Source organism: Candidatus Izemoplasmatales bacterium (genome assembly GCA_041649275.1).
In the GTDB taxonomy this organism is placed as follows: Bacteria; Bacillota_I; Bacilli_A; order Izemoplasmatales; family Hujiaoplasmataceae; genus UBA12489.
Map to the genome: position 1 here is coordinate 1 of JBAZNL010000001.1, position 57,671 is coordinate 57,671.

Genomic DNA, 57,671 nt, shown 5'->3' on the forward strand with positions numbered 1-57,671 from the left:
TAGCGCGATCGGGTTCGATCTGGTTGAGTCGAAAGAAATGGGATTTCTTCGATCCGCCCTTCACAAGGGTTTTTTGTCGTTATCTACATATATAAAGAATAAATAGATTGACAGAAGATAGTTAGTCACTCATTAATTTCCATACCAATCCAATCAGGTTGATGTCACAAACTCTTTATTTTTTCATATCACTTGACATGAAAAAAAACGATATAGGTGGATTAATTGAAAACAGATGATATCGAAATCAAACGTGATATCATCTGCCATATATTCTCTAATATCCTGTAAGCATATTTATCACTTTGATCCTCTTGACGGGCGCGGTCGTGTACCCCCAACCGTCCGCATCTCGTCAGTGTTTTTCGAGTTGTTGCTTGGCATGGCTGAGTCATCTCCCACCTACACATATGATACCGCTGGCCAATCACTAAGGATCTATGCCATAAAACCTGCTTGATGTTGACCGTTAATTCTGAATGATAACTAAACCAATCGAGGATTATTATTTTCAAGATAATCTTTTTTTAGTATTGACATAATGTGTTGATTTTGAAAGGAACTATTTTTATATACCGATTGCCGTAGTTCTCCTTCATTAATGAAACCGAACTTTTGATAGAATTGATAGGCGTTCAGATTGGTGTTAATGACATATAGATACACCCTATTTAGATTAATGTCCATAAAGGCATGTCTTAGCATTTCTGTCATTGCATAAGTTCCAGCACCGTGTGATCTATTTTCTTGTTTACCAATCATTATGTGCAATTCTGCAGATTGATTTATTCTATCAATATTTAACAAACTTACTAGTCCAACCGGTTCGGAGTCACACAAAACAATACACCTAATCGAGCTCTCTCTTTTTTTTAGGTAATCTTCATACCAAAGATTATCTACATCAATATTAATATACCTATATGGTGCGGCTAAATGTTCAATTAATTCCCTGGATTGTCTCCATTGATTAATTTCAACTATGTCATTTCTTGTCAGTTCTCGTAATTGATACATAGCATCTCGCTCCCTTGATTTTATGATGTAGCACAGTCATGAATAATACGATTTCCTGTAACGTATCCATAACTCAAGACACAATGCGCGCGTGGTAGATTCTGTAACATTGGATGGAATTATGACTTGTACATCGAAGAGTAGTATTGCAAATAATTCATATTCATAACGTTTTTCACCCACTCCACATTTGCTTTGTACCACTCAATTGTATTCGTAATTCCTAGTGGGAAATTGATTTTGGGCATCCACCCTAAATCTGTCATTATTTTGGTGTTGTCTATTGCATACCGTCGATCATGTCCCGGTCGATCTGACACATACCTAATTAATGAAGTAGACTTGCCAAGATATGAAACTATAGATTTTATTATTTCTAAATTCGTCTTCTCACAATTCCCTCCAATATTATATACTTCACCGACTTTCCCCTTATGAAGTACTAGGTCGATGGCATCACAGTGATCGTAGACATGAATCCAATCACGAATCTGCATACCATCACCGTATACAGGTAGTTCCATATCATTTATACAATTGTTAATCATCAATGGTATTAGTTTTTCGGGGAATTGATTGGGCCCGTAATTGTTACTACATCTTGTTACATTTATTGGCAATCCAAATGTACTAAAATACGACATCACCAACATGTCGGCCGCTGCTTTTGAGACAGAATATGGGCTATTGGGATGTAGTGGTGATTTTTCAGTAAACAACCCCGTGCTGCCAAGCGCTCCATACACTTCATCGGTTGATATTTGTATATATTTGACTCCTGATTTATACTCCCTACAATATTTATCGGTTGGGCGTATACTCCAATTCTTTCTTGCCGTGTCAAGTAAAATCTGCGTCCCAATGATATTCGTTGTCAGAAACACTTCAGGATCTAGGATACTTCTGTCAACGTGACTTTCGGCCGCAAAATTTACGATGTATGAAATATCGAAATCGACAAATATCTTTTCAATCGCCTTTCGATCTCGAATATCCGCTTTATAGAATACATAGTTTTCATTATCAGTAATTTCATTTAGGTTATCAAGATTGCCAGCATAAGTCAACGAATCTACATTGATCAGCGTATGTTCAGGATGAGTACTTAGCATCTTTTTGATAAAGTTGCTACCTATAAATCCTGCGCCACCCGTTATCAGAATATTTGCCATTTATATCTCCTTATCATTAATAATGCACTAGTACTCTTGAATTACTTAATCAGTGATAGGATGTATTGTCCATAGTCAGTCATTTGCAGCTTGTGCCCAATTTTCATCAACTGGTCGTCATTGATTAGTCCTCGACGCCACGCAATTTCCTCTGGGCAAGAGATATAGAAGCCCTGCCTTGATTGTACAGCTTCGACATATTCCGCAGCCTTAAGGATACCATCTGGGGTTCCAGTATCAAGCCATGCCATACCGCGGCCCAAAAGTATTACCATTAGATCGCCTCTTTGAAGATAAGCATTATTAATTGATGTAATTTCTATCTCGCCGCGACTTGATGGTACTACTTTCTTCGCAATCGATACAACATCCTTATCATAGAAATACAAACCTGGAATTGCATAATTAGATTTTGGAGATTTCGGTTTTTCCTCGATTGACAGAACTTTATAGTTCTGGTCGAATTCGACTACCCCGAAAGCGCTAGCGTCCTTTACGGGGTATCCAAAAACTATCGCGCCTTTTTCAAGGTTTCTTGCTTGGTTAAGAATTTTCGTTAAGTCCTGTCCGTAGAAAACATTATCGCCAAGGATGAGACAGACAGTATCTCCATTAATAAACTTCTCCCCTAGAATAAATGCATCGGCGAGTCCGCGCGGGGTATCCTGAATAGCATATGTAAAAGTGATTCCCAACTGCGTTCCATCACCAAGTAAACGTCTATAGACTGGTGTGTCCTCAGGAGAAGAAATAATCAGTATCTCACGTATTCCAGCCAATAACAATACTGACAATGGATAATAGATCATAGGTTTATCATAGATGGGCAACAGTTGTTTTGATACCGCTTGTGTCATCGGATATAATCTAGATCCTTTTCCCCCCGCAAGAATAATTCCTTTCATAATTACTTCTCTTCTCCTAAGACAATATCGCAAATCATATCTACATCCTCAAGGCATAAGTCAGCATATAATGGGAAAGTTAATATATTGCGTGAAACGTAGTTAGCAATTGGTGTTTGCCCGCACGAAAACTTTCCTTCATAGCATCGAAAACTATTTGTTGTTGGGTAAAAATACTTGCGCGCGAAAATATTGTGATTCATTAGTTTTTCATATATGTAATCTCTAGAACACCAGAACTCATCAAATAAAACCGGAAAATATGCATAATTACTTCGCACACCCGCTTGAATCGGACTTATAGTCAAGCCCTTAACACCACGCAATCTATCAAGATACCTTTCATAAACGATTTTTCTTTTCCCGATTTCTGTATCAACGTGTCGTAAATTACATAAACCCATTGCCGCTTGAAATTCATTCATTTTGCCATTTCCACCTACATAATCGACAGAATCAACACCTGTCAACCCGAAGTTCTTAAGACTATTAAGTGGTTTCGATAAGGCGGAATCTTGATAAGTTACTGCCCCCCCCTCGATTGTATTAAATACCTTCGTCGCGTGGAAACTAAACATCGATGCGTCTCCAAAATTGGCGATATTAATATCTTCAAAGGAAGAACCAAAGGCATGTGCAGCATCATATATTGTAACTAAGCGGTTTTTTTTTGCTATGCGTTCAATTTCATGAACATTACAGATGTTTCCATATACGTGAACTGGAATTATTGCAGACGTCTTATTAGTTATCAAATCTTCAATTTTCGATGTATCAATAGTGTAGTCTTGACGATTAATGTCACAAAAAATCGGTGTTAATCCATTTCTCACAATCGCTTGAGTTGTGGATGCGAAAGTATAGGGAGTTGTGATGATTTCCCCAGTCAAACCTAAAGCTACAATCGCAGACTCTAGTGCAATATGTCCATTTGTAAACAATGTGATATTCGGTGTGTGTAGATATTCTTTCAAATTCTTCTCAAGCATTTGGTGTTTTACACCCATGTTTGTTAATATGTGACTATCCCAAATGTCAGCAATTTCATCAAAATATTCCTGCGCATTTGGCATTGATGAACGTGTAACAAAGATTCTATTATCCATTTTCGTCCTCGCATCATTTTTCCGTGGATCACACAGTAATCATATTAATCATAGGTTGACATATACACAAACTTGAAAGCAATTTCGTAAATCATCGCAATTATTATTGCGTAGTAAATTCTACTATGACTCGGAACTACAACAGACACATAATCACGGTTGAATAGGAGAATTATTGAAAGCGTTCTTTTATTATATGCCAGGAAAAATTGTGTGGGAGTAATAACATCTGACCAGTATATTCGTCTAGGAGAGCGGCTTCTATTAGCTACGCTAACTCGATAGTTTTTGGAGTATGCAGTCGGTCTGATGTATTTTTATAAATTCAGAATGAGTGATAGTCCGGAAAAATGTAGCACTTTGAACGGCGAGTGCCTAATTTGAAAGACTACTTATGATCACCGGATGACAATCTGTGATTAAATTCCATTTCAATAGAATGTTTATTCAACTTTCCTACAATAACGTTACCATGAAGACTATAAGCACACGACTAGTCGATTTCTATAATAAACATTTGTAGAGTCTTCAATAAGTAATATAGACATGAATCGGTAATTCGACAACTTGGCAGCGCTATAGAGATCTCTTGAATAAACAAATAGAATGCATCAATAGCCATTATGCTTGTGCGATATATATAAATTTACAAATGATTTCTAGATGTTTATTTTTTTGGAAAAAGCAACCAACCTATGAACTCCCTAACCGCGCCTTCTCCACCCTTTTGCTCACACACATAATTTGCAATCGATTGGATTTCTTTTGAAGCATCTATTGGGCACCCAACCACACCGCCACCCGTTTTTACTTTCATCATTATATCAAAATCATTCATGTCATCTCCAATAAATGCGATAGATGACATAGGCACATTCAATCTTTGTGAAATCTCGCTGATTTTGGACTCTTTATTATGAACTCCTTGATGAACCTCTTTAATGCCAAGTTCGTGACACCGACGGACAACGATCTTTGATCTGCGTCCGGTAATGATAATTGGCACGATCCCCCTCGGAATTAACATATTATGAATGCCAAAGCCGTCCTTCACATTAAATGCCTTAAGTGATTCACCTTTAGTACCTATATATATTTTTCCGTCTGTAAGGGTTCCATCCACGTCCATAACAAATATTTTAATCTCTCCTTGATGCATGTTACTCATACCTGGAAGGAGTTATGAAGGATATATTCATACCACTTTTTCTCAATTCAATAATCAAACCTTTATAATAATCGTTTCGAATAATCGCTTGTTCTTCAGTCATTGTCCTACGCAAATTTGGATCGAAGTAGTTCTCCATAATATTTGATGAAAAACCGTCAAAACCGGCCAGATACACTTGCTTGATTCCGAAATGGCGAAGCAAATTGAACATAATCACTGATGACGAATCGTGAGTCATGTCATCAACAGTAATCCACTTTTTATAATCAAGCACCTTTACGTTTCCACGGCCACCTTTTGAGATGCGTGAGACAACAATTACATTCATAGCATTCGCTACTGCTTCATCATAGATTTCGTTTCTTGTTGTGAGTACATAATTAATTTTAAAGTCAGAACATAAATTGAGGCCAATTGAGAATATATCTTCTCTCGCTACATATTCATTTACTAACTGGTGCGATTTGGTTATGCTTGGTCCCGGCGCTATGAGCAACACAGATCTACCATTAATCTCTGCACAAATCTCATCAACAACCCCAGTATCATCAACTGATTTTCTTTCGTTATAAAGTCGATACAAATCCTCGGCATACTTAACATCAAACGAAATTTTCTTCTCTTCCGCGATTAAACCTAGCAACTCCCCCACTTGGTCGATTGGTAACATGCTTTTGTTATAATAATGACTAGCATAACTTGGGCTACAATGATTTATGGACGATAGGTAATACTCAGGGGCGTATCCCCAATAGAATTCCGAACGTAGCTGATTGACCACTTTGTCAATCACGTCAAGTAAGGGCGATATTTTATACGTACTACCATAGAAAATATTCAGGTGTTCAAGTAGTAATTCTGTATTTAGGTTACCTGCGCCCTTCCCCATTCCCATAATCGAACAATCAAGCATCAATTTTCGGTTTGTCGCAAATTGAAGGAGGGTAATCGCATTTGAGTATGACATTTGGAGGTTATTATGGGAATGGAATCCAAGCGGCATTTCTGGACGTAAATTGTGATCAACAAGGTTAAGCATTCTACTCATATCGTTTGGTCTCATTTCACCAAAACTGTCAACAATATAGAAACCGGACGCATCCGGTAATTTACTGTTCACCATATCGATGAGTTCCAGTAACTCTTTATCTGTGTACCGTAATGTAATCATTGGTTGTATATATAGCTGATACCCCTTATCAATAATCATTCTACCTAAGGGCAAAATATTCTCTCTGTCTTTTTTGTGAAACGCTAATCGAATTCCATCTATTCCATTATCAGTGCGAAATCCAAGCTTTTCTACATCAAACCTTCCATAATCCATCATCGCTACGTACGTCTTGTTGAGTTTCTTGTTCTTTAAAATGCTCTGTGGGATCACTTTCTCGCTTATGTATTTTGTCCTGCCAGACTGTGAGCCCGCTTTATCATCAATATATCCCAATTCTATAATATCAACATCAGACGCCTCGAGAGCAGCCAGAATTTTATCCATATATACTTGACCAAAATTAAAATCGTTCACGACCCCACCATCACGTAGGGTTACATCAAGCACCTTTAGCGGATTCATATGTTACCTCCATTGTTTATATATCTATATTAACAAAGTGCTGAGCAAGTAAATAATCATATCGATCATTTATGTCTATTGCTTCTTTAAATGTTACTTCCTTGATAAATGGCTTCTCCCCAATGCGACGACGGTACTTCTCAAAAACCTCTCTTCGGAAGACATATATTCCCGACGTCTCCCTATATATGACATCTAAATCCTGACTCCTTGGCATGTTGGTCGCATCAAAGTTTATGGGTTGTCCATCTTTCCACAAAAAATCTTGGATCTTTGTTGCGCAAAAGGCAGAATCATAAGCACCGGATTGAACAGATTGTATACACTCTCGCATTGTCTGTGAAGTAATAAATGGCGCCGTAGCATGAGCATACACAAAAATATCTGCATCCATAATATTCAGATATTCTTGAAAAATCTGTGTAAAATTGGTTGACGGTGAATCGAGAAAAGTTGGTCGTTGAACAAAGTTCACCCCCCGAGGAAGATATTCTTTTACACTCTCTTGACTGCAAAAGACATCTATACGGTCAACAAGATCAATCGCTTTCAATGTGTCAAGTTCATGCTGCAATAGAGGTTTACCACCAAGAAGCATTGTGTTTTTCCCCGGCAATCGCTCATTGTTTAACTTAATTGGCATTACTGCAATCGTTGTCATACCAGCCCATCCTATCTATGTCACCATTGAATCTATGTGATGCATATACATAATAATTGTATCACACAATTAATTGAAGTTTCGTATTATTCCTACAATGCGTTTCATATCGGTGATAGTGTATCGTTGATCACATGGTAAAGCTATGATATTTGACACATAATCTGTCTCAACGCTTCCAGTAATGTTTGGCACAGAAGGCCATAGTGTCGGGATATATATATAGTTCTCCCTTAATAGTTGTCTCAGTTCGGTACCCTTCACATGATAATAGGGATATGCAAATGGACCAATTGGTTTATGTATATAAAGTGGATTATTATGTTTTAGTTCGTTCTCCAATTGTGAATAGTTCTTTTCGCGTCTCTTCTTAATGAGGTTATAGTCTATCGCTCCAAGCAGATTATGTGTCAACCTAGACATATATTTCAAATCGCATTCATAGAATGAATCTTCGTTTGCTTTAAAATCATTATAGTAATCTGTGGCATTCCCCTCATAACGTCCTAAAATGTGCTTCATCCTATCTTTTGAAACATCTATTTGTAAGTGATCTAATTTCGGCACTGATGACAAATATGCTCCATCGGGCACTCCGAAGAATTTCCTACACGAGTATATTGTGACTACCCCAACAACTGGCCTTTGAAAAAAAGATTGAGCATTATCAACGATGATATTTATATATCTTTTTTTCAGTTTTATAATGGTGTTGTTGTCTACCTGCCCATAGTAATTAACGATATACAAGTATTCGCCTTCGCGAAGCTCATTATTATAAATTGGTTGAAAATCACGACTCACATGGTAGTATTCATAATCAATATGAGACTTATCGCACAAGTAGGATATCGAGTCACATAATAGATATGGGATAATTAATTTTTTTATATTGTGTGTCATGGATAGGTATAATAACGCATTTCGCGCGCTATTAACCGCAACTAAATCTCGGTAGTACTCGTTTGACACTAATTGTTCTAGGCCAAAATATCCACCAATTTCATACATATTAAGTGTTTTCCTTAATGACTACACTAACATAACGAGAAATATTATCCATTACTTCTTTTTGTATATGATAATCTGGAAAATTTAATATTATTGTCCCTATTGCTTCATTTGCGCCACAAAAACCTCCAACATTGGATCCGCATGTTATCCATATGTCGACTTCAATAATATATCTTTTTATATCGTCGTTTATCCATAAACTCTCATAAACACCAGGTTTACTGCTGTGAAGTATTATTTCAGCCCACCATCCACGATATGGCTTTTGTTCAATAACCTCAATTGGCAACCCTACAGCAGCTCGAACTGAGTTACTCACAAGATCTACTCCTGTTGCATACTTAATGCATTCAGCCAATCTGTTACCCCCCCCCCGTGGAGAACATTCCATAATATATGCCTTTCCATCAATACACACTCTAGACTCTATATTGTATATTGATGTTCCCATTTTCAGTAAAGTAAGCACCCTTTGAATCTCGCTAATCAACACACTCTCATTCGCAGCAGATATTGATGATGGCCATGTATATGCAGAGGGGGTAAAGGGATTTATAGCGTTTTTGTCAAAGTGTTGTGCATTGAATGAGACGAAAACTAGTTCACCGTTTATCGAAAAGCAATCCGTATCAGAAGCGAACCCTTCTTGCATAAGAAAATCTTCAATAATGAATTCCTTTGAGATTGAAAATGACAAAGCGTGTTCAATGCTTTTTTTCAGTATCGTCGGATTATCTACCTTAGTTACACCTTTACTACCAGCTGAATCAGTAGGCTTAACAATTACCGGCCAATGAAATAAACCAGTATCGCCAATAGCGTCATCCACTGATGTGTAGCTCTTTGCTGTGGGTACATTAAAGCCATTAGCTGCTAAAAAACGTCTAAATTTTCCTTTATTCTGCAAAATCGCAACGGATTCATAAGGCCCACATGATGGCAAGTGTAATAATTCTGCAACATATGCAGCCGTTAATACTCCTGGATCACATGCGAACGACATAATTCCATCAATGCGCAGTCGGATTGCTGCATTTAATATTGCGTCTTTATCAATTACGCTCGCATTGCAATACTCATCAGAGTACCTATGTGCGAAATTGTCTGGTTTGTTATCACAAGTTATGACATATATATTCATTTCATGTGCAGCCATAATTACAGGTACAGCATAACGCAGTCCACATAGCAACATCAATCTTTTCACTCTATCACTCCTGACATTTTCACTAGTCATTCATCATTTTTCTTTTTCACTAATACGTTATTAAGTAACCGACTTTTATGAAGAATTAATCCATAAATCAATACTATTATTGCCGTTAGTAGCCACCGAGTTTTAAAATTCTCTTGTGTTATGTAGCCGACTGTGACCACAGCCATGATAATCAATCCTTGGAGAATAAAAACAATGTTTGGGAACATGTGCGTATACTGTATCTTTGTCGATACACTTTGCATTATGAACAGAACCATATATGCGATGGCAGATGATATCGCGGCGCCAATTGCACCAAATTTCGGTATTAGCATATAGTTTAGAAGCAATGTCACCACTAATGCTAATAGAGAACTTGCCGCAATCATTCGTGTTTTTTTTGTATAGTACATCGCATTAATTGGCAACCCAGAAACCGCCTTAAAAAATGTCCCCCCAACGAGAAAGGGAATGACTCCTATTGCCGGCCAATATGCATCATTAATGAAGACTTTTACAACCTCAGGTGATAAGAAAATTATTCCACACGATAATAGTACACATGTCCAAGTGTAAATTTTTGAATATTTGTTTATTTGTATATAGTCCCCTTTTTGAGCCATTCGATAAAACCATGGAATCCAAGTGTTTTCCATTGCTGTAGTAAATGCAAATGCAATCGATCCAAAACTACATGCAACACTATATATACCTGTGTCCGAGACGCCTCGAATAGAAGTAAGCATTGTTCTATCAATTTGGTTAAGAAGGACCAATGTCAATCCATGAAAAACTAAAGGCAATGAATATTTGATTGCGTACTTCCAATTTGCTAATGATACCAATTGTTTTCCTCGTAGCAAAAGGATGATCGTATAAATAAAGCCAACAAAGCCAATTGTTGACAAGATGCCTACGATGCGTCCCATATATGGTATTGTGGGATAAATTCTTATCAACATTATCGATAAGGGTATCGCTAATAAATTAGGCATTATGAGAAGCATAGACCTTTTTACATACTTCATTTCGACCATGTATCGAAGTGATACCATGCTGATTATGCATCCAAAAAACGCATGAAGTAAACAGAATATCGTAAGTATATGGTATTCATCGGGTAGAAAGAACTTTGAAATGATACCAACTACTACTGAGACTAGTAGCGCGATAATTATCTGGAGGGTTACTAGTGAGGATACATATGAATCCAACTTATCCTTGTAGTCAATAACTGCAAATCGTACCGAACTTCCCAACGACAAAGAGATAAATACCGAGAAGATACTAACATATGAGAGATATGTACTAACTATTCCATAATCAGCCGGAGAAAGCACACTAGTAAAAACTGGTAATAGGAAGAAATCTATTGCCTTTTCAAAGATATTCGCAATCAAATAGAATGTTGTGATCTTTATGGCAAGTGTCGCATTTTTGCTCATATATTTGTGCTCCGGTTGTTGATTATTAAGTAATTAGAGATTTGGTTTTTTCAATCTTTTTTTTATTTCGTGAAGTCGATATTGCATCTTCACAAAAACACTGCCTCCAAACACATGTCCAATAACTTTGTATAGCACTAATTTTAACCGTCTATTGTGAATATTGTTAATATCATAGTATTCATTTTTTTCAGTACTCTTTGTAAAAAAACTCAATTGCCGAGTAAATTCCAAATTATAGTCGTCAAAATCATATTCCATGCCAAGAGTAGGATTTTTATCGCAGTATTTTTCGATCAAGATCAAATCCAAAAGATTGGACAAAGATGTCTCGTCACTAGGCCTTTCCTTACTATCAAATAACAGACTTGTCGTTGTATAGTTCAAAATGCCCATTGGTCTTCCAGAAATCGCATCAATGCAAATGGTAGGTCGCATCTCTCTCATGGACACCAACGCGCTACCGGCGGACGAAATAAAACAATCAATCCTGCTGATTAGTGTCAATGGTATTGGAAATATATATCCTGTGATTAGTAAATTAATATTTTTTACTCTGTTGACCTCGGTTTGTATTTTTTGAATCGCATCTATGGATCCCCCCCCGATTAGGACAAGATTAATTATGCAATCCATTTTATTCTTAGCATATTCGACGATTTCGTGAATCGTTCGGCTCAAATATGGTTTATCAAGTCGGCCAATGCTTCCAAGAGTATAATCAGCTTCGGGTATTGTATTATGAAATGTTGTCGATACATCTTGAACCACATTTGTACAGTAAGCTCTAATGCTTGCTGATTCACCGTCATCTTGTATGGGGATATTTGAAAATATCTTTGAAACAATCTCTTTACTAATTACAAAAAACTCTCTCCTTGTATATTTATAATATAAAAAATCATTCTCTGCTTGGGTATGCTCATGTTGCTCTTGAAGATCCACGCAAATATGTTTAGCGTTAAACCTCTCTGCAAGAATTTCCCCCCACTCTGCGCATATAATTCCGTTGCTTTCTATATATACTTTTTCACCGTTGATAGTTATTGAGTTATGAATATCGCGTAATACTCTATTTCTCTCAGCCGAACAAAAAATTAACGGGCTAAAGCGAAGTAGTGGCTGCCTCAGACGGTAGTATTGTGCTAGAGGTTGAAGCATAACCGTCCCTTCTTGATAGCTAACCACATATGTGTCGTAATTCATTTTTTTTAAGAAGTCTATCTTATTTGATATATATTGCTCTGCACCGCCAACATTACATATAGAATGTGTTAAGAATATGTATGTGTTCACTATGTATTTACCTTATTTTTTTTACTTGTTTTAAGTAGTTCATCTAAATTGACTCGGGGGAAAATTTCTAGTTTACCCCCTCGAGTAGCGTTGTATACCTTTATGCCGTTTTTATCTGTGAATTTTTTTGCGACTGAATACGCAGAGAATAGTCTATCAGTCGCAGTTTGAAAAGTTGGGTCATTCGTCCCGTGCTCAATGAAATGCTTTTTCTCGCCAAGATAACTACTGTCTGCTCCAAGCAAGTATATCTCGGTAAACCCCATATATATAGCTAGTTGCATAATGGAATACGTTATCGAGTAACCATCATAGACAGTGGCATAACAGTCCCGACTAAACTTTGCAAAATACTTCGTTTTATAAATTAATTCGTACATGTGATAAGCCCAGGAAGTATGGAACATAACCCAATTCTCCGGTAATACATAGTGTCTTGAGAACTCAAGCGGGATGAAGACTTGTCCATTATCAGTTGTATACACACTCTCTTTTATTCTTTCGAAGACCGACAAATCTTGTATAGCGTAAAAATCCGGTTTCCATCTAGTCTTTTCGTGTATCAAGCTAATAGAATTCATTCCAAATGAATACTCATTTTCTAACTTTTCTAGATCGCTAATCAGTAAGCTTGGTCCAGTGCAAATGATGAAACATCTTTTACCCATATATTGACCTTTTAGTGCTCGTAACGCTTTAAAGCGCCTATCAGCGTAACCACAACGTCTTGGGATTGTGCTAATCGCCTGTAGGATTGAATGAAGTTTCTGAATTGCGAAAATCGCATACTGCTTCATTCTATGCAGTAATCCAGAAAAAATAGAATAATGGTAGATTCGAAAAATTAGTGAACCCGCTTTTTGTTTGATATTTCTTCTACCCATGAAGTACCCCCCTGATGTGCCCCTTCGTATTTCTTTCGTCAAGAACAACTATCATAATTGGCATAAATATATAGACAACATACAAGACATTTTCAAGCAGGACATCATTGAAAAACGAATATAATATGAACACAGCGATGATTGCTAATAACTGTCTTTTTATGATCTTCGACTTAGGTAATGCCAAGATCTTCTTGAATATTTCGTATAACAGGTTATATAAAATGAAACCTCCAATAATCCCATATTCTGCAAAAACATCTATTAGCTCGGAATGGTCCCCAACGCCATAGTTGACCAGTTCAAAAAACGATTCCCCATGAACCTTTTCTCCAACTCCGTAAATAAAGTTGCTTAGGCCACCGAAGAATGTTGATATGCTAGTTTGAGCAAGTTGAAACCGAAGTGCAATGCTTTCGTTTCCAGTATTTAGAAACGATGTATTACCTTCAACTATTCGTACTATATCATTAAATCTTTCGATCATTCGCGAAGATGTGATCGAAGTAGTAACAAATCGTACAATAGGAACTATTTCAATAAATACTAGAATTAGAATAAGCAAAATACATAGACCCCGTAAAAGAACAGAAAAACTATTCGAATTACGGTAAGACAGCGCAAGAATAGCAAAAAGCAATAGCGACAAAAATACAAAAGCTGTTGCTCTTGGATTACCATAAACAACAAAATACCCCGCACATAAAGAAAATGCTATAAACATTATTTTCATAGCGATTTTTGTTGTATTAATGATTGCCACGACACAGACACCAATAAAAAATATCAGTAGTGTTACGAAATCGGTACTACCTGCATTTGTCAATCTTGATATATCACCTAAAATATTAAGGTTTATAAAGATTGTTGGATCAGTAATGTATAAGGAGATATTGTTTATCGTGTTTAGGATAATTACATATACAAATATGGACGCCAATAATTTCATTTCCGCAAAATTGTAGTAGCTCAGAATGAAAACCATAATGACAGGAATGAAATATAAAGTTAGTCTGTCAATATATACTTTCCAAATCAAATTTGAGACACCAGTTGCCCGCATGACATATTGCATGATTGCCCACGCAACTGTCCAAACAATAATTTTATCCATTTTGACAAAACTGAAGTGTATATCATTTGTGATAATCGCGGATACGCCCCATAACAAGAAAATTCCAAAGTTAATCTGCAATGAGAAATTCCTTGACAGATACGGAGTAATTGAAATAATCGCCAATGCAGAGGTCAAGATTATGTTTGGAAGATACTTCAATCGGACACTTTTTGAAGTGCTGTTGACACCACCTTGCCCACGCATAATTTCTCCTCCTTCAACGTTACAATAACACACAACATATTGTCTATACCGGCCCAACATTGAGTATAACAATCAGAGAGTGATGTAATACCTTTTTGTGTCACGAGTCGGTTTTATGTATATTTTCCACAATACAAATGATCTGTACCGTAGCACACTTCACATTTTTTTAGATTTTTTCATATGGAACTCATCGAATAGTATGCGTGAGAGAATATTTCATATAAACACTCCCAGCGTTATCCATTGAGAAAATCTATTATTTTACACTATTGGGTGGTACACCTATTTTGTAACTCCATCACAAGAAGGTCATTTATGAGAAAGGGGTTTAATCACCTTAGTTGCGAATTATTCTATATGGACTTCAATAATGTGAGCCTGTTGAGCAGCGATAAAATGATACTCCTTATTTGGATGCAATAATAATGAGAACCCCGGGAAAATACCTATGGATTCTCCATCAACCGAACACCATCCCTTTCCATCAATAACCGTCAATGAGGTACTATATGCCGATTGTATACTGCGAATGAAAGTGTGCCCGGAATAAATGATTATGTGTTTTGTTTTTATTACTTTACCGTTTGACTTCAACGTATCTACAACCTTACTACTACCCCATTCAAACTCTTCATATAACGGGTGCCCACAAATATCGCCAACATAATGCTTGAGTTTTTCACTTGCTTGTTTATCGGAAACCAGAATTCCATCAGGGTTTGCGACAATAATCAAATTATTGAGTCCAAGTGCAACAATCGGCAATGATAACTCGCTAATAACATTAGTGTTGACACAACCTTCACCAAATATCACCTGTCCAATTGACGTTTCATTAAGTGAGTTTGATAAAGCATTCCAAGTTCCCATGTCATTCCATGATCCCGAATATCGAACGACCTTTATACTTGTTTCCTTTTCTACTATTGCATAATCAAAGGATATTTTCTGTATACTTTCATATGAACTACATAATTGATTATAGTTGCTTGTGCCAAACATTTCTGCCGCTTTTTTTAAAACATATTGAACTTGATAAGCAAAAACCCCTGCGTTCCAAAGAGCACCTCTTGTTATATATTCTTTTGCGACATCGATGTTTGGCTTTTCCATAAACAACTCGACCGAATCAATATGACTATTACTTTTCGGAATTATGTATCCATATTTCTCACTCGGATATGAAGGTTCGATTCCCAGTAGAATCAGTTTTGTATCATCCTTTTTTGCCTGTTCTTCCAGTTCCATGAATGTGTTAAAGTAATCATCTTCGACCATAGCGTCGACAGGACAAACGATGACTACATCATCAAGAGACAAACGAAGTACGTCATGTTGATATGCTGTTGCTAATGCGATTGCTGCAAATGTGTCTTTACGACACGGTTCAACCGAAATATTCACTTCGGCACCAAGTTGGTTTTTAATCAATGGGACTTGGGTTCCTGAAGTCGCAATAGTAATCACAGCATGGGGATCTGTTTTATTTATTTGTCGATATATTCGCTGTAACATAGATTCATATGTTCCATCCGGTTTTTTTAATACCTTCAAGAATTGCTTTGACCTCACCTCGTTCGATAGAGGCCATAACCTCTTGCCTGAACCGCCAGAAAGTATCACTATATTCATTATTCTTCTGTTCCCTTCATAGCATTAATAATCTCGGCAAGTTTTAGTGCCCCTCTACTTGTCTCATACTTTTCGCTAAATAGAGCTTTCGCCGAACACATGATTTTTTCTTTTTCATTCGGCGACATTAGAATATATTCTGTCATACTTTTTGCAAACGTCTTTGCATCATCTGCTATAAAACCATTCACACCATGTTGTATGTCGTAACCTATTGCACCATACGATGTTGTGATGACCGGCTTGCAATATGACATCGCCTCAGCGATCTTCACCTTCATACCAGACCCGCCGAATATTGGTACAATAACCATATCACACCATTCAAGATAGTCACTCATTGAGTCCGGCGTGTCAATCAGGGTAATATTATGCGCATTGCATAGGTGTCGCATTTTCTCGTTAGGCCTTGAGCCCGCGATAGTAAGTGCATATGTTTCAGTGATACTTGATAAAACCTCACTAAACATCCAGTAAATTCCCTCAACATTTGCCCCATACCATAATGAGCCCGTAATCAAAAAATGAGTCTTGCCATCGATGTGACCGGGTCCACATTTGGTCGACATCGGTTCATCAATACATATAGGGACAACGTCGATACAGTCTTTGCTAATATGGTAAACATCACATAGACGTCGCTTATCATCATGTGTAAGTGTGATTACTTGATTAACATTATGAAGGATATACTTTTCGTGTGCTTTAACAATAGAGATAATAATGAATTTTATCAACGTGCGGTGCGTATGGTATTCATATGACGCATAATCTAACTCCACATTATGAGACCTAACTATAATCTTTGTTTTTGGTGCTCTTCTATGAATATCTTTAACCACATAGTGCAATTTAGTAAATTCGAGATAAACAATATCATACCTTGAGAAATCTAATTGTTTACTTAATTTCTTCCACGAGATGTATCTTTTGTTTAATACTAAATGGCTAAGAGTAACGATAATCCCGATCCATGATGTTGATGCTTGAAGTTCATATATTGTAGTATAAAATTCCCGTATTTTTTTGTCATCTATCGCTGGGCCAATATAATCGATTGTGTTATTTTTATCGCTACATAGCATTTCAGTTGATTGTAGTACACATATTTGCCCTCCAGATTTTCGCCCAGGAACCTCAGGAGTGATATGAAGGATTTTCACTATTGTGCCCTCCCGTACTTGATGAGTATGAGCCGGTATTTGAATTGATTCAACCGTATGAATCCGATCTAGATATGATCAATTACCGCACATGAGATCGCACCCCAATCCATCGATTCTATGTGTTGGTATGCTTGTTCAACGATTTTTTCCATTTCTCCCCAATTAGAGATAACGAATAGCATCACTGACAATAAGGATTCTACATTATTCGGCTCAACAAGAAAACCTGTTTTTCCGTTTATTACTTGTTCGGATATACCTGAACAATTGGTAGCAATGACTAAAGACTGTAGATGCATAGATAGCGGGATTACTCCTGATTGTGACGCACTTTTGTATGGTAGTACAGTGATCTGTTTTTTTGCGGAAAACAACTCGGGTATTTCCTCATCCGTAATCCAACGATTGATGATTCGTAAATTGGGACATTTAGCTGCAGCAAATTTATCTCTATATGGAGAAAAATCCCCCGATCCAGCAATTGTTAGTGATACGTCCTTTCTCTCTTTGAAAAGTAATCGAAACGCATCAGCTAAAACGTCTAAACCCTTATATTCTTGAATTTGACCGAAATATATAAAATTATATAGCGTATCATCATATGTCGATGTAGCTCCCTTTTTATTCACACCATTATAGTAATTTCCATGAGGAACTGTGAGGATATTGCTGTCCAATTTATGATAATTGATCTTTATGTCATTTCTAAAGTAATCCGATAAAATAATGATATGGTCACATTTCATTGCGAGTTTATCAGAGATTTTCCATACTAAATTCTTTTTATTATTATGTGGATACACATCATGCATTGTATAGAAAGTGCGCGTTTTTTTGAATAGACGTTGAATGTGATTCGTCCAGAACGAAACGAACGGAATGTACACAGCTGCTATGTTTATTCCTGTAAATAGCCTTTTTATTCGTATGAATTCAACAGCATAAAAGTATAGTAGATTTAGCACGAAGTTAAGGCGATTACTATATCCTTTTATCTCGATTAAGTGAAGTCTTGGTATCAATCTCCAATTCTCTATGTTTTCCATTTTAGATGATACAATTGCGTATATGTTGCACCGTCCATCCATACACATCGCCTTGGTCATCTCGTATGAATACAAAACCCCTCCACCATGGAAAGCAACAAAATTAATGACGAGATTGCGTTCCATTCTATCACCTCACATAATCAATTTATAATGCGGATATAAGTGTGTATGATTTTTCATCCATTCTGCAAGTTCCAATACCATTACTTCATAATCAGGAATGAGATAGTCAAACTCAAATTTGGTTCTTTTCAAGGATTTGTCTATATATATTTCGTCTTTTGGGATGATTTGGACAGTATTATTTTTAAAATATCTATTAAAGAGTTTCAAAAGATTCAACTTTGAAATGGAATGATCTGGTACCATATTATACAATCCATGGGCTCTGTTCATGGCAGCGTGTTCCATTGTTTTTGCTAATTGAAGTGTCGTTTGCCCAGTCCAAAGAACTTTTGAAAATCCATTTATTGGACCGGATTGACATAAAAACCAATTAAGAAGACCTATACCTGTCGCATTAATGTCGGGTCCGACGATTGAATTTCTTAATGTAATGTTCTTATTGTCATCTAGTTCCCCTAATGCTTTTGTGCGATCGTAAAAAGAAGTCCCATCTCTCTGGTCGAGTTCAGTGTACTGTCCTCGGTTGCCGGAAAACACACAATCGGTACTCATATGAATGATTTGTGTATTTGTATTTTTTGTAATATCTGAAAGAAAGTGTGGTAAATATGAATTTAGAAATACCGCATTCGACTTATTTTCTTCGGCGCTTTGATTTAAGATACCTATACAATTGATAACTGTATCGAAATCACCTCTTGATACTATGTCCTTGATTTCATTTTTATTAAGTGCGTCGCCGACTATAGATTTGACTAGACTGGATGGTTTTCTATCAAATCCTATCACATCATGGCCTCGTTCAGACAAGTAGATTGATATCATATGCCCTGCCATGCCGTTACATCCAAGAACCAAAAATTTCATTAATATTCACCGCCAAATAACTTAAGTTGTGACAACATTATCTTCATTTCATCCACATTCAATCTCCTCGTGTTGTGCGAATGATATTGCTCGAGAGAATTGTAAATGAGATTCCCGTTTTCAAGTATTTCATAATTTAGGTTTCGATTATCCGCACTTATTTTATAAAAGCCGTCATAGCTTGTCGCTCTTTGCATCTCCTCAGTGGTAACCAAGACCTCATATAGTTTCTCTCCATGACGAGCACCAATCACCTTGTAGCCAACATTTGATTTTTTCAACTCAATAATGGCTTTTGCTAAAGTTTCGATTGTACAAGCAGGGGCTTTTTGAACAAATAAATCGCCTTGTTGCCCATTAATAAACGCATATAGCACTAAATCGACAGCATCATTTAGCGTCATCATAAAACGAGTCATGTCTGGATTTGTTATTGTCAATTCTTTCCCATCGTCGATTTGCTCGCAAAATAGGGGAATAACTGATCCGCGGGATGCCATCACATTACCATATCGCGTTAAGCAAAGAATCGGATCGTTCTCTTGCATTTGACCACTTCGCGCTATGACAATCTTCTCCATTAATGCCTTTGTCATGCCCATAGCGTTGATTGGATATGCTGCCTTATCTGTAGAGAGAAATATCGCTTTTTTTATGTGATTCTCCAAACATGCAGTAATAACATTGTTAGATCCAAGAACGTTTGTTTTTACTGCTTCTAGTGGATAAAATTCGCATGAGGGGACTTGCTTAAGTGCTGCGGCGTGGAAGACGTAATCAACACCCTTAAACGAGTCCGCAATAGAATAATAATCACGGACATCGCCAAGATAAAATTTTACTTTATGTGCGTAGTCTGAAAAATTATCGACTAGAAGATGTCTCATTTCGTCCTGTTTTTTTTCATCTCGTGATAGTATTCTAATTTCGCGAATATCAGTTTTCAAGAACCTTGTGACTACAGTATTACCAAACGATCCCGTCCCACCGGTCACCATTATTACCTTATTCTTAAATATAGAATCGTTCATATGCGCAATTCACCTCTCAATTAACTCTTTCAATAATTCTTTAAACTTTGGTAGACACGCTGAACTTGAATAGTGTTCATCGCCGTATTTTTTAGCGTTTTGACCTATTGTCGCGAGTTTTCGTCTATCTAGAAATAAGTTGTTTATGATCTCCGCGGCATGTTGTGGATTGCGATTTGATACACACACACCGATGCAGTTACTATTTATTGTGTTATAGAAATCCGAATTTTCTTCTGTCGCACAGATTACCGTTTTACCGCACGCCATTAATAACGAACACTTGCTTGGGTAACTATTTTTTATAACATCCTTTGCTAGGGGGATCAGCGCGAGATCACAAGCACTATAAACATCTGAGATCATATTACTAGGCTGCCAAGGAATGAAATCTATATTGTTCAGTTTTTTTTCACCAACTATATGAACGAATTCGTCCTGTCGCGCACCATCTCCAATCATATGAAATACTATTTGTTTATTACTCTGTAGAGCATCTGCTACTTCAATTACAAAGTTATAATCGAATGTGTATCCAAAGTTGCCTGCATACTGTATATAAAACAAGTCGCTAGACAGATTATATTTCTTAATAAACGAATTTTCATTTGGTGAGATTTGGCGAACATTATCATCATCATACCAATTGTTAATCTGAATAATTTTGTCTTTTTCAACACCTTCACGAATTAGTGTGTTCATCATATCAGAGGATATCACTATTATTTTTGTGCAATATTTATATACTCTTTTCTGTAAATATGAAAAGACTTTATAAACGAACTTACCCTTAAGAATACCTGAATCGAATGCTACGTTAGGGAATACATCATATGAGTTTAGGATCACTTTCCCTTTAAAAAAGAGTTTTAGCAAAACGGAAGAAAAAAAGACGGTGGGAGTTGATTGTAGAATAATCGCATCGAGATTCTTTTTCTCCTTCATCCATCTTCGTCTACATGAAAAAGCGTATTTCATTCCTGAAATGTATCTCCAAATAAAGTTCTTTTTATCCACTACTTTGCGTCGAACAATGTCATATCTAAAGCGTTCTCTATTGTGAAATATAGAAGGTATATCAGGATTTTCACCTGTTGTATGACTAGTAAGTAGATATATGTCAAAACCTTCATTGAGTAAGTAATCTAGTAACTTTATTGCTAAATGATTAGTCCCGTTGTGACAGTCAAATCCTTCATACGCAAAATACATTATTCTCATCGTTTTTGTCAATCCTCATTTCATTATATTCCAACGATATTTGATCCAATAGATTATTTAGTAATAAAAATTAGCTTACAGTTAATTGCATTATATGCGTATCTGTGACTGTTTGTGGGGCTAAACAAGGGGGGTGGACTCAATAAACACATACTGTAAATAGTTGCATATCAACCAGTATATTATGAAAACGAAGGAAACAAGTCGTAGGTTGATTTGATAATACTTATGTCCTCTATCGAAGTGAAATGGGCATATAACAACCAAAAATGAAGGGACATATACGTTTGACGTTATAAGAACATGCGTTTATATTAGCTAACTCAAGGTCTTGTTCAGTGAAGAAACGAAATCGCATATTACATAGTTGTTATTCCGATATTCAGTTGAACACAACTCAAAATACTTATCACCAAACACCTTTCTTAGTCTAGGCATAAAAACCGATGTGACAATTATGAGGATGCGAAATATACTAGATTCGATTGTAGGCAGTCCCAACATTGCCCTAGTTTCTTTTATGACACTTAACACAGAAACGTAGTCACTGTTTTGTGGATAGAAGACACCCGATTCATCAAACTGGATCACGACTCGAATAAATTCTGCTAAATTATCAATGAATATCATGCTTCGCTTATTCGACATCTTTGGTATAATGGGTATTTTCCTTGCCAACATTATCAACCTTGTGAAATTGCCTTTACTGCTCGGGCCATACACTACAGGAGTCCTACTTATTACTACTTTGAAAGATTCGTCCGCAAGTTTTTGAATCGCTAAATCAGCATCCAGTTTACTTTTCCCATAGGCATTGATCGGTGCATATCTTGTGACGTCAATCGGTCGATGGTCACCAATGCGATTGTCCTTTCCGTAAATGATCATGCTGCTCATGAAGATAAACTGCTTTACACCTTCACGTTTCGCTTTTTCTGCAGTCTCAATGGCGAGATCCCGGTTCACTTTGAAATAAAGCGGCGCCATCTTCTTCTTTGAGGATACATGTGCGATTCCAGCTACGTGATATACGACGTCGTATGATGAAAAGTCCTTGCTTCTCCACGATCCATCGATCATGTCTATCGTATCGACAAAAAATTTATCAGGCCACTGGAGAAGCCATTTTGCGACAGATGTGCCAATGTAACTATTCGCACCTGTAATTAGGATCTTTTTCATAGTTACTACACCACCTGTGATTTAGTCCTTCTTTTCCGTTGCTTGATTCAGCGCTCCGGTTCCACCTTCAACGACCCCTTCGCTCTTGAATACACTTCGAATGGTCTTGAAGAACAGTCTGGTATCACCTATGAACGTGATGTGACTGGCATATACACCGTCGTACCTCGCCTTGATGGGAATCTCCAGTGCATCCCTGCCCTTGACCTGCGCAAGCCCAGTCAATCCTGGCGTGACATCGTTCGCGCCGTACTTGTCGCGTTCGGCGATCAGATCGTCCTGATTCCATAGGGCCGGCCTCGGTCCAATGATCGACATCTGTCCCAGTAGGATGTTGAAGATTTGGGGGACTTCGTCAAGGGAGGAGCGACGCAGGAACTTCCCCACCCTCGTGATGTATTGCTCCGGATGCTCCAGAAGATGCGTCGGCGTGTTCTTCGGAGTATCGATCTTCATGGTGCGGAACTTGTAGATGTTGAAGAACTTCTTGTGCTTGCCGACGCGGTTCTGCCGGAAGATGACCGGTCCCTTGGAATCGAGCTTGATCGCAAGGGCGATCAGAAGCAGGAAAGGCGATGCGACGATGATGCCGATGAACGAGAGGAGAAAGTCGAAAAGGCGCTTGATGACTTTTCTATACATACCCGGTTGTCCCTCATGTCGTTTCATTCAGTCGAAGAATTGGACGATCTTCGCTTTGTCATAATGGCTGGCTAATAGTTTATTGAATATTATATCATGATTCAGATAGCTCGAGACGAGGATCCCGTCATGCGAGTACCGAATCCCTTCGAGGAAGGAGAGGATCGGCACGCCGCCGATGCCCTTCCCCTGTTTCGTTGGATCATCGTCGATGATCGCGATGACATGAGGTAAATCGTCTTCATGCTCCATCACCTGCAGCATCGCCTCGGCCACTTCCCCCGCCCCGTAGAGGATGATCCGTCTGAATCCCCGGTCGTAGATCTGCTTGAGAAACTGCGCGATGTCGCGTCTGGCGGCCTCGTAGACCTGCTGGGACGACTTGATGTAGCCGATGTTCAGGACCTTGTGCCGTTCGACGCCGGAGGGGGTCAGTTCGTACTGCACGAGCTTTTTCGTCTTGTGCAGGCGTCGTATCAGGCTTCTCTCCTCGAAGTCGTCGAGATACTGGTTTACCATGGAAACAGAAACGCCCAGCGCTTCGCACATCTTCCGTTGCGTCACGTTGGGCATGTTCAGGATCATGTCGAGGATCAGATACTCCTTGAATAGGAGCGTGGGGGTGAAGAACGGATTGTCGAACATGGCCTGCCTTCTTCCGTTGTTCATCTACTGAACAATATTATGACACCCATCCGAGGGAAATGCAATAGCATTTCAGAATATTCCGGAGCATATGAAGATTTTCGTGTCCATTGCCGGACGAAATTCACTTCATCTCATCAGTGGCAGCCCCGAGATCATGACGATCATGAAGATGAACCATCGTGCGACGCCAACGGGTGCAATAAAATGAAAAGGGGAGCGACAAGATGAATCCGGAACAACATGTGTATTTCCTCCTTGGGTTCTTCAGTCCAATGATTCGGTTCGTCAACGGCATAGCATTCCGGGATTGGGTTCGACACATGAAGGCCATTTTGTAATCGCGACAGGCCTGTTCTCCCCATACGAAGGATGTATGGTTCGATGCGGGAGAATTTACATTTACCCACATTGCCCGCAATGCCATAGCTGCCCCGAAATTCATCAAAGAACTGCGGGCCAAAGGGGTAGAATTCTATTCGAGAAAGAGAACATTTCCAGTCTGGATCCAATGATTGATCTCTTGTTAAGCATTCTGGCCGGTCTCGCCGAGGTGGAGTCGAAACAGATCGGCTCGAATATTCGGTGGAGCGTTGAAAAGAACCATCAAGCCGGAAAGGTTCATAATCGTCCGCTGTTGGGATATCGGTTCTTAAGGGACGGCACCTGGGTGATCGAGCCATCGGAAGCGAAAGTGATTCATACCATCTATACAATGTATCTCGATAAGACATCTCAAACGAGAATCAAGGACTGGTTGATCGCCAACGGTCACAAGACACTGAACGGTTCCCTTGATTGGAGTGTATCGAGCATTAGTGCCATTTTGCGTAATGAGAAATATATGGGGGATGTCATTTGGGAAAATCCTTTTCCTCCCCTCTCCGACCGAATATTCGTCATCAAAACACAGGCGATCGATCGATGTATCACATCCACAACCACCATGAAGGCATCGTCAGCCATGAGATGTTTCAAGAAGTCCAGGATTGCTTCCAAGAGGGGAAAAACAAAACGAGAATCGTTCATGAAAATGATGTCGATATCTCTCGTTTTGTTCGATCGAATTTGCTCAAGAAGTTCTTGTATCGCAAGACGGGATATACCGGTTCAAAGCAAAGGTCGGATCTATTGGCGAACGACTCCCTTCGTAATCCGCTGTACAAGCCCGTTCATGTGGAACACGCACTGAAAGTCGTCCTTGACGGCATCAACGCGCCGAGGGCGAAATTCAGCGAGATAGAGCCAAGATTTGACCTCTACGTCCAACACATCATGGAGACGAATGAACTGAAGCCAAAGATCGAAGAAAAGAAAAAAATGCTTGCTAAATGGAAAGTCGAGTATGATGAAATCCTAATGGCGGCATCAACGCAAAGTGCAGATCATACTTTGCTAATGGAGCTCGAAAAGAGAATCATTGAAGAAAGTATCGGCCTCGTTGAAATGGAAGATGAGTATGAAACCAAGTATGATTATGAAGAAAATGTCAGAAAGATTAAAAAGAAAATAGCCGAAGGCAAAGAGCCTTTGGCCAGTCTTGAAGATTATGATTTCAAGGCGATCTTTTGTAATATGGTGATACTTGATCATAACGAATTTGGTTTAATCGTCAACACCAGCAATAAAAAAATAGAACCAATAGATTTTGAAAATCCATATGTTTGCCCACCATTATTGAAGGGAACAACACGTTATAAAAAGAAAAGAATTGATTTGCAGAGTAAATGGGAATTATTGGTCATATAGTTATTTAGTGACTAAGTCATTGTCATAATATGCTATCAATATATAGGATCAATTCAGTGATATCAGAACAAGCATTTTTGTATGCGTATTTCATTTTCCTGTCGGGATAATTATTTGGTAATTTTTTCGATAACGATGAATCTTGTTTGGATCCATGAAGAGCGCGCCTTCTGATGGTGAATAATCCACACAATCTTTTCCTTCAATAAATATGACAATACATTTTCCCTTGTCTTTTTTCGAACTTGGAAAAATTATACCATCTAGTTTGTTCCCAGCCGAATCTAGAAAAACATGTCTAAAATACTCAGAAACGATTTGAGTAGGAATATACTCAATGTTATAATTTCCATCGATTTTCTTTGAGACATCTTCTGCAAATCGCGTCAAAAAAAGGTAGGGGGCTCTATATTTTCTCTTGTTCTCATCAAATACCGAAGGGACTTTATTCCTTTCGAGTCTTGATAAATTTAACACATATAGGGGTCGTAAAAGGGAAAATTCTGCGACTGACGCGCATTCAGCAGTCTCAGTATAGATTTCCTGTAAAACAGTTTCTACATCAAAAGCCCCATAAAAAACCGGAATTCCATCTGAACTCATTCTACTCGCTTTGGCAAATTGCGGTGGAGGAGAGGAAAAATCGGTCACTTTCGAAAGATTTTCTCCGATTTTGTGTACTCTTCCTCGATAAATTCGTACATATTTTGGATTCAATGGATGCACTAGGTTAAGTTCATTAATATATATCCCGATTTGATCCATAACATTCGCGGAGCAAGAGGAATAATCCTCTTCAACCTGATCTTCGACTTTATAAAAAACATACCTGACTTTATGTTTAACGAGATTGCAAAAGTTATCCCATGAGTATTCGGCTCTTTCTTCTTCCGTTCCCCAATAATAATCTTTTTTACACCAAACAATGGTATGATCTATAGAATCGATAATGTCGTTTTGCAAAACTTCGTTCTCGATATTTATTTCTTCAGAATAGACGTCCTTGATCAAATCCCAGGTATCGATAGTCTCACCTTGATATCCGCCTTCACCACTATCATAACCAAGGATATCGGCAGCATTTTGGTATTCTATAGAAATACCATCGAGGATTATTTCTGATAAATCCGACAAAAGAATAGAAGTCTTATTATGGCCACAGTAATCGCATTTATTGCGGGTACCGTGTTTTCTTATGTGGTTTTTTAATGCTGAATTTCCCACACAATCATGGCATACAAAGTTATAATTATTATTCATAATTTACTTTCGGTTGAGAAAAATCAACCTACTTCCACCTTTTGTACAATCAATATATTCTGGTCGAATCAGTCTGATAATGCCTGGATTGTTTTTTATATTGCGAGTCTACTCGCGATTTTCGAATACAAATCGGTAATCGAACACAAAATTCTATTATCTCCGTCTCATTCAAAAACATGAGTTGAAATCAGCTTTTGGATACTCACATTTCGCATGGTGAATGTACTCCTTATTGATGCACAATAGGTATATATGAGTTGTTAAAAAAGTGACGCGTCTTTTTTAAAAGCTATTCAACCTTTTATAAAACCTGCGGCTAATTCCTTAATGTTTCAATGAATTTGACACTTTCAATCATTTTCTGTTCTTGTGACAACTTCATTATTTCAATTTGCGCAGTGTCAAAAGTAATATATTGGGTGACTTCATCATAAGTGCTGAATGCCAATAGATTCAGTTTATCAATAATGTCATTGACATCGAACATGAATTCTCCGAAAAAAGCACTTAATAGTTGTTTTCGCAAATACAGTTTCTCAATTATCGATTCCGAGTCCACAATGTAACAAATTGATGAAATATAATGATTAAGGAAATAATTAATTTGAATTTGTTTCTGATCCTTTTTTAATTTTTGGAAAAGAATTTTGTATATGTTAATGTTGTTTGGTTTTGACTTGAACTTAAGTGGGTCTATATCGGTAGAGGTTTTTTTTGTAATACCGCTAACTTTGATTTCCCACTCACTAAGGTACTTTACTACTTTGCCATAAGAAAAAACATTCGCCTCAAGGTCTTCATTTGCGACATTCCATACCCCCTCAACTAGCCATTCAAGAATCTGCTCTGAATAAACTTGCAATACCTTTCTTAGATAAGACTTGCTAAATCTATTATTCTTTAATAATACATCTAAAATGATGCGAAAATGGTCTTCAAGAACAATACGAAGTCGGTTAATAAGATCATTAAAATATGAAATGAAGTCATCTCGAATTCCTTCTCCTTTGGGGTCGACCTCGGGTTGGATGATATCAGGCACAAGAGAAAGCAAATACATATAGAAGCCCGCGGTACCGTAAATGAAAAACGCAAATTCACGAGCATGGGTGTCGACATGAACACTCCCTAACGAAAAGTATAATTGAGTCAGTTGTTCTGGAGACAAAGTCCAAAAATCGAATAGCATCTTTTTGTCAACGAACTGTTTGGAATAAGGTGAAATGATAAAACCAAAATTTGGTGCAGCAATAGTGATACCTGTAAGAATTTTTCGAGCTAATAAAGGACCGTTTCTATTCATGATTTCAAAAACGGAGTATGAAGAGATAACCACTTTGCTTCCAAAGAATTTTTCAATTGTTTTTAATCGATTAAATGAAGGGTTCTTGTCAATTCCTAGAATGAAATATAATACAACTGTATCAAGTAGAATCATTCTGTCACTTCCTAAGTTCGGTTATAGAGAATTGGGATAATAGTTTATCTGATTGGTTTTCATGCATGCGATATCAGAGCCGGACACTCATCAATTTTCCCAAAATTCCCTCTTTTTGACAACGTCTATTTCTTGAATGACCGCTTACAAAAAAAAGACAACATGTTTCGTATTATTGCGCCTACACATAGATTAAATGAAGAACGCTTATATCTAAATATAGTATACGGTTTTGAAATGCATTGTCAATTAAGTTTCTTGAAACATATGATAGAAAGCAACTTCAAATCTCAATTGGTTAAGTATATATTTTTCCCCTATCGAAGATGTAGAAACACAACGACTATTTTCGATTCATAAAGAAGCCAGGAAAAACTATGAAAAAAACGTAATTTCCATCGAAATCATCGAAAATTACGCTTTTCAAATGTAAATAGGTGACAAAGGTTGCATATAGTCGACATAGTCCGCACTAACGGCTCAAGGTGCCTTGTACTATTCCCTACTATATGAAATTGGGAACACCTTTTCGGGATGTTCCCATCTTTCAGTTCTACGATCTCTTTTGCAGTGCATCTATATTGTACTGGCTTTATCGATCTCGAATCACGTTCAGTTGGTCGATCCGAATCCAATAGGGGGAATAGCCGCGATCGCCCGACATGAAGGATGTATAGAACAAGTAGATGCCGTCCTCGGAAACGTGGGCTCGTCCGTCTTCCTGGCTGGTATTGACTTGGGATCCGAGATTGACCGGTTCGGTGAAGGTGGAATCTTCGGTTCGATAACTGATGTACAAGTCGTGCGCCCCCAAGCCGCCCGCGCGGCTTGACATGAAGATGAGGAAGCTTTCATCGGGTGCGATCGCGGGATCGCCGTTGCCGTAGAGTCCCGTCCCCTGGTTTTCGATCGGGACCGGGGTTTCGTACACGCCCTCATGAAAGACCGAGACGTAGATCTGCGGGATGCCTAGACCGCCAATGGTTGACAGGGGGACGTAGAGATTCTTGTTCCCGGCGATCGCGAAGCTCCAGCCAAGCGACAGGCCCTCTGGAATCGGGATGTCAACCATCGCCGCGTTTCCCCATCCGGATTCGTTCCGCGTCGCCCGGTAGAGGCCAAATGCGATGCCGTCAAAGTTCATGAAGTACAATCCGTCGTCTCCCGGTATGAATGCCGGACAGTTCGTGTCGCCCTCGATGCCCTCGACTTCCAGCTTCGCCGCCGCCGTCCACAATCCGTCGACTTTCCGGGTGAACCAGATCTGGATCCGATCGGACGACACCAGATATTTCGACCAGTACATTTCGTTGCCGTCCGGAGAAAAGGTCGGTGCGGAATGCCAGAACCACGTGGCGTTCGCAACATATCCCGTCGGGTCAAAGCGAATGACGCGGTTGGTCGGCGGCGTTTCGCCGAGATAGTCGTATCGGCGATCGGTCGTCGATACCGTCGACAGGATGGTCGTCAAGGCGATTGTCGTCGTTTCCGCACTCGTGGACGGCGGAGCCGTCGTCACCGTCGTCACCGTCGTCGTCATGGCGGTGGGTACGGCGAGGCAGCCGGTCAGACAGGAACAGAAAACGGTGAGGATCCAGAGGACATGCGCTCTCATGATTGTCGATCTCCTTTGTGTTGATCTGCGGTCTTCATATGCGTCAGCTCAAGTAACCGTAGGTATCGATCAGCCATTGCTGCCATTCTTCGATCAATTCGGCCCAGGTGAGGGAGATTTCCGCCTCGATCGTGTTCTGATGGATGAAGATCCGATTCATGACCTTTTCTCCATACGTGATCCGGACGTAGTTCGGGACGGAAATCAGGGCTAAGCCGTTTTGAGTGCTGACGGTGAAATCCCCGCTCACGACGATCGACATGTCGCAGTACGTTGGGAAGTCGTCCGCCTGGGGATCCCGTCCCAGAAATCCGCGCATATCTTCGAGTCCATCCCAGTTGTACCGGATCATGGCTTCGAAGAAGCGCTGGTAGAACAAGCGCAAGAAGTAGGACGAGCTGTTTCCATAGTCCGCGATGGCTTCGTACTGCCAGTTGTATCCGACCGTGGGAGTGGTCAGGTAATGCAGGTACTCATGGTTGACAGGCCATACCGAAGCGCTGTACACGGTCGTGTGGGGGATGGAATAGTAGGCGATGGAACGTGCCGCGTCCTGCGTGGCCTTCTCGTCGCACAGAACGATGCTCAGGGGTCGATAGACGCGTTCGGGATCCCGATAGACGAGATCCGCCGCGGCCATGTCGTCTTCGATTCGCGAGAAGGCTTCGATCAGGTGGGCGTAGTCCGACTTGAAGTAGTCGATTTCCATCATGTCCATGCTGGCCTCGCTGTAGACGTTCAGCAGATAGTACGTCGCATGCTCGGTGGAAGCGAGGATGGGCGCGGTCATTCCGCCATAGGCGAAACGAATCGGCGTTTCCCGTGCGGTCACGCGGGTCGCGCTGCCGATCGATGACAGCCAGTCGTTCATGATCCCGACGGCTTCCGCATCGAACTGAGACGGAGCGGCGTCCTGGAGACGAATCATGTCGGCCACCGAGGAGATCCCGCGGTCATCGATCAGGCCGTTCACAAGGATGCACGCAACCGCCTTGACGAAGGGAAGGGCATCGCCGACGTAGGATGAAACGAAGCAGGGGTAGGTCAGATCGAGATATTCCTGATTGCCCGATCCTTCGGTGAACTCGACGACGTCGTGAATCGAAATGTCGGGAACGTCCGTCTCCCAGCCCAATTCGGCCGCGATACGATTGCTCAACCCATAGAGCCACCCGTAGTTGCTGTAGTCGCCGAAGGAGGACTGCAGCGTGATCAGGACCTGCATGTAGGTCCCGGCATCTTCGAGGATGAAGAAGGCTTTGCGGCCGGCGCTGTCCGAACGCGAGGGAACATCCTCGAAGATGTAGTTCCCGACCTGACGGTCCGGAGGAATCCGGCTTGTTTCCAGAAACGACATGAGCGTTTCCTGATAGGCGACGAACTCGTTGCGATCGCCGGTCGCGATGTGATCGGAGAAGAAGTATACGACACCTTCTTCCACGCATGTCATGAAATTGAGTTGCGGCAGGTACCCCGCCATGCGCGGCTCGCGCACAAAGACGATGTCCGGCGAATAGACGCACGCGTCGCCGGTCGTGACGACCGCGTCGGTCGTCGTGCTCGTTGCCGGTGTCGTCGTGGATGACGAAGTGACCGTCGGTGCCGTCGTGCCCGTCGTTGAGGGCGAGGTTCCCGTCGTCATCGTCGTGCTCGTCGACGACGAAGCGACCGTCGGCGTCGTCGCGGACGAATGCAAGACGCAGCCGGACAAGAACAGCATCGTGAGGATCGACGGAACCGTCAGGCAGATGAGTCGTCGGATTCGCATGACCCTCATGAGTTCCTTCCCCCGCCTCCGAAATACGTCTGGCCGAGATATTCGAGCCAAGATCCCCAGAACTCCCCTTCCGAACAATGAAACAGCGTTCCGAGCGCTTCGGGTGCCCGCAGAAACGCCTGCAGTCCTTCGACGCCGTATCGGGCGACGATGAACCGAATGACCGTACAGGCCATTTCATACCCTCTTTCTCGGCGGAACGCACCATAATCGGTGGGGACCCGATAGACTGAATAGGGATCGAGCCGATCCTTCTCGATTTCCATCGCCTTCCTGATGGCGTCGTCGGTCAGCCAGCGGGCTTCGTAGACCGCCACGCCTTCAATCAGCCAGAAGGGGGCGTAGGGATTCACGAAGTGCATCAGAAGCTGCGTCAGCACGTGGAGCGCGGCCTTCTCCGGGGAAGAGTTCCCGAACGTCTCCTCCGGGGCGACATGCAGGATTTCCCAGAACCATCCGGCCGTCATCCAGTCCGGCCCATGCTCGTATCCCAGCGCGGACTGCATCACCTTGAACGACGAATGCACATAGACCATGTGCTTCTCCGCGGGCCGGAAAGACAGATCGCCAGAGATTCTCGAATAGTTCGATTCCAGGGATTCCGCCAGGCGGACGATGAACGTTTTTGATTCACCGCCGGAAAATCGGAAATGTTCCGTCTCATGGACCACGAAGTCGCCGTAGATCTTCGCAAACAACGATTTCGTCTCGCTGCGGACGTATTCCATTTCCGTCACCAGGGGATAATAGAAGAAGGCGTTCTTCACGGTATAAAAGCCGATGATCTTCTTGGCCACGAGCCGGGACAGCAGGGTTTTGACGGTCGCCGTGCTCCATGAGTTCGAGGCCGGCAGGTTCGCGATGATTTCTCGCGAACCGAGCGGCGATCTGTTCAGCAAGACCCGCAGCAGGACCCATTCCGAATTGGTGATTCCCGTCGTCTTCATCGGCGCCCTCCATAACGTTTACATTTGTAAACATTTATAGTATACTCCGGTCGTTCCGCATTGTCAACGCCGGATTTCGGTTTTCTCAGTCAACGCAGTGATCGGAATCAAGCGCCGTCCCGCCATCGAGAAGGATGTTACCCATGACAGGACCGCGTTCCGAGCGAGGAAAGCGAGGGATACTTGCGCAAGCTCGGCCATGCGGCCACCGACGACGATTCCCGTTGGCAAGTCCGTGCCAACGCCATCGCGATCGGCGGATCCATGATGATCCCTTGCGGAATCAAAAAAAAGCGTACTTTCCGAAGACTACGTCGAAAGTACGCTGATCTGGGATCGTTGTGAATGACGGACGGCGGGCATCCTCGAATCCGTTCATCCGATGGGTCGGGACGGGCGGCGGATGTGGAAAAGACGTTTCCGTGCACATGGCGCAAGTGGATCCGCGTTGCGCACGGAAGGATTGGGCATTCTTCGCGTTCTTCCATGCCGAACCCAAGGGGAAGAACGATCCGGGATTCGGCACTCCCGGCCTCCACAGAAGGACGATCGTCGGCGGATCGCCGATCTGTCGAACCGTCCGACGGCGAATCAGGACGATTTGTTCAGTCGACAGGCCGCTGAATGAAATTCAGTTGAAACGAGACGGTGCTTCCCTGGATCATCGCGCGTTCCTCTTCGGTCGACGGCATCCTGAGTCGAATCGTGACCGTGACGTTCGCCTGGGAAGAAACACCCGTTTCGACCTCGTGTTCGAACAAAAGCATGTCGTTCACATTCTCGTAGGTCGCGTTGGCGTTTCGGATCGTGACGTTCACGAGCTGGACCTCGAACTCATGTCCTTCTTCGAGGGCGACCGAGTAGCGGTAGCTGACCTCATTCACGTCGTTTCTTCCAAGAACGGCGCCGACCGGGACGAGGCGCTTCCCGGACGGAGCGGAGAGCTTGACGACTTGGGATGCGTAGGAATAGGCGACGGCATCGTTCCATTGCAGACCGGAGTCGTTCTCCAGCCAGTACTGATAGGTCAGATGGGTAGAGATGATGACGAAAAGGAAAACAAAAAAAGACACGAATAACTGTCGCATTGTGATCACTCCAACGTAAAAAATGTTTTGGAACGGCAACTGGCTATCCCTGAGGGACCCTATAGCTTTCCGTCGCCGGATTGCTCCGGTTTTGGCTTTATCAAACCAAGCCATTCATACATGGATGAAATGCACCAGTATGGCTAGTCTTTGATAACCCGATTATAGCATGTTTGGGAGAATTTGCAATAACCTGACGAAAATCCCGAATCATCGGCCTTTCTTTCGCGAAACGGGGGCGAGACGACGAAAAAACCACTCCGTGAATCGGAGTGGTCGTTGAAACGAAATTCCTTGAGGCGGATCAGCGGATCAGGTACAGCCTTCCCGTCCCGTCCTGCGCCCACAGGTCGTTTTCCGCGCCGAACGAAGCGGCGAACGTGTTCCACCACGCAACGCCGGGCATCGTCGATGCGTTGACGAGGGTGGCGGCGATTCCTCGCAGCGTGACATCCGGCGTGTAGATGATCGTTCCGGTGACCGATCGAAACGCCACCTTGGAATAATAGGTTCTCAGGAGCGTCTGCGAACCGCTCGAGGTTCCGATCGCGGTCCCGACATAACTTCGGTTCGCATTGGTCTGCGGGAACAGGCTCCCCGTGAAGAACGCGTCGGTCAACGACACGTTGGCGCTCGTCGATTGATTCTGACCGATGAATCCGCCCAGGTACCGGTTGGAATACCGCAGGTTGTACGTGCTGGACGTTTCCAGGGTATTCCTCGAGGTCATCTCCACGACGGCTCTTGAGATGGAGCATTTCGCCCCGCTGGCGACGCGGCCGACGATTCCCCCCGTATAGGACGAGGTCGGGTAGGAAAACACCTCGCCCTGCAGGTCGACGTCGGAGACCAGGACCTGGGCGCCGCTCGTGCCGATCGTGCCGATCAGGCCGCCGGCGTACGAGCTCTTGTTGAAGACCTTCAGGTTCGTCGTCTTGACGTCGTTCAGATGCACGACGGTGGAAGACGTGGTGACGCTGCCGATCAAGCCGCCGGCGCCGGCGGAACTGGTTCCGCGCACCCCGGAATCCACGACGGTGATGTCGGAAAGGGTGTTGGTCAGTCCGTAGACGTTGCCGGCGATCAACCCCGCCCGCAGGGAGGTTCCGCCGAGGGCGGTGGTTCCCAGGGTCAAGTACACGTTGGACAACGTGAGATTGTAGACGGATCCGCCGTACATCCGCGGGAAGATGCCGAAATACAGGTAGGAACCCGAGTTGCAGGAGATCGTCAGATTGCTGATCGTCTTCCCGTTGCCGTCGAGCGTGCCGCGGAAGACGACCGCGTTGTTGGTGCTGTTGTAGGTCCAGGTGAAGCCGGTGAAGTCGAGGTCGTTGAACAGGTAGTATCGATCGGTGGACGCGCTGTTGGTCTTCGTCGCGAAATTGTAGAATTCCTGCGGCGTGGTGATGGCGATGCCCCAGTCGCCGATGTTGACGTCGGTGTTCTGGGCGTTGATCGTGTTGTCCCAATACGAATATCCGATCATCCAGGTCGACGAAAAGCACAAGAAAACGACAATCGACAAAGCGATTCTGACGCCTGATCGTCTATTCATGATGCCGTTCGCCTCCTTCTCTTCATCGTTTCGCCGGCGGTTCGGGATGGTTCCGCCGCGTGAACAGCGAGCGGATGACCCGTGGCTATGCGGCGGTGTCTTCGTCCGGCTTTTCCGGCGTTTCCGATTCGATCAGCTTTTTCACCGGTTGCGGACCCCTGAAATAGGAAAAGAGCGCGTAGATGATGAGAACGTCAAGGATGATGACGACTCGGCCGATGGTCGATTGGGCGAACATCAGGATCGGTCCGATCTTCGGAATCGTTCCCACCCGGATGCCGACGATGTCGGAATCCGTCAGAATCCACGGATCGATGTCCTCGCTGACTTCCGGTTTGGTTCGATACGCCCTGCCATCATCGGTCGTCGTCACCGATTGGAGGTAATGGACCACCACATGTCTGTGCCCGTCCCCGGTGATGTCCGCGTAGAAGGCGATGATCTGCCCCGGTTCCAAGTCCTCGTATGCGACGTCGGTGTCGATGATGACGATGTCCCCCACGTTGATCACGGGTTCCATGCTGTCGGTGACGATCACGTAGGGATCGTACTTCGCGATGAACGGGACGTGGTTGAAAACGACGTAACCGATGGCGATGATGACGGCGACGCCGAGAACGAATCGGACGAATCCGACGACCTTCCCGTTCTTGAGGAGAGGACGTCTTTTCTTCTCTTTATTCAAGTTGACCACCAAAGAGTCATCCGGGAGGGGTACCCTCGCGGATGACTTCCTTTTTTCAGGTTGGAAAACCGCGAACGATTCGCCCGCGAATCAGGCGATGGAGGCGGTGAAGGTCAGGTCGAAGGTGATCGCCTGGTTCTTGATCACGTTGTAGATCGCGACCGTGGCGGGTTGATCCAGCGTGACCGTGACGGTGACCAGAACGTTGGCATCGTTGACGGTCGCGGACGCCAGGGAGATGTCGATGTTGACGAGATCGGCGTTCACGGTGGATCCGCCGATCTGGATGTTCGAGGCGACGACATCGAGGTCGAGGGCGGCCAACGCGGCTTCGTCGAGTTTCACGTTATAGGTCAGGACGATGGATGAAACGTCGTTGGCCTTCATGACGACGCCGGCGGGAACCAGCACCTTGCCGACGGGAGCGGTCGCGACCGCGGACACCTGGAGCGTCACGCCGTTGCCGATGTTGAGTTCTTCGGCCTGCTGCTGCTGCAGATTGTCCCAATAGGCGAACGCCAGACCGGTGCCACCGAGCAACAAAGCGACGATCAAAACTGCCAGCATCTTTTTCTTGAACATTTCTAGAATCCTCCGTTTTATCTTTTTTATTTTTCATGCCGCTTCCTTCCGAAAGCAACAAAAAAAGCCAGTTCGGGTAAATGATGGCAACTGGCTATCCCGGAGGGACCCTATAGCTTTCCGTCATCAGATTGCTCCGATTTTGGCTTTCGCATATCGCAGTGTTCTGTATGGGGAGATGATTTCTAAAGAAAAGGCCATCATCTCTCGAAGAGATCATGGCAACTGGCTACCATCCGTCGGAAGGCCCTATAGCTTTGCGTCACTGACTTTCGCCAGTTTTGCTATTTTCGTATATATTCTATGACTTTTCATCATCGATGTCAAGAGAAATATGAATAAAAAATCACTATATATTAATGCGATGTAAAGAATGAATGCGACCGGAAGGGACCGCACTCTTCCATCACCAAGATGAAACGCCGCGAAGAGGGGCGTTCATTCGGGGACCTCGGTCCTTTTCCGGACAGCCGCCGTGTTCTGCGGAAAAAGCTTCCGAAGTCCGTTTTCCTGGATTGATCGTCCGACCCGGAATGCCGGCGACTTCGATCCGACTCGTTTCCAGGCAAGGCGGGTCGACGATGAACCGCTTTTCATGGACATCCTCGAAAAAGATGGGATTCCGCACATCGTTCAAACACGAAACCTTCCATGGGTCGGGTATGTCTTCATGGCGGGCATCCAAGCATCCGTCAGTCTCCGAAAATGAGGTCGACCAGCTCCGGATGGTCGATGAAGGGATTGCGGTTTCCCTGGTATCCGAAGACGAGCTCGTTCCTCGCCCGTTCGGCGTCGTCCACGGGATCCTGCTCGTTCCACAAAAGGAGCGTCGCCAGATCCCCGATGTTCGAGGAATCGCTGGTCGTGAAGCCGTTCACGAGCTCGAGGTCGGGTTCTCCGCCCTCGCCCGCATATCGGACCGCCATGTAGAAGAGCATCCGGGCCACGTCGCCCTTGATCTCGTCGCGCGGCTCGAAGTACGATCCGCCGATGTAGTTGTAGGTCGAAACGCTGCCGTAGGTGTCGGCGACGAGCGTCGAGGCGTCGTGCGTCCCCACGACGCCGAAGTCGAGGTCGCCGCGGGCACCGTTCACCGACACGTCGGTCGCCCGGAGATGGTGGAGGTCGGTGTACCCGGGCAACGCTTCGTCGATGCCGTGGGACTGCGCCCAGACGTGCTCGCGGTTCCAGTAGTCCTGATTCCCGGTGCTCCCCACGAAGGTCTCCTTGTCCTGGCTTCTTCCCGTGTAGAACAGGAGGACGTTCGAAGCGTTCAGCGGGTCGGCGTCGGTCACCTTGAGGATGTCGACGATGGCGGTGTAGGAATACGATGTATGCCCGGAGACGATGTCGTTCAAGGCCGCCTTCAGCGCCGCTCCCGAGGTGATGCCGGTCGCGGTCGCGTAATAGTATCCAAGGTCGTTGTACGCATTCGATGCGTCGTTCCAGTAGGCCGTGTTCGAGAGTTCCAGCGGATTGACGCCGTAGGACTGGCTCGTGACGTCGTATCCCGCCGGATCGATCGTCACGGTGATGGTCCCGTTCCGTTCCGACATCCGGCTCTCCGATGTGCCGTTCCCGCCGGTGACGGCGTAGACCGGCAGGTTGTCGGAATAGGTGTAGATCCTGGAAAGGGCGACGTAGGTAGGATGCGAGTATTCGTTCCCGAGGAAGTCGCCGTTGGTCACGATCGCCACCTCGGGGGTGATCGCCGACAGGAGCGCGGCGGTCGTGCCGTTCGCGGTGCCGTGATGGCCCATCTTGAAGATGTCCACGTCGCCCGCGATCGGCCCGTAGACGGCTTCCTGGTTCTGTTCGGCGTCGCCGTTGAAGAGGACGCGCGTGCCGAAGGCGTCGAGCACGAAGACGATCGACGAGTAGTTTGCGTTCGCCGTCTCCAGATAGGTGGTATCGATGAACTCGAGGGTGACGCCGGTCGCAAGCTCGATTTCGGGAGTCGCCCAGCCGATGATGTCCATCACATGATAGACGGTGATCCCGGGCTCCGATGTGACGATACCCTCGAAGGTATTCCGAAGCGTCGTGGCGATCGATGCGGGCGTCGAATACAGGATCGCGTAGTCCACATCGAAGTTGGAGAAGACGACGTCCATCCCGCCGATGTGGTCGGCGTCCTGATGGGTCGCGATCACATACTCGATGACTCCATCGGTCACGTTCGCCTGCAAGAACGAGAGCAGCGCCCCTTCGGACTCCGAGGCGTTTTCGCCGGAGTCGATCAGGACGTCGATGTCGCCGTACTGGATCAGCGCCGCTTCACCGGGGCCTCCTCCGGTCGTGCCGATGTCGATGTAGTGGACCTCGACGGATCCGGAAGACGGGATCGCGGTGACGGTGTACGGGTAACTGTCGGTTTTCCCTGAATAGGTGACTGTCATGGTCGCCGATCCGGCGACGGACGTCGAGAAGCCCGTGACCATGCCTTCGGTGATCGAGACCGTCGTCGCCGTGCCGTCGGAGTAGTAGGCTCTCAGGTAGGCGCCGCCGACGCTGAGCGAGGATCCTTGGACGTAACTGTAGGAATTGAAATGAGCCTCGATAGATCTAACGATCGGAGACGATCCCGCCCCGGTCATGGTGTGGGTATCGAGTCCGGTCGAGTAGTCGATGTCATTACCGTCCCATTCGACGGAGGGATCGAAGGCACTGGTCGATGCGGTTCGTCCGCCGGTCACCGTCGACTTTCTGATCAGCGTGTTGTCTGCGGTCGAGGTCGAACCGGATCCCCACTCGGTTCCGGGATCGACGCCAACCTGACCGATCGAGTCGACGACTGCACTCCCCTTGACGAGTTCTATCGCATCGTCGCCATTGTAAAAGGATGCGGCTGACGCGTAGTCAGTCATGCCCAAGATCGTCGCATTCGCCGAATCATCAGATACGACATATACCGCACCATTCGGGAGGCTTCCACTCAATGAAATGGAGGTCCCCGCTGAAGTTGAACCATTAAAATACATCTTCACCGAATACGCCGATAGATCAACTGTCGTTCCGGTGCCGTTGTAGATGGCGATCGCCTTGTTGTTGCTGGACCCTTCGATGTAATACGAGAAGAACAGGTCGGTTGCCAAGACGCCACCGTCGACCGCAGGCATTTCGTCGTAGACCGTCATCAGGGCGCCGGCGGCGTCCTTGACGACGACGTACGCCCTGACCGACGCGGAGGAAGCCGTCGCAACGGAGATGACGAATTCGTTGGTGATCGGGTTGTACTTCGTCCCCTGAATTCGGGTCACTCCGCTCGATGACAGGTCAAGAACCTGATCGGCCGATGCGGATACTAGGAATCCGTGCTCGATGAGGGTGTACCCGGCAGGAAGCTCAAAGTGGCCGAGGAACGTATTGTAACCGGATCGGAGGGTCGTCGTTCCGATCATGGCGACCATCGGATGGTCGATCCTTTGGGTTGCCGTATAAACCGCTTCGATTGTGGTGTTCTCGAGGATGGTGAAGGTGAACGTCGAATCGAGGGACACGACTTCGCCGCCGATCGCCCAGTGGTCGAAATAGAGTCCCGACGCCGGAGCGTCCGCGACGACGGTCGCGTAAGTGTTGTACGCATAGGTTCCGTCACCCGCACCGTTCGTCACTTCAAGCGCGTACGAAGTCGACCCGCTTGCGACGTACTGGAGCGTGAAGACGGTGTTGGCGACGATGTTCGTGAGTGGCTTGTCCCATGGCGTCGAAGCGACGACATATCCCGGCTTCGACGGCAAGACACCTGGATCGGGAAGTGTCGCGTTTCCCCCAGGAAGGACATACTGAATTTCGATGACCTTTCCGTTGGTATCGACGAACACCGCGGCCACCTTGTCGTCGGGGCGGAAGACGCCGACGAGCGTCGTCGTCGAGGTGACGACGAACGCATGTCCGAGCGGCAGGTCGGTGCGGATGGCGCCGTTGTAGATCCAAAAGGCGAAGGTATAACCCGATTGGCTCGTGAGGTTGCCGGAGAACGAGACCGAGGAACCGTATGCCTGACCCGTCACCGTGCTTGTGATCGTATTGTCTTCGTCAAAATACGAAACGACGGTCACGGAGACCGGTGATTCGGCATGGACCGAAGATTGTCCAAGGACGTACATCCCCAGGAATAAGGCGATCAGGATCAAAATCATCTTCTTCGTCCGGCTCATCAAGCACCTCGTAATATTGCTATACTATATATTGTACCAAACAATATGAATTGGTGGTATAAAAAGCGCCATGTGTTGACATGGCGCTTAATGAATTGGATAAAGGCTGTTACCAAGGGACGTAAGTCGAGTTTCTCGGCGTTGGTGTACCGGCTAGAAAGTCTGTAGCATTTTGATCTGTATCAAAAAAGTAGTTCTTTCGTGCAACCGAGCTGGTATTGCTTGGGGCGGGAGTCGGTCCTGTCCCTTCATATCCATTCGCCGTTGTACCATATCCAACAAAATCAACCACACCTGCCGCAGATGATGGATTTGCACCTGTTAGCACAGTCGTATTCGATACCAGAGCAACTTTACCGGAGGAACCTCCCATCGCGATTGTACCGACGACCTCGGGCGTAGGTAGATCAGTCGTTCCTCCAGTCCCTGCAGCTTCTTGGATAAGGAAATAGCAGTATGGTTTAATTGTGCCTGTCAAGTTTGTCTTGTTCGTCCAAGATGTACCAGTTGCGCTGGCATATTGAACCGAATAGCCCGCTAGCGAAATTGGTTTTGCTGTAGTATTGTACAACATAATAAAGTCATTCTTATATATTGCTCCAGTGTTGCCCCCGCCGCCATATACTTCGGCAATGATGACGGTTTCTCCATTGGCCAGTGAGATATCACTATATGCAATCTCAATGCTATCGCCATCATTGTAGATGAGATACCCGCGGGCTGTCTTGACATTCGCGGTCTGGAAAGACATCATGAACTCGCCAGTCTGGCCATTGTACTTTTCGCTTCTATACTTGTTGCTGGCGGTATCAATATTGATCGAGGACTGGTAGTCTGACGAAGTCAGTATTCCGTATTCGATCAACGAATACCCAGAAGGCAGGTCGAACTGTCCTTTGAAACTGACATACCCGTCGCGCAGCGACAACGCATCGGAGATCGAGATGACCGCAGCTGGGGTGAGTGGGGTTGCTAAGTAGACCGCAGTCGGATAGATGTTGTCCAACATCGTCGTATAGAATACACGGTCATACGAGATGATATGGGTGCCGATCGCCCAATGGCTGAACGGATTCGTTCCATCGGTTTCATCCGCGGTCAGTTGTGCGACTTCGTTGAATGCGTACAAATCTTTGTTTCTAGCGACATTCGCTACATTGCTGAATGTCACAGAGAACGTATTGGCATTCGAAAGCACATATTGTAAAATGATTGCCTTGTCTTCGGTCACGCTAGTGTACGTTCCAGACCACTTCGTATCGGCAAACGTATATCCGATTTTGGTATAGGTGTCGGTCGACGGCGGCGTGGCATCCGCACCGCTCTCGACATACTGCACCTCGCCGATGAGTTTCCCATTCGAATCCATGAAGACGACGGCGTAGGATCCGGTCGGTTTGAAGATCGCATGCAAGGTCATGGAATCCGTCACCGTGAATTGATAATTCACCGCGAGATCCTTGCGGACGACGCCGTTCACGATCCAAAACGCGAAACTGTAATCGGGATAGGATCCGCTTGTTGGGTCGATCGAAATCTTCGAACCATACGCCAGCGCGGATGTATCCATATCGACGGTATTCCCAGCTCCAAAATGAGAGGTCACATCAACGACATAGGTGTTACCGATCGGACTCGCAGCTTCGACACGAACACCGAACTGCCCGATGTAGACCGCGGCTAACAGGAATGTAGAGATGATAATAGCTAACTTTTTCATCGTCATCCCTCCTCAGTAGATCTCTTCGCCGCACAGCGTGGCGGAACCGAAGTCCCCGCTGGTGGCGATGCTTTCGTCAAGTTCGAAGGTGACGATCTCGATCGTCGGCTGCTCGTACGGCTTGCGAATTTCAGGTTCTTTGTTCACCATGCTGTTTCCCTCCAATATCTGTTTATTCTGTATATACATTTATGTTGATTTTACCATATCCAATGATGAATGTCGCTACCATTTTTCGTAAATTTTCCGAAAATCGACATGAAAATCATCGATGTCGCTCACAATCCCGCGACCGTTTCCTCAATATTGAATCGAACAAAAAGGAAGGATGCTTTCGCGTGAAAGAAAGCATCCTTCCTTCTCATAATCCAAGTCTTCTGAACAGGTCCGCCCGATCGTCGATCGCGGCGTCATCGACCCGCAGGTTCCTGACCTGACGCATCGTCCGACCTGTCTGGCGGAACAGCTTCGTCCACCACCGTTGGATCCAGGCGATCGGCAGGAGCCATCCCCTGGTCCTGAGGTAGGCATACTGGTCCCGGAGTGCCTTTCGGGGCGGAAAGGCGACGCGGATTAGGTAGGAGACGCGTCCTTTTCCTGTGGATCCCCGCTTCATCGTCTCCCGTGTCATCCCGACCGCCTGCTGGTTGAAGCCGGCGGCCGTCCCATGGACTCCGGACGTCGCGATGTAGGCGACGATCTCGTCGATGAATGCCGGATCGCTCACCGCTTCTTCGTCCAGCGACGGGACCGGATCGATCCCGAAGAGGATCCGGTTCAACGACATGACGTTCGCGCAGAACCGATCAAGTCTCGAATGTTCGAGGAGCGTCTTGAGACTTTCCTGATCGATGTGTGCCTGCATTTTCCCGACGTATAGACCGATGTCCAGGATTGATCGGAGGCCGATGCCCGACGAAAGGAGATGCTTGGCCAGATGTCTCAGGAGATGAAGGAGGAAATACTCCGGTTCGAAGGCGAACCGCGATCCCCGTTCACGCTTCGCATGAGCCCACGGATCGGAGAAGACGTGCCATCGTTCCTCGTCAGATTCGACGTCGATCGATCGGTGCGCCTCGACGATCAGGTCGCGATCCCTCATGAAGATGTCGTGAGCCTCCATGTCCATGTGGTGCTGAAACCCGATTTTTTCGACGAAGAGGGCTCTCGCCTTCTCCATGTCTTCTCTTCGGAACAAGACGTCGATGTCCCCCATCGCCCGCATGTACGGCTCGGGGTAGCATTCCTTCACGACGACGCCCTTGAGATAGAGGTGGTCGAGTCCGACTTCGTCGCAGGCGCGGTCGAGTTCCTCCACCGCCGCCCTTTGGGCGACGTCCCTGGCCTGATACCGGAGCCAGTCTCCCTTGAAGCGTTCCCTGATCTGAATGGGAAGATCGCTTTCCTTCAGCGCGGGATAGACCATCCCCGACAGGCCGTTCTCGCGCGCGAGCTTGAAGAACGCGATGGGATCGGAAGCGATCGTCGGCTGCGCTTCGCCTTGAAGCGCGGTCCGCGTGAGGGACGCGAGTTCCTCGATCAGCCGTTCCATCGCTTCAACCTCCGCGCGATCCCGAGAAGCAGGTACCGGATCGGTCTCAGGAAACGCCAGAGCCGGACCCGGCGGAGATACTTCGGATCGTCGGCTTCTGTCTTCTTCCCGTCGGTCTCGTGCGCCGTGACGACGGCCTTCACCGAACGTTCCGCGACGAGTTCGCAGGATCGGAGGCCGTCGCCCTCGGTCCGGTAGTATTTCCCTTTCCTGCCGACGACGCGATGCAGGACGATCGCCCCCGAACCGGTCTCGTACAGAATCACGGCGTACTTTCGGATCGGAAACGATGGCGACGAAAGCGTCACGGTCGTCTTCCCGTCAATGAAAAACGGGCGCATGCTTGTGCCCTTCACGGTGATCGCGGCTTCCTGTCCGGCGGCGAGCCGTTCCTCGACGAGGGGCATCAGGTCCTTCATCGAGACGACGACCCTATTCATCGAGCAGGAGTTCATGTTCCCGCAGCTTCGCGAGGAATCCGTCGACGTCCGCCGTCGCGCGCTCCGCGTCGACCGCGTACGTTTCGAGGAGCGCTGCGACGAGCGTCGCCCGCGTCGCGCCCTTCTCGAGCCGCTCCCACAGGAACCGCCCCGTCTTGTTCAGGGTGATGATGCCGTTGAAGTCGACGGCGGCGGCGCCGGTCGGGACGACGACGTGCTGGCCGGCGACGTCTCTGAGCAGATAACCCGGTTTGATCCTCACTTGGATGCACCTCCGTAAATGCGTTCATACACAATGTCGAACGTGTGTTTCGTCATGTCGGCGCGCAGTTCGAACAGGTCGGCTTCCTTCAGGATCGCCGCGATCGTCGTCGCGGCGTTCTCCACGAGCCTCCCGTCGCGCGGCCGGTAGCTGTTCCGGTAGAGTTCGCGCAACTTCTCCGCTTCACTCATCTCGACGGTCCGGACGACCTCGTCCTGGGCGAGGAAGACGATCGCCCGCAGCGGATACGAGGCGTTCTCGTGCTCGGCGTTCTTTCCCGCCCACGGCGTGCCGTGGACGACCAGTCGCCCGTCCCTGAGGCTGATCAGGGGCTTGTCGTCGTTCAGGATCGCGACGTCCTCCGCGTACGTCTTCCAGAGGTTCGCGTGCGTCGACTTGCCGGTCCTCGAGGGGGCGGAGAAGAGGATCGCCTCGCCCTTGCATGCGACCGCCGCCGCGTGCAGCGGCAGGAGCCCCTCCTTCAGGGCGACGTCGAGGAAGCACTGTCCGGTGGACAGGTAGACGATCTCCGACATCCGGTCCCCGTAGCGTTCGTCGAGCAGGATGCGCGACGCGCGGTAGTCCCTCGCGACGAGCTGCGCCTGCTTCACGTAGGTCCCGTCCTCGGACAGGACGTAGAGTTCCGTTCCCTCGGCCGTCTCGTACAGGCGGTTCCGGCCGAAGACGATCGACGGTCCGGTCGAAGGGAGGATGATGTTCGAGACGATCTCCGCTTCGATCTCGTAATCGACTGGAGAACCGTCGGGAAGACGGTAGGCGTCGATCCGGCCGTCGAGGAAGCCGGAGGGCGGATACGAGAGCCGAATCGGGATGCCGGCGACGCGGTATTCACCCATCGCGGCGCCTCCTTCGCTCGATCGCGAGCTCGCGGAGATAGCCCGGGCACTTCGAGGGCGAGCCCTCGAGCGTGCGCCGCGCATGGCACTGCAGGCAATCCGCATAGAGGTCGCAGGCCAGGCAAGAGACGCAGGACGGAATCTTCTCCATGCGTTCCGCGAGTTCCTTGAACGTCTTCACGTAATTCTCGGGATCGAAGCTCTTTCCGGGAACGGACACGGTCGCGCACGGCTGCATCCGTCCCTCCCACGTCACGAAACAGCCGCTCTTCAGGGCCGGACAGGTGGAATGGCGGGTTTCCGTCTCGATCGTCTCGCCCGCCGGAAACGCCGCAAGGATCCGCGCCTCGAAGTCGGCGACCTCCCAGGGCGAGAGCCTTAGGCTCGTGTCGCCGAGACCGTCGTGCCGTCCCGGCCCGACGTAGAGCTGATAGCCGAGCTTCATCCCCTTGTTCTTCACGTAAGTGATCAGGGAATCGAGTTCCTCGTAGATCGGCCGGATCGGGATCGTGCGGAGCGCGACGGGGATCCCGATCGAGGCGAGGACCTCGATCCCGGTCTCGACGTCGCGGAAGCCGTTCTTGTTTCCGGTGACGGAAAGGACGGAAGCGGCGTCATGGCCGTAGAGGGTGATCCCGACGAACTCGGGAGGACGATGCAGGAAGGTCTGGAGAACGTTTCCGTCGACGAGCGAAGCGTTCGTGTAGACGGTGATCTTGACGCCGAGGTCGTAGAGGAAGTCGTAGAGTTCGCAGAAATCCGGACGGGACAACGGTTCTCCGCCGGTGAGGAGGGCGTAGAGCAGACCGCCGTCGACGGCGGCGCGGAAGGTCTTCTTCCACCAGTCGGTCGACTTCTCGCGGACCGGAACGGATTCGCGGACGTAGCACATCGGGCAGGCGAAGTTGCACCGCGGAGTGAGTTCGAACTCCCCCGCGGCGGGGATCTTCTCCTTTGCGGCGTTTTGCAGGATCGTGTGTTTCAGATCGGCGTATCCGGGCATCGGACTCTCACCTCCCATTCCTATTCTATCAAAAGAGCGGGCAGTCCGCCCGCTCGTTTCGGCTTTGCTTACGCCGACGGCTGCGGCAGGCGGATGAAGACGAAGGCGAGCGTGACGTCGTCGTTCGCCCTCAGGGTGATTCCCAGGATGAGGGCCGTCCGGTCGGGTTCCATCGCGAACTTGTTTTGGACGTAGGCGGCGCTGATGACGACGCGCGTTCCGTCGATCAGGTAGTCGGCCGCAACGATGTCGTTGCCGGAAACGCCTTCGACGAACCCGTCGTAGACTTCGAACTCGAGGACGATGTCCGCTCCCGAGAAGACGATCTGGCCCGAGGAGACCATGTAGGGCGCGCGGTCGTCGACGACCGAAAGCGAAAACGCGAACGATCCCTCCGTCGTCAGGACCAGATACTCATACTCTCCGTAGTCGAACGTGTCGAGGAAAGAAGCGGGGAACGTGATCACGTTCCCGTCGAGCCGTTCGTCGGAGTCCGGCATCGGGCATCCTGCGTACCAGATTTCCTCGACGGTCCCCGTCTCTTCCGACAGGTCGAGGACGACGTCGAAGGGCGCGCTCTTGTCGAAGGAAGCTTCGGCTTCGCCGAGAACGTTCAGGTACGTATGGTAGTAGACGGGAAGCGACGGGTCGGAGACGATGCCGTTCCCATAGAGGGACGACACCGTGATGAGATAGACGGCGTTGACCTGGAGGGGATTCAGGTCGAAGGAGGAATACGGGACGTCCGTGTCGATGCCGTTGACGGTCACGCGGTAGCCGACCGCGTTTTCCGTCTGGTTCCACCGGAGGGTGAGTCCGTCGACGCGGACGTCGAAGGGAACCGTCGGATGGTTCAGGATGAAGAAGTCGAACATCTCGGAATAGTCCGACCGGCGGACTCCGTCGACCGCCCGGATGCGGATCCCGTAGGCGCTGTCGGGGTAGGAGGACATGTCGTAGGAGGTGCCGTCGACGGCGATCTCGACGCCGTCGATCTCGAGGACGTAGGTAGCTGTCTCGGACACCGGCGTCCACGAAAGGAGTTCCTGCGCGTTCATGTACAGGTCCGAAGGCGCATCGAGTGGTGCGAGCGTGACCGTCGTCACGGTCGCGGTCGTGGCTTCGGCGGTCGTCGTCCCCGTCGTGGTCGTCGCGGTCGTCGTGACTGTCGATACAGTCGTCGACGTCGAAACCGTCGACGAGGTCGACTGCGTCGTGATCGAGGTGCAGCCCGCGAGGGCGGAAAGCGTGAGGATCAGCACGAGGAAACGTCTCTTCATGGGGTTGGGCCTTTCGGAATGCCGCTTTGGATTATTATAACACCGGATCGTGGAATCCGGAACGTTTTCATGGGAAAAGAAGGAGCGCGGCCCCGCCCCGCGAGGCGCGGGGCCGCTTTCCCTTGTTCAACCGTTTCGAGGCATCGGCTCAGAACGGCTTGACGTAGATGAAGCTGGTCGGGATGCCGGTGACGCGGACGGCGACGTCATCGGCCGTGACGCTGTGGTTGTTGCTGAAACGGACGTTGTCGACACTGATCAGACCCCATCCGGACGTCGTATTGTCGGACAGTTCGACATAATACTGCTTTCCGACGGTCAGGTATGATGTGACGTCGTACCAGTGCGCGTCGGCGCCTCCCCCGGTCTTTCCGCTCAGGTTGTTGCGACGGACGAGGCGTAGGACCTCGATGTTCGTGCCGAGTTCCTTGATCGAGACGAAGAGCTGCTTGTCCTGCGAGATATTGCCTTCCCAGCTCCACTTCAGGTAGTCGTAGGTGTCGTCGTAGGTGAAGCGCGATGAACGCACGACGCCGAGGCAGGAGTCGCCGCAGGACACGTTGGTACGCGCGCGTTCAGACCACTGGAAGATGCCAGCCGGGTCTTCCCAGTTGCTGACAGTGGCCGTCAGCGCGTTGCTGACCGTGTACGTCGAGGCGCCGATGGCGGGGATGTTCGGCAGGATGTTCGTCGCCGTCTGGTCCGATCCCGGAGTCGGTGCGACCGCGTGATAGGTCACGAGGCTGTCGAAGGCGACGATCGACCAGTTGTATCCGGCGGTATCGGCGAGGATGACGTAATAGGTTTCGCCGGTCGTTCCGACGGATCCGAGATCGAAGTAGTACTGGTACAGGAACGCCTTGGCATAGGTGATCGACGAACCGTATTGGGTCGAGGCGATCGTCGTGTTGTTGAAGTTCGGATTGCCGAAGCGGGCGATCTCGGTGTTGTCGGACGTCTTGCGGACGGATACGTAGGCGAACGCGTTGGACTGGCCGCCACCCATCTTGAAGCTGATCCAGCCGGATCCGCCGAGGACGAAGTCGGACGACCGCAGATAGCCCATGCGTTCGGTGTACTGGTTCATCGTATCCTTGTTTCCGGATCCGATGCCGGCGACATACGAGCCGTCGCCGTCGTAATACGACGTATTCGGCGTATCGCCTTCATATGCCGTGTATTGCGTGGAGTTCGTGATCACGGCGTCGGCGAACGCCTGCATGCCGCTTTCGTCCTTCCAGAGCGAGTAGCGGTTCCAGCCGACGATCGTGCCGGTCTCGAAGCCGCCGTTCACGACGTTGTAGGCGTTCTCGCTGTAGACCGTCACGAGTTCTTGCGAGGCGTTCTTGCAGACGAGGTAGCCGCGGTAGGAACCGGCGTTCGCATTGGCGACGGAGATGACGAACTCCTTCGTCGAAGACGTATACTTGGTGGACTTGTTGCGGATGACGGAGGCGGTGCCGATGTCCGTCATCGCGTTCGCCGCCGCGGTCGTGACGACGCCCCACTCGACCAGCGTGTAGCCCGAAGGCAGGGTGAACTGGCCGATGAAGGTCTTGTAGCCGGAGCGCAGGGCGAGGTCGTTGGTGAGGAACACGCGCGGCTGGTCGGCGGGCGCCGAGGTCGCATAGTACGCGGTGACCGTGACGTCCTCGACGACCGTGAACGACCAGGTCGAGGAGTAGCTCACGGTCTGGTCCTGCATCTCCCAGTGGTGGAAGGTCTGCCCGTCGGGGGCGGCGTTCGCGGTGACGGTGGCGACCGCGTTGTAGGCGGTCGATCCGCCGCCGGTGCCGTTTTCGACGGTGACGGTGTAGTAGGGATCGCCGGTCTTGGCGTACTGCAGGACGGTGACGGTCGGGGCCGTGACCGTCGCGAAGGCGACGCTCCACGGGGTCTCGGAGACGCTGTAGCCGAGCTTCGTGGGAAGCGATTCGGGCGCCGTCGCGGCGCCGTCCGGCAGGACGTACTGGATCTTGAGCATCTCGCCGTTGGAATCCATGAAGACGACCGGATACTGGAGGGTCGTCGAATTCGTGCCGTTCGGGTAGAAGATCGCCTTCAGGTCGAGGTTCGACGTCATCGTGAAGGCGTGGTCGATCGGCAGGTCGGTGCGGACCTCGCCGTTCACGATCCAGCAGTAGAACGTGTAGCCGGTGTAGTCGGCGATCTTGTTCGTGACCGAAAGCGTGGTTCCGTAGGTGCTGGTCACGTTCTGCGACGGATCGTTGTCGCCGTCGAAGTACGACGTGACCGTGGCCGTGACCGCTTCCGCGGTCTGCTGCGTGCCGCCGAAGACGGCTTCCTCGCGGATCCGCGAGGCGTCGACCTGAAGCGCGGCGAAGCCGGTGAGGGTGAGGACGAGGGTGAAGACGCAAAGCAACAGTTTCTTCATCGCCGGCCTCCTCAGTAGATCTCTTCCCCGCACAGCGTGGCCGAGCCGAAATCGCCGCTCGTGGCGATGCTTTCCTCGAGCGTGAAGACGACGACCTCGATCGCGGGGGTCTCGTAAATCTGCTTTTCCTTTTCGGAAAGGTTTTCTTTCATCCTTCCACTCCTCTTTCAAGACATCGATGATTGACGGATATGTTCTTTGCGGCGGACCGCCAGGTGTCTTCTCCGGCCGATCGAACCGGAGAAAGCGATGGTGAAGCGACGGAAGTCGATGCGATGGTGCCGGATGCGGTCGATTCTGCCAATAGCCGATTCCTCCTTCTATCTCTTGTTCCTCAAACCCTATTCTTCCCAGGCGAGGCGGATCAGCGCCCCGTCGAAATCCCAGACGTCCGGCGCGGCGGCCGCGATCGCGGCCAGAAGCGCCGCATCCAGCGGGGCGATGCCGTCGCCCCTGCCGACCGTCGGATTCCCGATGCGGTCGAGCGCGGCGTCGGAATAGCCGCAGCGTTCGAACAGGTTCGCGTACGTCCCGCCCGGGGTCGTGCCGGCGAAGCCGCCGACGCGGACCTCGGGGGACGCGTTGTTCCAGGTGACGGTCGCGATCGAAAGACAGCGGACGACCCTGACGTTGTAGCCCTCGACGCGGCCGGCGAAGCCGCCCGCGACGACGAGGCTCGCGCGTTCCATCGGTCCGGCTTCCACCGTTCCGTCGACGTAGGAATCGTAGATCGCCCCGTAGCCCAGATACCCGACGAAGCCGCCGACGTATCCGAATCCGGAGATGCTTCCCCACACGGAACATTCGCGGATCTCCAGTCGATTGTCCATGATCATCCCCGCGAAGCCGCCGGTCGGGGTCGCTTCGCCGCCGGCGCCCGCGATGCTTCCGAGCACGGTCGAGCGGGTGACGGAAGCATCCGCGTCGGACGCCTCGAAGCGTCCGGCGAAGCCGCCGGTCGTCATCCAGGCGGTGGAAACCGTGCCCTGGAAGACCACGCCGTCGACCTGGCAGTCGCGGACGGTCCCGAAGACGCCGCCGGCGGCGCCGGTCCCGTTGCGGGAGGTCACGTCGATGGCGAAGAGGACGCGGACGTTCTCGATGTCGGAACGGATCGCGGAGCCGGCGAGGCCGCCGGCGGAAACGTCCATGGTCCCGCTGTCGACCACGATCGTTCCGGAGAGCGTGAGGTCCCTGACGACGGCGCCATCGAGGATCCCGAAGAAGCCGAGACGGGCGCCGTCCGCATCGATCTCGATTCCCGAGACCGTGTGTCCGCCGCCGTCGAACACGCCCGTGAAGTCGAGCGGTTCCCACGGCTGCGACAGGATGATGTCGGCCGCGAGGGTGACGGCGCCGCCATGGACGGCGCGCAGCTGCATTTCGGTCCAGACGACGGTCGACGAAAGATAGACGCGCAGGCTGGCGGGCGAAGGCAGGTGGACGAGCGACGTCGCGACGACTTCGAGATAGGCGCCGGAACTCGCGACGAGGCTCGCGGGGACCGTCCAGGAAGTCTCCGACACGCTCGCATAGGGCTGGCCGTTCACGAGGATGTCGTAGCCGTCGGCCCCTTCGACCGGATCGAAGGTAAGGGTTCCCGCGGAATACGCGGCGTTTCCGGGCGTCGCGAGGGTGAGGGTCGGGAAGATCAGGATGGCGGAACCGAAGCCGGAATCGGCGAAGGCCTCGCCGTCCGCGACGGCCATCACGCGGACGGTGTGGCTGCCGGCGTAGCCGTAGCGCAGGTCGATCGATGCGGTCGTCGCGGCGTATTCGTCGTCGCCGACCATGATCACGTAGGAAACCGCGTCCTCCACTTCGTCCCAGACGATCGCGCCGCCGGAAAGGCGGATGTTGCCGGGGACGGGAAGCGTCGTGCGGATCCGGAGAATTTCGGAATAGGGACTCGAGACGATCCAGCCGTCGGAGCGGCCGACGGCGAGGACCTGCACGTCGGCGGCGGTCCCGGCCGGGATCTCATAGGCGGTCTCGAGGGTCGGGTATTCGACGCCGTCGATCAGGACGACGTAGCCGGTGGCGTGCGGGACGGCGTCCCAGCGGACGGATCCGCCATCCTGGGCGAGGTCGGCGGGCGCAGCGAGGCGGATCACCGCGATCGCGTTCACGGTGTCCGACCATTCCGTCTCGGATTGGTCGTCCTTCGCCTTGACGGCGAGGGCGACGGGACCGAAGAGGTCTTCGGGGAGGGTCGTCGAAGTGTCTTCGACGTCATATTCGACGTCGTCCACCTTGAGGACATAGCCGGTCGCGCCGTCGACCGCATCCCAGGAGACGGTGCGTTCGGAGAGATGCAGGCCGGCGGGGACGTCGAGGGCCTTCCGGCAGCCGGAGAGACCGAGGAGAAGGAGGAGGGACAGGAGGATCGTCGACAGGCGCTTCATCTCGTTGTTCCTCACTTCGGGGTCGAGACGGCGGTGCCGTCCACGACCGTATAGACCGACGGATGGTTCAGGTTCTCGTGCGTGTCCGCATCGCGGACGAAGGCGACGACGTAGTACTGCGCGGGCAGGGATTCGATCAGGGACAGGTCGACGGCGACGTCGACCGGGATCCCGGTCGAATACTTCCCGAGCGCGGTCCGCGAGAAGTGCGGGACGGCGTAGGGCGAGACGACCGCATCGAGGAGGGTCCCGTCGAGCGCATGAACCTCGAGGACGAACTCGACCGATCGGTCCGACTTGTCGGCGCCGTAAGCCTTGTTCAGCGCGAGCGTCGAGGCGGTGAGGACGCTGCCGTCGAGACGGAAACCGGCCGCGCCGGCCGCGAAGTCGGCGCGCGCGGTCGCGACCGCGACGTACATGTCGCCCGCGCCGTAATAGAGGTACCAGGTGTTGTCGTGGCGGATCATCGAGTCGGCGAACATGCACTTGCGGAAGAGGCCGTAGTCGATCTTGTTGGTGTCGGTCGGATGCATCGCCGGTTCGTTCAGGTCGAGCCTGAGGTTCGTGAGCTCGAACGGGTTCGACTTCGTCGTCTTGAGGACGCCGAGGGCGTAGAACCAGCCGGAGACGTTTTCCTGCTCGTTCTGGAGGTTCCCGTCGGAAAGCCGGCCGCCGCCGTACATCAGGTAGATGTCCGTATCGTCTTCCCCGTAGAGGTTCGTGAGCGCCATGCAGGACTCGTTGCCGTTCGTGAAGTCCTCGACGTCGTTACCGCCGAAGCCGGCGACGGCGACGTCGACGATGTCGGCGGCTTCGATCCGAAGGACGTCGGAGGTGAAGCCGATCTTGGTGTAGCCGCCGTCCTTCATGTAGATCATGTACACCTTTCCGGCATGACCCGGACGCGGGTCGGTGATCATGACCGCGTTCCCTTCCGGATCGGTCACGAAGGTGCCGCTCTTGATCGCCCCGCCGTAGTCGGGGGCGATCCGTCCGACCTTGTAGAAGGTCGAAAAGTCGTAGGTGTAGATGATTCCCTCGCGGGTGACGGAATTGTCGTACATCGTGTAGGTGATGTAGTAGGTGGTCCTGCCGCCGCGGTTCGGATCGCGTTCGATCTTGAACATGCGCGGATCCTCGAGGCCGCCGCCGGCCTCGTCGTTCGTGGTCGGCCAGGCGATCGGGTTGTCCTCCCCGCGCGTGAAGTCGATCCCGTCGTAGGAATAGGCGTAGGCGAGGGTGGACATGTGGCCGAGCGGGTATTTGTCGCCGAAGTAGTGGTTGAAGTTGTCGGGGAGTTCGGCGCGGTAGATCATGTGGAAGATGCCGTTCTCCTCGTCGTAGACGACGGCCGGGTTGTAGGTTCCGAACGACTCGAAGCCGGGGATGTCGCCGTCCGCGATCGAGGCGAGGTCGGTGACGACCCCGTCCGCGTCGCGGATCCGCCCGATCGGGGCGAGGATCAGCCCGGAGGGATTCAGGGTGATCGAGGACATCGCCGTCCAGGCCGGGGCGTCCTTCGAGAACTCCATCGGGTTCCCGAGGGGGACGGAGGGGATGGATGACCAGTCGAAGAGTTCGAACGAGTAGATCGAGAAGGTCGAATCGTAGGGGAAGCGGCCGGTGTCCTTGGTGACCTGGCTGGTCTCGCGCTGGACGAGCTCGAGCTTGAGGTAGCGGGCCGAGACATCGTTCGACAGAGGCAGGAAGTCGACCTCGCCGAGGCCGACGTCGGAACCCGTGACCTTCGTCCAGCACGCGTCGGCGCGGCCGGGGGCGACATCCGGTCCGTCGCAGGCGTAGACGTCGAAGATGCGGGCGAACGAGACCTCCCAGCGGATCTTGACGAGGTCGAAGGTCTTCGTCGAACCGAGGTCGAAGATCGCATGCTGGCCGTCGGCGGCCGCCGAGGCCCAGCGGGTCGACGCGACGTTGTCGGTCATGTGGGAGGCGCGGTGGACGGCCTCGGCCTCAAACGACGAGACATTCGCGGTCGCGCCGACGGCGAGGTCCTGCGGACCGTAGACCTCGAAGGAATAGAACGAATAGCCGTAGCCGGTGGCGCGGCTGACGCCCTGGAAGCGGACGAAGCGGCATTCGATCCAGGCGTCGAACGTGATCTCGTCGACGGTTCTCTGGGTGTTTTCGACCGTGGCGACGGTCTGCCACGTGACGGCGTCCTGCGACATCTGGATCTCGTACTTCGAAGCGTACGCGGCCTCCCAGTCGATCGTCACCTTCCCGACCTTCTCGAGCGAGCCGAGGTCGACGTAGAACCAGGCGTCGTCGCGCGCCTCGCTCGCGTAGCGGGTCGCGGGGTCGGCGTCGACGGCGCGGACGTTGTAGTTCGTATCGGTGTTCGGGGTCGAGACGACGCGCCGCCCGCAGGCGAGGTCGACGCCGTAGGCCCTGGGCTCGACCGCGTCGGCCGACAGCCTGAGAAACGTCGCCGCGAGGGCGGCGCCGAGCGTCGTCAGGAGGAGGAACAATACGATTTTCTTGGGCATGGATGGGCTCCTTTTCGGGCAACGGCTCATTCGCCGGATTTGACGGGGATCGAAAACGCGTCCAGGACGGCGCCCGTCCGGTCGATCGTCGTGACGCTGATCTGGGTCGGAGTGACGGTGACGACGCTTGCGGTCGGGACCGTCGGGACGAGCTGGAAGGCGGCGGGACTCGCGGTGTTGTCGTATACCTTGTGGCCGCCCGAGCCGCCGGCGAGATAGACGGTGCCGGAGAGCGGATCGCCGGTCGCCTCCCCGCCCGCCATCGCCGCGGTCCGGGCGTAGACGTGGTCGTGGCCGGAGAGGACGAGGTCGACCGACGCCGCGTCGAAGACGGCGAGCCAGTCATCCCGGAGCGCCGCGGCCTCGTCCGGATGCGTCGGCCCGTACATCGAGTAGTGCGTCCCGACGATCAGGAAATCGTGCGCGTGCGCCGCGACGACGTCGTAGAACCACGCCTGCTGAAGGGCGACGTCGGTCCGTTCGACGGTGTCGAGCATGATGAAGAGGACGTTCCCGTAGACGACGTAGTACGAGGAATCGAGCCGGCTTTCGACGCCGTTCTTGGGATTGTTGAAGAGGGAGGCGTAGTAGGACGGAGACGTCGTCGCGCGGTCCTGGTCCTGGTAGTCGTGGTTGCCGGGGACGGTGAGCAGCGGCGTCGTCGCCAGGCCGGTCGCGAAGAAGCGGTCCCAGAAGAGCGGCGCCATCCCGACCTCGACGACGTCGCCGGTGACCATCGCGAAGGCCATCGGGCCGTAGCGCGAGACCGCCTCGTCGAAGAGGTCCTTCGTGATCAGGGTCTCCTGCCAGGTGTCCGCCTGGGTGTCGGTCATGTAGAGGAACGTCAACGTGCCGTCGGTATCGCCGGTCGTGAAGGCGGCGACCGGCGAAGCCTTCCCGCCGTTCACGGTCCGGACCAGGTAGGTCGTGTTCGGCGACAGGCCGGTCAGGGTCGCCTCGTAGAGGTAGCGGTCGGAGAAGCCGAAATCGATCCCGCCGACGGTGGCTCGGGCGGTCGAATACGCCGTGCCCGCGAGGATCGCGGTCGTCGCGTTCCGGAAATACGGGTCGGACGAAAGCGTGTAGGTCACCGCGGCGGTCGACGCGTCCGCCTGGAAGGAGAGGTTGAGGCCGGTCCCGGCGTCCTCCGCCGGGGTGGCGTCCAGATACCAGGTGCCGTTGTCGGGTTCGCTCTCGATCGCGGCCGCGGGCGTGCGCCGCTGGCCGTCGTCGGGATCGACCTTCGCCAGGCCGTAGCCGGCGTTCACGGCGACGCGGTAGTCGAGGTCGGGGGAGGCGGAGAGGGAGACGTTCCGGATCAGCGCCACGCCCCAGTCGCCGTCGCGGTTGTCGACGACCTCGAGGTAGTACTCCTTCGCCGGGTCGAGGCCGCCGAGGTCGTACCAGTGGTCCTTGAAGTCGCCCGAATCGGATGCCGCGGCGAGATCCTCGCGGCGGACGAGCCGCAGGACCTCGAGGTTCGTCCCGACCTCCTTCACGAGCACGAAGACCTGCTTGTCGCGCTGGACGGCGCCGGCGAACTGGTAGCGGAGGTAACGGTTCACGCCGATCGTGAAGGCCGGCGAGCGGAGCGCGCCGACGGCGGAATTCCCGCCGACGGAACTGATCGCGCCGCCGTTTGCGATCGTGAAGACCCCGTCCGGATTCCCCCAGCCGTCGAGGTTCGCGGTGAGCGCGCCGTTTGCGATCGCGTTCGTCGCCGTACCTGCGCCGGCGATGACGGGCAGGACGTTCGTCGCGGTCGTATCCGCGGTCACGACGGGGGCGACGGGCAGGTAGGTGTCGACGGCGTCGCAGGAGAGCACGTTCCATTCATGCGAGGCGGCGTCGACGAGGAGGACGTAGAGGGTATGTCCGAGATAGGCCGAGAGGTCGGCGTAGTATTGGAACAAGTACGCCTCGGCGTTCGCGGTGCCGCTCTTCGCGGTGAGCCCGAAGTGGCGGTTCGCGAAGCGTGCGACCTCGACGTCGGTCTCGGCGTCGTGGACGGAGAGGTACGCGGCGGAGTCGTTCTTCCCGCCGCCGAGCCGAAAGCCG

Annotated in this window: 46 protein-coding genes and 3 riboswitches (1 of these 49 running past the window's edge); of the genes, 1 reads left to right on the forward strand and 45 read right to left on the reverse strand. The window is 48.8% G+C overall.

Features of this window, described 5'->3' with window-relative positions; translation table 11 throughout:
• Positions 1-486: 486 nt before the first annotated feature.
• The 22 genes from WC509_00005 to WC509_00110 form a co-directional block, all read right to left on the reverse strand.
• Complete coding sequence (locus tag WC509_00005; protein ID MFA5005839.1) at positions 487-1,017, reverse strand: GNAT family protein; 531 nt, start codon at positions 1,015-1,017, stop codon at positions 487-489.
• Between the two features lie 119 nt (positions 1,018-1,136).
• Entirely contained in the window at positions 1,137-2,189 is a 1,053-nt protein-coding gene (gene rfbB, locus WC509_00010) for a dTDP-glucose 4,6-dehydratase (GenBank protein MFA5005840.1), read from the reverse strand.
• 41 nt (positions 2,190-2,230) lie between these two features.
• A complete protein-coding gene (rfbA, locus tag WC509_00015) occupies positions 2,231-3,094 on the reverse strand; it encodes a glucose-1-phosphate thymidylyltransferase RfbA (GenBank protein ID MFA5005841.1) in 864 nt (287 codons plus the stop codon).
• A 2-nt stretch (positions 3,095-3,096) separates the two neighbouring features.
• Positions 3,097-4,200: a DegT/DnrJ/EryC1/StrS family aminotransferase gene (locus WC509_00020; protein ID MFA5005842.1), complete on the reverse strand. Its 1,104-nt coding sequence runs from the start codon at positions 4,198-4,200 to the stop codon at positions 3,097-3,099.
• Between the two features lie 667 nt (positions 4,201-4,867).
• Positions 4,868-5,359, reverse strand: a complete 492-nt coding sequence (locus WC509_00025; protein MFA5005843.1) for an HAD hydrolase family protein — start codon at positions 5,357-5,359, stop codon at positions 4,868-4,870.
• 1 nt (position 5,360) lies between these two features.
• Positions 5,361-6,947 (reverse strand): aldolase catalytic domain-containing protein, encoded by a 1,587-nt coding sequence (locus WC509_00030; GenBank protein ID MFA5005844.1) that lies wholly within the window; start codon positions 6,945-6,947, stop codon positions 5,361-5,363.
• 16 nt (positions 6,948-6,963) lie between these two features.
• Positions 6,964-7,608: an NTP transferase domain-containing protein gene (locus WC509_00035; GenBank protein ID MFA5005845.1), complete on the reverse strand. Its 645-nt coding sequence runs from the start codon at positions 7,606-7,608 to the stop codon at positions 6,964-6,966.
• A 69-nt stretch (positions 7,609-7,677) separates the two neighbouring features.
• A complete protein-coding gene (locus tag WC509_00040; GenBank protein ID MFA5005846.1) occupies positions 7,678-8,619 on the reverse strand; it encodes a hypothetical protein in 942 nt (313 codons plus the stop codon).
• A gap of 1 nt (position 8,620) precedes the next feature.
• Complete coding sequence (locus WC509_00045) at positions 8,621-9,829, reverse strand: ATP-grasp domain-containing protein (GenBank protein ID MFA5005847.1); 1,209 nt, start codon at positions 9,827-9,829, stop codon at positions 8,621-8,623.
• A gap of 26 nt (positions 9,830-9,855) precedes the next feature.
• Complete coding sequence (locus WC509_00050; protein ID MFA5005848.1) at positions 9,856-11,265, reverse strand: oligosaccharide flippase family protein; 1,410 nt, start codon at positions 11,263-11,265, stop codon at positions 9,856-9,858.
• Between the two features lie 33 nt (positions 11,266-11,298).
• Complete coding sequence (locus WC509_00055) at positions 11,299-12,426, reverse strand: hypothetical protein (GenBank protein MFA5005849.1); 1,128 nt, start codon at positions 12,424-12,426, stop codon at positions 11,299-11,301.
• Positions 12,427-12,560: 134 nt separating this feature from the next.
• Complete coding sequence (locus WC509_00060; GenBank protein MFA5005850.1) at positions 12,561-13,445, reverse strand: 6-hydroxymethylpterin diphosphokinase MptE-like protein; 885 nt, start codon at positions 13,443-13,445, stop codon at positions 12,561-12,563.
• Complete coding sequence (locus WC509_00065) at positions 13,438-14,766, reverse strand: hypothetical protein (GenBank protein MFA5005851.1); 1,329 nt, start codon at positions 14,764-14,766, stop codon at positions 13,438-13,440. The genes WC509_00060 and WC509_00065 overlap by 8 nt, the downstream gene beginning before the upstream one ends.
• Positions 14,767-15,117: 351 nt before the next feature.
• Positions 15,118-16,401 (reverse strand): sugar phosphate nucleotidyltransferase, encoded by a 1,284-nt coding sequence (locus tag WC509_00070; GenBank protein MFA5005852.1) that lies wholly within the window; start codon positions 16,399-16,401, stop codon positions 15,118-15,120.
• Positions 16,401-17,564 carry a glycosyltransferase family 4 protein gene (locus tag WC509_00075; GenBank protein MFA5005853.1) on the reverse strand — a complete coding sequence of 388 codons (1,164 nt, stop codon included), beginning with the start codon at positions 17,562-17,564 and terminating at the stop codon, positions 16,401-16,403. The genes WC509_00070 and WC509_00075 overlap by 1 nt, the downstream gene beginning before the upstream one ends.
• A 68-nt stretch (positions 17,565-17,632) precedes the next feature.
• On the reverse strand, positions 17,633-18,739 hold the full coding sequence (locus tag WC509_00080) for a glycosyltransferase family 4 protein (protein MFA5005854.1): 1,107 nt from the start codon (positions 18,737-18,739) through the stop codon (positions 17,633-17,635).
• A 9-nt stretch (positions 18,740-18,748) separates the two neighbouring features.
• Positions 18,749-19,609, reverse strand: coding sequence for a sugar nucleotide-binding protein (locus WC509_00085; GenBank protein MFA5005855.1), 861 nt, complete (start codon positions 19,607-19,609; stop codon positions 18,749-18,751).
• Positions 19,609-20,640 (reverse strand): polysaccharide biosynthesis protein, encoded by a 1,032-nt coding sequence (locus WC509_00090; protein ID MFA5005856.1) that lies wholly within the window; start codon positions 20,638-20,640, stop codon positions 19,609-19,611. Before WC509_00090 ends, WC509_00085 begins: the two co-directional genes overlap by 1 nt.
• A gap of 9 nt (positions 20,641-20,649) precedes the next feature.
• Entirely contained in the window at positions 20,650-21,852 is a 1,203-nt protein-coding gene (locus tag WC509_00095; protein MFA5005857.1) for a glycosyltransferase family 4 protein, read from the reverse strand.
• Between the two features lie 327 nt (positions 21,853-22,179).
• A complete protein-coding gene (locus WC509_00100) occupies positions 22,180-23,043 on the reverse strand; it encodes an NAD-dependent epimerase/dehydratase family protein (GenBank protein MFA5005858.1) in 864 nt (287 codons plus the stop codon).
• 21 nt (positions 23,044-23,064) lie between these two features.
• A complete protein-coding gene (locus tag WC509_00105) occupies positions 23,065-23,685 on the reverse strand; it encodes a sugar transferase (GenBank protein ID MFA5005859.1) in 621 nt (206 codons plus the stop codon).
• A gap of 27 nt (positions 23,686-23,712) precedes the next feature.
• Positions 23,713-24,330, reverse strand: a complete 618-nt coding sequence (locus WC509_00110; GenBank protein ID MFA5005860.1) for a MarR family transcriptional regulator — start codon at positions 24,328-24,330, stop codon at positions 23,713-23,715.
• Between the two features lie 924 nt (positions 24,331-25,254).
• Here WC509_00110 and WC509_00115 point away from each other — a divergent pair.
• Positions 25,255-26,079, forward strand: coding sequence for a hypothetical protein (locus WC509_00115; protein ID MFA5005861.1), 825 nt, complete (start codon positions 25,255-25,257; stop codon positions 26,077-26,079).
• Positions 26,080-26,169: 90 nt separating this feature from the next.
• Here WC509_00115 and WC509_00120 read toward each other — a convergent pair whose 3' ends face one another.
• The 23 genes from WC509_00120 to WC509_00230 form a co-directional block, all read right to left on the reverse strand.
• Complete coding sequence (locus WC509_00120) at positions 26,170-27,339, reverse strand: HEPN-associated N-terminal domain-containing protein (protein MFA5005862.1); 1,170 nt, start codon at positions 27,337-27,339, stop codon at positions 26,170-26,172.
• Between the two features lie 319 nt (positions 27,340-27,658).
• Positions 27,659-28,780, reverse strand: coding sequence for a hypothetical protein (locus tag WC509_00125; GenBank protein ID MFA5005863.1), 1,122 nt, complete (start codon positions 28,778-28,780; stop codon positions 27,659-27,661).
• 592 nt (positions 28,781-29,372) lie between these two features.
• Entirely contained in the window at positions 29,373-30,395 is a 1,023-nt protein-coding gene (locus WC509_00130) for a hypothetical protein (GenBank protein ID MFA5005864.1), read from the reverse strand.
• A gap of 43 nt (positions 30,396-30,438) precedes the next feature.
• On the reverse strand, positions 30,439-32,172 hold the full coding sequence (locus tag WC509_00135) for a hypothetical protein (GenBank protein ID MFA5005865.1): 1,734 nt from the start codon (positions 32,170-32,172) through the stop codon (positions 30,439-30,441).
• Positions 32,169-33,119 (reverse strand): BlaI/MecI/CopY family transcriptional regulator, encoded by a 951-nt coding sequence (locus WC509_00140; GenBank protein MFA5005866.1) that lies wholly within the window; start codon positions 33,117-33,119, stop codon positions 32,169-32,171. Before WC509_00140 ends, WC509_00135 begins: the two co-directional genes overlap by 4 nt.
• Before the next feature lie 605 nt (positions 33,120-33,724).
• Positions 33,725-34,207, reverse strand: coding sequence for a hypothetical protein (locus WC509_00145; GenBank protein MFA5005867.1), 483 nt, complete (start codon positions 34,205-34,207; stop codon positions 33,725-33,727).
• A 31-nt stretch (positions 34,208-34,238) separates the two neighbouring features.
• Positions 34,239-34,313: riboswitch (cyclic di-GMP riboswitch) on the reverse strand.
• A gap of 198 nt (positions 34,314-34,511) precedes the next feature.
• Entirely contained in the window at positions 34,512-35,765 is a 1,254-nt protein-coding gene (locus tag WC509_00150) for a hypothetical protein (GenBank protein ID MFA5005868.1), read from the reverse strand.
• Between the two features lie 85 nt (positions 35,766-35,850).
• Positions 35,851-36,450: a signal peptidase I gene (locus tag WC509_00155; protein MFA5005869.1), complete on the reverse strand. Its 600-nt coding sequence runs from the start codon at positions 36,448-36,450 to the stop codon at positions 35,851-35,853.
• 90 nt (positions 36,451-36,540) lie between these two features.
• Complete coding sequence (locus tag WC509_00160; protein MFA5005870.1) at positions 36,541-37,032, reverse strand: hypothetical protein; 492 nt, start codon at positions 37,030-37,032, stop codon at positions 36,541-36,543.
• Positions 37,033-37,114: 82 nt separating this feature from the next.
• Positions 37,115-37,189: riboswitch (cyclic di-GMP riboswitch) on the reverse strand.
• Between the two features lie 60 nt (positions 37,190-37,249).
• Positions 37,250-37,328: riboswitch (cyclic di-GMP riboswitch) on the reverse strand.
• Positions 37,329-37,724: 396 nt separating this feature from the next.
• Positions 37,725-41,192 carry an endonuclease gene (locus WC509_00165; GenBank protein MFA5005871.1) on the reverse strand — a complete coding sequence of 1,156 codons (3,468 nt, stop codon included), beginning with the start codon at positions 41,190-41,192 and terminating at the stop codon, positions 37,725-37,727.
• Positions 41,193-41,301: 109 nt separating this feature from the next.
• Complete coding sequence (locus WC509_00170; protein ID MFA5005872.1) at positions 41,302-42,912, reverse strand: lamin tail domain-containing protein; 1,611 nt, start codon at positions 42,910-42,912, stop codon at positions 41,302-41,304.
• Positions 42,913-42,924: 12 nt separating this feature from the next.
• Positions 42,925-43,062, reverse strand: coding sequence for a hypothetical protein (locus tag WC509_00175; protein MFA5005873.1), 138 nt, complete (start codon positions 43,060-43,062; stop codon positions 42,925-42,927).
• 211 nt (positions 43,063-43,273) lie between these two features.
• Positions 43,274-44,464: a nucleotidyltransferase family protein gene (locus WC509_00180; GenBank protein ID MFA5005874.1), complete on the reverse strand. Its 1,191-nt coding sequence runs from the start codon at positions 44,462-44,464 to the stop codon at positions 43,274-43,276.
• Positions 44,452-44,919: a S24/S26 family peptidase gene (locus tag WC509_00185; GenBank protein MFA5005875.1), complete on the reverse strand. Its 468-nt coding sequence runs from the start codon at positions 44,917-44,919 to the stop codon at positions 44,452-44,454. Before WC509_00185 ends, WC509_00180 begins: the two co-directional genes overlap by 13 nt.
• Positions 44,897-45,166 (reverse strand): PqqD family protein, encoded by a 270-nt coding sequence (locus WC509_00190; protein MFA5005876.1) that lies wholly within the window; start codon positions 45,164-45,166, stop codon positions 44,897-44,899. Before WC509_00190 ends, WC509_00185 begins: the two co-directional genes overlap by 23 nt.
• Positions 45,163-46,023 carry a hypothetical protein gene (locus WC509_00195; GenBank protein MFA5005877.1) on the reverse strand — a complete coding sequence of 287 codons (861 nt, stop codon included), beginning with the start codon at positions 46,021-46,023 and terminating at the stop codon, positions 45,163-45,165. Before WC509_00195 ends, WC509_00190 begins: the two co-directional genes overlap by 4 nt.
• Complete coding sequence (locus tag WC509_00200; GenBank protein MFA5005878.1) at positions 46,016-47,026, reverse strand: radical SAM protein; 1,011 nt, start codon at positions 47,024-47,026, stop codon at positions 46,016-46,018. The genes WC509_00195 and WC509_00200 overlap by 8 nt, the downstream gene beginning before the upstream one ends.
• Before the next feature lie 68 nt (positions 47,027-47,094).
• Positions 47,095-48,306 (reverse strand): hypothetical protein, encoded by a 1,212-nt coding sequence (locus tag WC509_00205; GenBank protein ID MFA5005879.1) that lies wholly within the window; start codon positions 48,304-48,306, stop codon positions 47,095-47,097.
• A 148-nt stretch (positions 48,307-48,454) separates the two neighbouring features.
• Positions 48,455-50,701 (reverse strand): hypothetical protein, encoded by a 2,247-nt coding sequence (locus tag WC509_00210; protein ID MFA5005880.1) that lies wholly within the window; start codon positions 50,699-50,701, stop codon positions 48,455-48,457.
• Positions 50,702-50,712: 11 nt separating this feature from the next.
• Positions 50,713-50,853 (reverse strand): hypothetical protein, encoded by a 141-nt coding sequence (locus WC509_00215; protein MFA5005881.1) that lies wholly within the window; start codon positions 50,851-50,853, stop codon positions 50,713-50,715.
• Between the two features lie 189 nt (positions 50,854-51,042).
• Positions 51,043-53,106, reverse strand: a complete 2,064-nt coding sequence (locus tag WC509_00220) for a GLUG motif-containing protein (protein MFA5005882.1) — start codon at positions 53,104-53,106, stop codon at positions 51,043-51,045.
• Between the two features lie 11 nt (positions 53,107-53,117).
• Positions 53,118-55,613, reverse strand: coding sequence for a discoidin domain-containing protein (locus tag WC509_00225; GenBank protein ID MFA5005883.1), 2,496 nt, complete (start codon positions 55,611-55,613; stop codon positions 53,118-53,120).
• A 26-nt stretch (positions 55,614-55,639) separates the two neighbouring features.
• Positions 55,640-57,671, reverse strand: the 3' portion of a protein-coding gene (locus WC509_00230; protein MFA5005884.1) for a metallophosphoesterase family protein. It continues 1,355 nt past the right edge of the window; the window shows 2,032 of its 3,387 coding nt (coding positions 1,356-3,387); its start codon lies off the right edge, out of view; it ends in the stop codon at positions 55,640-55,642.

Bases quoted from the DNA above. Each gene is read 5' to 3' on its own strand.
- WC509_00005 (MFA5005839.1), bottom strand. From the start codon at position 1,017: ATGTATCAATTACGAGAACTGACAAGAAATGACATAGTTGAAATTAAT.
- rfbB (MFA5005840.1), bottom strand. From the start codon at position 2,189: ATGGCAAATATTCTGATAACGGGTGGCGCAGGATTTATAGGTAGCAAC.
- rfbA (MFA5005841.1), bottom strand. From the start codon at position 3,094: ATGAAAGGAATTATTCTTGCGGGGGGAAAAGGATCTAGATTATATCCG.
- WC509_00020 (MFA5005842.1), bottom strand. From the start codon at position 4,200: ATGGATAATAGAATCTTTGTTACACGTTCATCAATGCCAAATGCGCAG.
- WC509_00025 (MFA5005843.1), bottom strand. From the start codon at position 5,359: ATGCATCAAGGAGAGATTAAAATATTTGTTATGGACGTGGATGGAACC.
- WC509_00030 (MFA5005844.1), bottom strand. From the start codon at position 6,947: ATGAATCCGCTAAAGGTGCTTGATGTAACCCTACGTGATGGTGGGGTC.
- WC509_00035 (MFA5005845.1), bottom strand. From the start codon at position 7,608: ATGACAACGATTGCAGTAATGCCAATTAAGTTAAACAATGAGCGATTG.
- WC509_00040 (MFA5005846.1), bottom strand. From the start codon at position 8,619: ATGTATGAAATTGGTGGATATTTTGGCCTAGAACAATTAGTGTCAAAC.
- WC509_00050 (MFA5005848.1), bottom strand. From the start codon at position 11,265: ATGAGCAAAAATGCGACACTTGCCATAAAGATCACAACATTCTATTTG.
- WC509_00055 (MFA5005849.1), bottom strand. From the start codon at position 12,426: ATGCTTCAACCTCTAGCACAATACTACCGTCTGAGGCAGCCACTACTT.
- WC509_00060 (MFA5005850.1), bottom strand. From the start codon at position 13,445: ATGGGTAGAAGAAATATCAAACAAAAAGCGGGTTCACTAATTTTTCGA.
- WC509_00065 (MFA5005851.1), bottom strand. From the start codon at position 14,766: ATGCGTGGGCAAGGTGGTGTCAACAGCACTTCAAAAAGTGTCCGATTG.
- WC509_00070 (MFA5005852.1), bottom strand. From the start codon at position 16,401: ATGAATATAGTGATACTTTCTGGCGGTTCAGGCAAGAGGTTATGGCCT.
- WC509_00080 (MFA5005854.1), bottom strand. From the start codon at position 18,739: ATGGAACGCAATCTCGTCATTAATTTTGTTGCTTTCCATGGTGGAGGG.
- WC509_00085 (MFA5005855.1), bottom strand. From the start codon at position 19,609: ATGAAATTTTTGGTTCTTGGATGTAACGGCATGGCAGGGCATATGATA.
- WC509_00090 (MFA5005856.1), bottom strand. From the start codon at position 20,640: ATGAACGATTCTATATTTAAGAATAAGGTAATAATGGTGACCGGTGGG.
- WC509_00095 (MFA5005857.1), bottom strand. From the start codon at position 21,852: ATGTATTTTGCGTATGAAGGATTTGACTGTCACAACGGGACTAATCAT.
- WC509_00100 (MFA5005858.1), bottom strand. From the start codon at position 23,043: ATGAAAAAGATCCTAATTACAGGTGCGAATAGTTACATTGGCACATCT.
- WC509_00105 (MFA5005859.1), bottom strand. From the start codon at position 23,685: ATGTATAGAAAAGTCATCAAGCGCCTTTTCGACTTTCTCCTCTCGTTC.
- WC509_00110 (MFA5005860.1), bottom strand. From the start codon at position 24,330: ATGTTCGACAATCCGTTCTTCACCCCCACGCTCCTATTCAAGGAGTAT.
- WC509_00115 (MFA5005861.1), top strand. From the start codon at position 25,255: ATGTATCACATCCACAACCACCATGAAGGCATCGTCAGCCATGAGATG.
- WC509_00120 (MFA5005862.1), bottom strand. From the start codon at position 27,339: ATGAATAATAATTATAACTTTGTATGCCATGATTGTGTGGGAAATTCA.
- WC509_00125 (MFA5005863.1), bottom strand. From the start codon at position 28,780: ATGATTCTACTTGATACAGTTGTATTATATTTCATTCTAGGAATTGAC.
- WC509_00130 (MFA5005864.1), bottom strand. From the start codon at position 30,395: ATGAGAGCGCATGTCCTCTGGATCCTCACCGTTTTCTGTTCCTGTCTG.
- WC509_00135 (MFA5005865.1), bottom strand. From the start codon at position 32,172: ATGAGGGTCATGCGAATCCGACGACTCATCTGCCTGACGGTTCCGTCG.
- WC509_00140 (MFA5005866.1), bottom strand. From the start codon at position 33,119: ATGAAGACGACGGGAATCACCAATTCGGAATGGGTCCTGCTGCGGGTC.
- WC509_00145 (MFA5005867.1), bottom strand. From the start codon at position 34,207: ATGCGACAGTTATTCGTGTCTTTTTTTGTTTTCCTTTTCGTCATCATC.
- WC509_00150 (MFA5005868.1), bottom strand. From the start codon at position 35,765: ATGAATAGACGATCAGGCGTCAGAATCGCTTTGTCGATTGTCGTTTTC.
- WC509_00160 (MFA5005870.1), bottom strand. From the start codon at position 37,032: ATGTTCAAGAAAAAGATGCTGGCAGTTTTGATCGTCGCTTTGTTGCTC.
- WC509_00165 (MFA5005871.1), bottom strand. From the start codon at position 41,192: ATGAGCCGGACGAAGAAGATGATTTTGATCCTGATCGCCTTATTCCTG.
- WC509_00170 (MFA5005872.1), bottom strand. From the start codon at position 42,912: ATGAAAAAGTTAGCTATTATCATCTCTACATTCCTGTTAGCCGCGGTC.
- WC509_00175 (MFA5005873.1), bottom strand. From the start codon at position 43,062: ATGGTGAACAAAGAACCTGAAATTCGCAAGCCGTACGAGCAGCCGACG.
- WC509_00180 (MFA5005874.1), bottom strand. From the start codon at position 44,464: ATGGAACGGCTGATCGAGGAACTCGCGTCCCTCACGCGGACCGCGCTT.
- WC509_00185 (MFA5005875.1), bottom strand. From the start codon at position 44,919: ATGAACTCCTGCTCGATGAATAGGGTCGTCGTCTCGATGAAGGACCTG.
- WC509_00195 (MFA5005877.1), bottom strand. From the start codon at position 46,023: ATGGGTGAATACCGCGTCGCCGGCATCCCGATTCGGCTCTCGTATCCG.
- WC509_00200 (MFA5005878.1), bottom strand. From the start codon at position 47,026: ATGCCCGGATACGCCGATCTGAAACACACGATCCTGCAAAACGCCGCA.
- WC509_00205 (MFA5005879.1), bottom strand. From the start codon at position 48,306: ATGAAGAGACGTTTCCTCGTGCTGATCCTCACGCTTTCCGCCCTCGCG.
- WC509_00210 (MFA5005880.1), bottom strand. From the start codon at position 50,701: ATGAAGAAACTGTTGCTTTGCGTCTTCACCCTCGTCCTCACCCTCACC.
- WC509_00215 (MFA5005881.1), bottom strand. From the start codon at position 50,853: ATGAAAGAAAACCTTTCCGAAAAGGAAAAGCAGATTTACGAGACCCCC.
- WC509_00220 (MFA5005882.1), bottom strand. From the start codon at position 53,106: ATGAAGCGCCTGTCGACGATCCTCCTGTCCCTCCTCCTTCTCCTCGGT.
- WC509_00225 (MFA5005883.1), bottom strand. From the start codon at position 55,613: ATGCCCAAGAAAATCGTATTGTTCCTCCTCCTGACGACGCTCGGCGCC.